The 57,671-nt window shown below is 58.8% G+C and carries 50 protein-coding genes, 1 tRNA gene and 3 pseudogenes (1 of these 54 running past the window's edge); 33 read left to right on the top strand and 21 right to left on the bottom strand.

The window, feature by feature from the left end; all coding sequences use genetic code 11:
• On the top strand, nucleotides 1-100 hold the 3' end of the coding sequence (locus RAE04_RS02245) for an exopolyphosphatase (protein WP_317026294.1). 923 nt of this gene lie to the left of the window's left edge; the window shows 100 of its 1,023 coding nt (coding positions 924-1,023); its start codon lies off the left edge, out of view; the stop codon is at nucleotides 98-100.
• Nucleotides 101-106: 6 nt separating this feature from the next.
• Nucleotides 107-1,336: a mannose-6-phosphate isomerase, class I gene (gene manA / locus RAE04_RS02240; RefSeq protein WP_317026293.1), complete on the top strand. Its 1,230-nt coding sequence runs from the start codon at nucleotides 107-109 to the stop codon at nucleotides 1,334-1,336.
• A gap of 242 nt (nucleotides 1,337-1,578) precedes the next feature.
• Here manA and RAE04_RS02235 read toward each other — a convergent pair whose 3' ends face one another.
• Nucleotides 1,579-2,367, bottom strand: coding sequence for a hypothetical protein (locus tag RAE04_RS02235; RefSeq protein ID WP_317026292.1), 789 nt, complete (start codon nucleotides 2,365-2,367; stop codon nucleotides 1,579-1,581).
• A gap of 247 nt (nucleotides 2,368-2,614) precedes the next feature.
• Between RAE04_RS02235 and RAE04_RS02230 the strand changes: the two genes are divergently transcribed.
• From RAE04_RS02230 to RAE04_RS02190, 9 genes are all read left to right on the top strand, one after another.
• The gene (locus RAE04_RS02230; protein ID WP_317026291.1) at nucleotides 2,615-2,968 is read left to right on the top strand and encodes a DUF4259 domain-containing protein; all 354 of its coding nucleotides are present in this window, start codon (nucleotides 2,615-2,617) and stop codon (nucleotides 2,966-2,968) included.
• A gap of 81 nt (nucleotides 2,969-3,049) precedes the next feature.
• A complete protein-coding gene (locus RAE04_RS02225; RefSeq protein WP_198492663.1) occupies nucleotides 3,050-3,664 on the top strand; it encodes a dTMP kinase in 615 nt (204 codons plus the stop codon).
• A 3-nt stretch (nucleotides 3,665-3,667) separates the two neighbouring features.
• Nucleotides 3,668-4,360, top strand: coding sequence for an MtrAB system response regulator MtrA (mtrA, locus tag RAE04_RS02220; RefSeq protein WP_005322406.1), 693 nt, complete (start codon nucleotides 3,668-3,670; stop codon nucleotides 4,358-4,360).
• A 68-nt stretch (nucleotides 4,361-4,428) separates the two neighbouring features.
• Nucleotides 4,429-6,219 (top strand): MtrAB system histidine kinase MtrB, encoded by a 1,791-nt coding sequence (gene mtrB, locus RAE04_RS02215; protein WP_317026290.1) that lies wholly within the window; start codon nucleotides 4,429-4,431, stop codon nucleotides 6,217-6,219.
• A 2-nt stretch (nucleotides 6,220-6,221) separates the two neighbouring features.
• Entirely contained in the window at nucleotides 6,222-7,955 is a 1,734-nt protein-coding gene (gene lpqB / locus RAE04_RS02210) for an MtrAB system accessory lipoprotein LpqB (RefSeq protein WP_317026289.1), read from the top strand.
• 35 nt (nucleotides 7,956-7,990) lie between these two features.
• Entirely contained in the window at nucleotides 7,991-8,617 is a 627-nt protein-coding gene (locus tag RAE04_RS02205) for a ComF family protein (protein ID WP_317026288.1), read from the top strand.
• A 145-nt stretch (nucleotides 8,618-8,762) separates the two neighbouring features.
• On the top strand, nucleotides 8,763-9,407 hold the full coding sequence (gene hpf / locus RAE04_RS02200; RefSeq protein ID WP_049378762.1) for a ribosome hibernation-promoting factor, HPF/YfiA family: 645 nt from the start codon (nucleotides 8,763-8,765) through the stop codon (nucleotides 9,405-9,407).
• Between the two features lie 225 nt (nucleotides 9,408-9,632).
• A complete protein-coding gene (gene secA, locus RAE04_RS02195; protein WP_317026287.1) occupies nucleotides 9,633-12,218 on the top strand; it encodes a preprotein translocase subunit SecA in 2,586 nt (861 codons plus the stop codon).
• Between the two features lie 148 nt (nucleotides 12,219-12,366).
• Nucleotides 12,367-13,185, top strand: coding sequence for a hypothetical protein (locus tag RAE04_RS02190; protein ID WP_317026286.1), 819 nt, complete (start codon nucleotides 12,367-12,369; stop codon nucleotides 13,183-13,185).
• 22 nt (nucleotides 13,186-13,207) lie between these two features.
• Here the strand turns inward: RAE04_RS02190 and RAE04_RS02185 are convergent, their stop codons facing one another.
• Entirely contained in the window at nucleotides 13,208-13,591 is a 384-nt protein-coding gene (locus RAE04_RS02185; RefSeq protein WP_179387518.1) for a hypothetical protein, read from the bottom strand.
• A 176-nt stretch (nucleotides 13,592-13,767) separates the two neighbouring features.
• On the opposite strand from RAE04_RS02185, the gene RAE04_RS02180 reads away from it, so the two are divergent.
• From RAE04_RS02180 to RAE04_RS02170, 3 genes are read left to right on the top strand one after another with little or no spacing between them, the layout of a single operon-like run.
• Nucleotides 13,768-14,178: an HAD-IA family hydrolase gene (locus RAE04_RS02180; RefSeq protein WP_040424828.1), complete on the top strand. Its 411-nt coding sequence runs from the start codon at nucleotides 13,768-13,770 to the stop codon at nucleotides 14,176-14,178.
• Entirely contained in the window at nucleotides 14,178-14,693 is a 516-nt protein-coding gene (locus tag RAE04_RS02175; RefSeq protein ID WP_408933210.1) for a DUF6912 family protein, read from the top strand. The genes RAE04_RS02180 and RAE04_RS02175 overlap by 1 nt, the downstream gene beginning before the upstream one ends.
• Before the next feature lie 17 nt (nucleotides 14,694-14,710).
• Complete coding sequence (locus tag RAE04_RS02170; RefSeq protein ID WP_317026285.1) at nucleotides 14,711-14,959, top strand: hypothetical protein; 249 nt, start codon at nucleotides 14,711-14,713, stop codon at nucleotides 14,957-14,959.
• On the opposite strand, the gene rsgA is transcribed toward RAE04_RS02170, so the two are convergent.
• Both rsgA and aroA read right to left on the bottom strand, forming a co-directional pair.
• Entirely contained in the window at nucleotides 14,956-15,981 is a 1,026-nt protein-coding gene (gene rsgA, locus RAE04_RS02165) for a ribosome small subunit-dependent GTPase A (protein ID WP_317026284.1), read from the bottom strand. The genes RAE04_RS02170 and rsgA overlap by 4 nt on opposite strands.
• Nucleotides 15,974-17,275 (bottom strand): 3-phosphoshikimate 1-carboxyvinyltransferase, encoded by a 1,302-nt coding sequence (gene aroA, locus RAE04_RS02160; RefSeq protein WP_317026283.1) that lies wholly within the window; start codon nucleotides 17,273-17,275, stop codon nucleotides 15,974-15,976. Before aroA ends, rsgA begins: the two co-directional genes overlap by 8 nt.
• On the opposite strand from aroA, the gene RAE04_RS02155 reads away from it, so the two are divergent.
• The gene (locus RAE04_RS02155) at nucleotides 17,274-17,921 is read left to right on the top strand and encodes an SOS response-associated peptidase (RefSeq protein ID WP_317026282.1); all 648 of its coding nucleotides are present in this window, start codon (nucleotides 17,274-17,276) and stop codon (nucleotides 17,919-17,921) included. The two genes, aroA and RAE04_RS02155, sit on opposite strands and share 2 nt — an antisense overlap.
• Here RAE04_RS02155 and ybaK read toward each other — a convergent pair.
• Complete coding sequence (ybaK, locus tag RAE04_RS02150; RefSeq protein ID WP_317026281.1) at nucleotides 17,907-18,410, bottom strand: Cys-tRNA(Pro) deacylase; 504 nt, start codon at nucleotides 18,408-18,410, stop codon at nucleotides 17,907-17,909. The two genes, RAE04_RS02155 and ybaK, sit on opposite strands and share 15 nt — an antisense overlap.
• 37 nt (nucleotides 18,411-18,447) lie before the next feature.
• Here ybaK and RAE04_RS02145 point away from each other — a divergent pair, with 37 nt between their 5' ends.
• On the top strand, nucleotides 18,448-19,050 hold the full coding sequence (locus RAE04_RS02145; protein WP_317026280.1) for a sigma-70 family RNA polymerase sigma factor: 603 nt from the start codon (nucleotides 18,448-18,450) through the stop codon (nucleotides 19,048-19,050).
• The gene (locus RAE04_RS02140) at nucleotides 19,050-19,322 is read left to right on the top strand and encodes an anti-sigma factor (RefSeq protein WP_198492673.1); all 273 of its coding nucleotides are present in this window, start codon (nucleotides 19,050-19,052) and stop codon (nucleotides 19,320-19,322) included. Before RAE04_RS02145 ends, RAE04_RS02140 begins: the two co-directional genes overlap by 1 nt.
• Nucleotides 19,323-19,588: 266 nt before the next feature.
• On the opposite strand, the gene RAE04_RS11710 is transcribed toward RAE04_RS02140, so the two are convergent.
• Nucleotides 19,589-19,663, bottom strand: coding sequence for a 50S ribosomal protein bL37 (locus RAE04_RS11710; RefSeq protein WP_100067784.1), 75 nt, complete (start codon nucleotides 19,661-19,663; stop codon nucleotides 19,589-19,591).
• A gap of 83 nt (nucleotides 19,664-19,746) precedes the next feature.
• Entirely contained in the window at nucleotides 19,747-20,007 is a 261-nt protein-coding gene (locus tag RAE04_RS02135) for a WhiB family transcriptional regulator (RefSeq protein ID WP_005322377.1), read from the bottom strand.
• A gap of 497 nt (nucleotides 20,008-20,504) precedes the next feature.
• On the opposite strand from RAE04_RS02135, the gene RAE04_RS02130 reads away from it, so the two are divergent.
• Entirely contained in the window at nucleotides 20,505-20,993 is a 489-nt protein-coding gene (locus tag RAE04_RS02130) for a hypothetical protein (protein ID WP_317026279.1), read from the top strand.
• Between the two features lie 75 nt (nucleotides 20,994-21,068).
• Here the strand turns inward: RAE04_RS02130 and RAE04_RS02125 are convergent, their stop codons facing one another.
• Entirely contained in the window at nucleotides 21,069-22,307 is a 1,239-nt protein-coding gene (locus RAE04_RS02125; RefSeq protein ID WP_317026278.1) for a hypothetical protein, read from the bottom strand.
• Nucleotides 22,304-23,629, bottom strand: a complete 1,326-nt coding sequence (locus tag RAE04_RS02120) for a DEAD/DEAH box helicase (RefSeq protein ID WP_317026277.1) — start codon at nucleotides 23,627-23,629, stop codon at nucleotides 22,304-22,306. Before RAE04_RS02120 ends, RAE04_RS02125 begins: the two co-directional genes overlap by 4 nt.
• 71 nt (nucleotides 23,630-23,700) lie before the next feature.
• Between RAE04_RS02120 and RAE04_RS02115 the strand changes: the two genes are divergently transcribed.
• The 8 genes from RAE04_RS02115 (at nucleotide 23,701) to RAE04_RS02080 (ending at nucleotide 36,005) form a co-directional block, all read left to right on the top strand.
• Nucleotides 23,701-23,925 carry a DUF3107 domain-containing protein gene (locus RAE04_RS02115; RefSeq protein ID WP_005322370.1) on the top strand — a complete coding sequence of 75 codons (225 nt, stop codon included), beginning with the start codon at nucleotides 23,701-23,703 and terminating at the stop codon, nucleotides 23,923-23,925.
• Between the two features lie 61 nt (nucleotides 23,926-23,986).
• A complete protein-coding gene (locus RAE04_RS02110; RefSeq protein ID WP_317026276.1) occupies nucleotides 23,987-24,925 on the top strand; it encodes a DUF3152 domain-containing protein in 939 nt (312 codons plus the stop codon).
• 9 nt (nucleotides 24,926-24,934) lie between these two features.
• A complete protein-coding gene (locus RAE04_RS02105; RefSeq protein ID WP_317026275.1) occupies nucleotides 24,935-25,720 on the top strand; it encodes a hypothetical protein in 786 nt (261 codons plus the stop codon).
• A 32-nt stretch (nucleotides 25,721-25,752) separates the two neighbouring features.
• Complete coding sequence (locus RAE04_RS02100; RefSeq protein WP_317026459.1) at nucleotides 25,753-28,860, top strand: ATP-dependent DNA helicase; 3,108 nt, start codon at nucleotides 25,753-25,755, stop codon at nucleotides 28,858-28,860.
• Entirely contained in the window at nucleotides 28,853-32,032 is a 3,180-nt protein-coding gene (locus RAE04_RS02095; protein WP_317026274.1) for an ATP-dependent helicase, read from the top strand. Before RAE04_RS02100 ends, RAE04_RS02095 begins: the two co-directional genes overlap by 8 nt.
• A gap of 72 nt (nucleotides 32,033-32,104) precedes the next feature.
• Nucleotides 32,105-33,223 (top strand): potassium channel family protein, encoded by a 1,119-nt coding sequence (locus RAE04_RS02090; protein WP_374043233.1) that lies wholly within the window; start codon nucleotides 32,105-32,107, stop codon nucleotides 33,221-33,223.
• Complete coding sequence (locus RAE04_RS02085; RefSeq protein ID WP_317026273.1) at nucleotides 33,224-33,955, top strand: NUDIX domain-containing protein; 732 nt, start codon at nucleotides 33,224-33,226, stop codon at nucleotides 33,953-33,955.
• Nucleotides 33,948-36,005, top strand: coding sequence for an ATP-dependent DNA helicase UvrD2 (locus RAE04_RS02080; protein WP_317026272.1), 2,058 nt, complete (start codon nucleotides 33,948-33,950; stop codon nucleotides 36,003-36,005). Before RAE04_RS02085 ends, RAE04_RS02080 begins: the two co-directional genes overlap by 8 nt.
• On the opposite strand, the gene RAE04_RS02075 is transcribed toward RAE04_RS02080, so the two are convergent.
• The gene (locus tag RAE04_RS02075; RefSeq protein WP_317026271.1) at nucleotides 35,983-36,870 is read right to left on the bottom strand and encodes a hypothetical protein; all 888 of its coding nucleotides are present in this window, start codon (nucleotides 36,868-36,870) and stop codon (nucleotides 35,983-35,985) included. The two genes, RAE04_RS02080 and RAE04_RS02075, sit on opposite strands and share 23 nt — an antisense overlap.
• A gap of 62 nt (nucleotides 36,871-36,932) precedes the next feature.
• Between RAE04_RS02075 and RAE04_RS02070 the strand changes: the two genes are divergently transcribed.
• Nucleotides 36,933-37,454, top strand: coding sequence for a M48 family metallopeptidase (locus tag RAE04_RS02070; protein ID WP_239273486.1), 522 nt, complete (start codon nucleotides 36,933-36,935; stop codon nucleotides 37,452-37,454).
• Here the strand turns inward: RAE04_RS02070 and RAE04_RS02065 are convergent.
• A complete protein-coding gene (locus tag RAE04_RS02065; RefSeq protein WP_317026270.1) occupies nucleotides 37,451-38,872 on the bottom strand; it encodes a zinc-dependent metalloprotease in 1,422 nt (473 codons plus the stop codon). The genes RAE04_RS02070 and RAE04_RS02065 overlap by 4 nt on opposite strands.
• Nucleotides 38,873-38,965: 93 nt before the next feature.
• Between RAE04_RS02065 and RAE04_RS02060 the strand changes: the two genes are divergently transcribed.
• Nucleotides 38,966-40,030: a PDZ domain-containing protein gene (locus tag RAE04_RS02060; RefSeq protein WP_317026269.1), complete on the top strand. Its 1,065-nt coding sequence runs from the start codon at nucleotides 38,966-38,968 to the stop codon at nucleotides 40,028-40,030.
• A 5-nt stretch (nucleotides 40,031-40,035) separates the two neighbouring features.
• Here the strand turns inward: RAE04_RS02060 and RAE04_RS02055 are convergent, their stop codons facing one another.
• Nucleotides 40,036-40,704, bottom strand: a complete 669-nt coding sequence (locus tag RAE04_RS02055) for a beta-N-acetylglucosaminidase (RefSeq protein WP_317026268.1) — start codon at nucleotides 40,702-40,704, stop codon at nucleotides 40,036-40,038.
• Between the two features lie 46 nt (nucleotides 40,705-40,750).
• The gene (locus tag RAE04_RS02050) at nucleotides 40,751-41,287 is read right to left on the bottom strand and encodes a PPA1309 family protein (RefSeq protein ID WP_005322346.1); all 537 of its coding nucleotides are present in this window, start codon (nucleotides 41,285-41,287) and stop codon (nucleotides 40,751-40,753) included.
• 123 nt (nucleotides 41,288-41,410) lie between these two features.
• Here RAE04_RS02050 and RAE04_RS02045 point away from each other — a divergent pair, with 123 nt between their 5' ends.
• From RAE04_RS02045 to RAE04_RS02035, 3 genes are all read left to right on the top strand, one after another.
• Nucleotides 41,411-44,368, top strand: a complete 2,958-nt coding sequence (locus RAE04_RS02045) for a UPF0182 family protein (protein WP_317026458.1) — start codon at nucleotides 41,411-41,413, stop codon at nucleotides 44,366-44,368.
• Nucleotides 44,369-44,519: 151 nt separating this feature from the next.
• Nucleotides 44,520-44,596 (top strand) — tRNA-Met (locus RAE04_RS02040).
• A 686-nt stretch (nucleotides 44,597-45,282) separates the two neighbouring features.
• Nucleotides 45,283-46,593: an IS30 family transposase gene (locus tag RAE04_RS02035; RefSeq protein WP_317026267.1), complete on the top strand. Its 1,311-nt coding sequence runs from the start codon at nucleotides 45,283-45,285 to the stop codon at nucleotides 46,591-46,593.
• A gap of 454 nt (nucleotides 46,594-47,047) precedes the next feature.
• Here RAE04_RS02035 and RAE04_RS02030 read toward each other — a convergent pair whose 3' ends face one another.
• On the bottom strand, nucleotides 47,048-47,719 hold the full coding sequence (locus RAE04_RS02030) for a 3'-5' exonuclease (protein ID WP_070769504.1): 672 nt from the start codon (nucleotides 47,717-47,719) through the stop codon (nucleotides 47,048-47,050).
• Between the two features lie 469 nt (nucleotides 47,720-48,188).
• Here RAE04_RS02030 and RAE04_RS02025 point away from each other — a divergent pair.
• A pseudogene (locus RAE04_RS02025) lies at nucleotides 48,189-48,407 on the top strand (IS3 family transposase); the annotation flags it as partial.
• A 36-nt stretch (nucleotides 48,408-48,443) separates the two neighbouring features.
• Here the strand turns inward: RAE04_RS02025 and RAE04_RS02020 are convergent.
• Nucleotides 48,444-48,690, bottom strand: a pseudogene (locus tag RAE04_RS02020) (transposase); the annotation flags it as partial.
• A gap of 619 nt (nucleotides 48,691-49,309) precedes the next feature.
• On the opposite strand from RAE04_RS02020, the gene RAE04_RS02015 reads away from it, so the two are divergent.
• Complete coding sequence (locus tag RAE04_RS02015; protein WP_070769502.1) at nucleotides 49,310-49,543, top strand: hypothetical protein; 234 nt, start codon at nucleotides 49,310-49,312, stop codon at nucleotides 49,541-49,543.
• Between the two features lie 156 nt (nucleotides 49,544-49,699).
• On the opposite strand, the gene RAE04_RS02010 is transcribed toward RAE04_RS02015, so the two are convergent.
• The 6 genes and pseudogenes from RAE04_RS02010 to RAE04_RS01985 form a co-directional block, all read right to left on the bottom strand.
• Complete coding sequence (locus tag RAE04_RS02010) at nucleotides 49,700-51,472, bottom strand: ABC transporter ATP-binding protein (protein WP_070769501.1); 1,773 nt, start codon at nucleotides 51,470-51,472, stop codon at nucleotides 49,700-49,702.
• A complete protein-coding gene (locus tag RAE04_RS02005) occupies nucleotides 51,465-53,213 on the bottom strand; it encodes an ABC transporter ATP-binding protein (RefSeq protein WP_150850420.1) in 1,749 nt (582 codons plus the stop codon). The genes RAE04_RS02010 and RAE04_RS02005 overlap by 8 nt, the downstream gene beginning before the upstream one ends.
• The gene (locus tag RAE04_RS02000) at nucleotides 53,206-54,690 is read right to left on the bottom strand and encodes an ABC transporter ATP-binding protein (protein ID WP_070769499.1); all 1,485 of its coding nucleotides are present in this window, start codon (nucleotides 54,688-54,690) and stop codon (nucleotides 53,206-53,208) included. The genes RAE04_RS02005 and RAE04_RS02000 overlap by 8 nt, the downstream gene beginning before the upstream one ends.
• On the bottom strand, nucleotides 54,687-55,358 hold the full coding sequence (locus RAE04_RS01995; RefSeq protein WP_316328740.1) for an energy-coupling factor transporter transmembrane component T: 672 nt from the start codon (nucleotides 55,356-55,358) through the stop codon (nucleotides 54,687-54,689). The genes RAE04_RS02000 and RAE04_RS01995 overlap by 4 nt, the downstream gene beginning before the upstream one ends.
• A gap of 50 nt (nucleotides 55,359-55,408) precedes the next feature.
• Entirely contained in the window at nucleotides 55,409-56,044 is a 636-nt protein-coding gene (locus RAE04_RS01990) for an MptD family putative ECF transporter S component (protein ID WP_070769498.1), read from the bottom strand.
• 1,190 nt (nucleotides 56,045-57,234) lie between these two features.
• A pseudogene (locus tag RAE04_RS01985) lies at nucleotides 57,235-57,549 on the bottom strand (transposase); the annotation flags it as partial.
• Nucleotides 57,550-57,671: the final 122 nt, after the last annotated feature.

Raw genomic sequence — 57,671 nt, 5'->3', positions numbered from 1 at the left:
CAGCATCGACCCGGAGCCGGGCTTGGGGCACCTTGCCCGCTCACTGCAGCTTATTACGCGGAGTTTTGCCGCGACCGCCTACGAGATTTCTAAAGGATAGAAACACATGCAGCTGTTGCACAGCGCCACCCGCAACTATTCCTGGGGCTCGCGTTCCCTTATCCCGCACCTGCAGGGCCAGCCCGATGCCGATAAGCCCGTCGCAGAGCTGTGGTTCGGCGCCCACCCCGGCGACCCTTCCACGGTGGATGGCCGACTGCTCGATGAGGTCATTGCAGAGGATCCGGCAGGGCAGCTAGGCAGCCGCGTATCTGCCGAGTACGGCGAGCGCCTGCCCTTCCTCCTCAAGGTGCTTGCGGCCGAGGATCCGCTGTCTTTGCAGGCGCACCCGTCAAAGGCGCAGGCAGAAGAGGGCTTTGCCCGCGAAAACGCCGCCGGCATCGAGCTCACCGCGTCTAATCGCAATTACAAGGACGATAATCACAAGCCCGAGCTCATTGTCGCGCTCACGGATTTCTATGCCATGGCCGGCTTCCGCCCCTTGGCGCGCACCCGCGAGCTTTTTGCCGCCCTTGAGTGCCCTGAGCTGGACCACTACGTTGCCATGCTTGACGACGACCCCTCGGCAACCACCGAGTCCGCCAACCTGCGCGTCCTTTTCACCACGTGGATTACCATTCCCTCTGCCAAGCGCAAGGAGCTCATTTCCGCCATTGTTGCCGCCGGCGAGCGCCTGATAGCTGCGGACCCGGCCGATTGGAAGTCCCGCGTCATGTCCACGGTGCTGGATCTCAACCAGCGCTACCCAGGCGATAGCGGTGTGCTGGGCGCATTGCTGCTCAACCACATCGAGCTCTCACCCGGCGAGGCCGTCTACCTAGATGCCGGTCAGCTTCACGCCTATGTCTCTGGCCTCGGCGTGGAGATCATGGCGAACTCCGATAACGTGTTGCGCGGTGGCCTGACGCCTAAGTTCGTGGACGTTCCAGAGCTGGTCAAGGTCTTGACTTACGCCGCTGCCGATGAGCCGCGAGTGCAACAACAAGATAAGTCCGCCCAAGACAATGTCCACGATGCCGCCGCATGGTCGTACCCAGTACCCATCGAGGAATTCCTGCTGGACCGCGTGGAGCTCACCGGTTCGTCTTCTATGGATCTTGATTACGACGGCCCGACCATCGCCCTGTGTACCGCAGGTTCCGTAACCTTTACCGACGCTGCGGGCAAGACCCTCACCGCGACCCCAGGCCAGGCAGTCTGGCTGCCAGCCTCCGAGGGTCTCGTTACCGCTACTGCGGAATCCGAAGCCGCGGATCTCTTCGTTGCCCGCGCCTAGTCCGCGTTTAACCCACACAAGCACGCTTCGCCGCCGTCCTCCGGTTTCAGGCGAAGCGTGCTTTTCAGTCTTCATTACGGCCGCGTTGCGGTCTGCTCCGCCCAATTTTTGGCGCACATTGTGGTTGCGTCGTAACTACCGCATTCCAGCGCATACAAAACAAGCACGTTTCCCCGATTTCTGCCTTTAAAATCGAGGAAACGTGCTTGTTTTGTTCGTCTACGCCGAGAACCGGCTCCGAATTAGCGCGTAGGCGCCGCTTCCCTCGGAGCCTGCTGGGCCGTGGCCGGTGCCTGCTTAGTTGGCACCAAGTCGGTAGGTTCCTGGTTCTGATCGGCGGAAGATCGGTCTGCAGCGGCATGGCCGGTGAGCTGTTCCTGCTCCGCCTTCTCGGCCTCGGGTCGCTCCGTGCCAGCTGGTTCCTGGGCCGGAGCGTTGGAATTCTTGCCCGAGTTATCTTGCGCGGCAGGTGCCTCAGGTGAGGGCTGTGGAGTGGACGGACCAGTGGTGGCCGGCGGGGTGGTGCCGCCCTGGTTGCTCTGCGGGGCACCAGTAGCCTGCGAGCCGTTCTGGTTGCTCGGGTAATCGGGTGTCAGACGCTGATTGCCTTGGCCGGTACCTTGACCACCTTGGGTGGTGTTATTGCCTTGCGGGGAGGTGCCCTGCGGGGAGATATTCTCCGGGCGGTATACCTTGGTGGGCTGGGTTGCTGCCTGTGGGCGCATGACCGCATTAGGAGCGAGAAACGGATCGTTGTTGTGAGGCTGCTGGTGCTTGGCATCACCGGACGAGGCGGTGGAACTCGTAGCATGCGTGGAGTGCTGCTTTGAAGGGGAACGGTCCGTGGAAGAAGTGGTGGTCTCCTCGGCTGCGGTGTGAGTCGGGGAGACGGAGGTGGTCGCGGACTGATCCGCGGCATTGGAATAGTTGGCGCTCGGCGAGCTCATTCGCCAGACGGCGACTCCGACGACGGCCGCGGCGATCAGTCCGGCCACAATGAACACGTAGACGCGGCGCGAATCTGGCTTCATCGTGGCTGTCCTTTCTATGAGGCGGGCCGTTACAGCCCAAGGGGGAGGGCAATACAGTGCCCCGGTAACAAGTTGGTAACGAGACTATCATGTTTGGGAAACATTGCGACGGCGTCGCAATTCTGTGATAAGTAAACAAAAAGGCAGTTCGCGGGCGTAGAAAGTCATGCAAACCTTTTCATCGTCTGCTTTCTTTCGCCAAGAAAGCGTGTATAAATGGCGCTGAAAGCACCGAAGGAGTCAAAAAGTGAGTACTTGGGACGAAAATATTTTCAGCACGGACCTCAACGTCGATTTCTTGGACGAGATGGCAAACCTCGATGAAGAAGGGGTAATTCGCGCCGTCGAGGATGCCTGCGAGGTCGCACACAGCAAGCCAAAACTCAGCGAAGAAGAGGAAGAGAATGCTCAAGCGGCGGCCACCATTGCTGCCATTTGGGCTGGTGCGCCCTTTAGCGCGGGCGAAGTTGTCGAAGACTACCCCTATATTAGGGAACTGGTGGGCTCTGGCAGCGAGACCTTGACGGAAAATGCCCTCGAGGTGCTCGAAAATGTTGAGGAAGAATATGACCTCGAGCCTTTCATTGAGGCCCTATCCTAAGCCGAACCTGCTGCCCGCGGCAGTGGTCGCGAGACAGCGGCCCCGCGGATGAAATAACAGAAGGGAAGATAGCCCACACCTATGCTGATCAGCATTGAAGGAATCGACGGTGCCGGTAAAAATACGTTGGTCTCCGCACTCAAAGAGTCGTTGGACCGGCCCGTAGAGGTTATTGCCTTTCCGCGCTATGCAGATTCGATTCACGCGCAGCTAGCGCAGAAGGCACTCTATGGAAAGATGGGCGACCTCACGGATTCGGCTTATGCCATGGCGACGCTATTCGCGTTGGATCGCTATGGCGTTAAGGACCAGCTGCAGCGCGCCAAGGAATCTGACACTGTGGTGCTCCTAGATCGTTACGTGGCCTCCAATGCGGCGTATTCGGCAGCGCGGCTCGAAGACGATGCGGTGATGGAGTGGGTGCACGATCTGGAATTTGGCACCCTCAGCCTGCCGCAGGCGGACCTGCAGGTGTATTTGGATACGGCGGTAGAGGTGGCGTCGGAAAGAGCGCAGGCACGAGCCCAAGCGGACGCCAGCCGGGAACGCGACCGCTACGAACGCGATGGCGGGTTGCAAGAACGCACCGCCGCGGCCTACCGGCGCCTAGCGGATGCGGGCTGGGGTGGACGCTGGATCGCTACCGCCGATGCGGATACTATTATTTCAGCGATAAAAGACCTTGTAGGAGAATAAAACGTGGCGCCCAAGATTTTGGTTGTCGATGACGATCCGGCTATCTCAGAGATGCTGACCATAGTGCTCGAGTCCGAGGGACTCAAGCCCATTCCGGTCATGGACGGCAATGACGCCGTGCCTGCCTTTGAGCAGCACGAGCCGGACCTCATCCTGTTGGACCTCATGCTTCCGGGCATGAACGGCGTAGATATTTGCCGTGCCATCCGCCGTGAATCCTCCGTGCCCATCGTTATGCTGACCGCCAAGACCGATACGGTTGATGTGGTACTCGGCCTTGAATCCGGCGCGGATGATTACATCACCAAGCCATTCAAGCCCAAGGAACTCATCGCTCGCATTCGTGCGCGCCTGCGTCGCACCGATTCTGCGGAATCTGAAATCCTGGAGGTTGCGGACCTTGTCATTGATGTGCCGGAACATACCGTGCGCCGCACCGATGGCACCGAGCTGAACCTGACCCCGCTGGAGTTTGACCTGCTGCTGGAGATGGCGCGCCGGCCTGGCCAGGTACACACGCGTGAATCGCTGTTGGAATCCGTGTGGGGCTATCGCAATGCTTCTGATACCCGCTTGGTAAACGTGCACGTCCAGCGCCTGCGTGCCAAGATCGAGCACGATCCGGAAGACCCGCAGATTGTGCTGACCGTGCGCGGTGTGGGGTATAAGACCGGCAAGGCCGGCGCCGGGGAGTAAGGACCATCGGCATTATTGAGCGTCTAAGGCGCATTCGAGACGCCTTCATTACAACGTGGCGCACCTCTTTGCAGGCGCGCGTCATTGGCATGATCTTGGTCGCCTCCTCGGTGGTCATGATCATCTTGGCCTACGCGTTGGTGTCCGTGCTTACCCAACGCCTGGTCAGCCAGAAAGAAGACGTGGCCCAACAGGAGCTGGAGCGCGCCCGCACGGCCGTGGAACAGCAGATTGATGCCACCAGTTCCGCCAATTCAGTGCAGGTACGCATCAATTCTGCACGTGCGGCATTGGGTCAGCTCTCCGCCCAGCAGGGCGATGCCCAGGCGGTTTATGAACCGGTCATCGTGGTGGAAAATCAGGACGGCTCTGTTACCACTTCGCCCGAGGATTTCCCGGTGCCGGATCAGTTGCGGGAGATGGTGGATCAAGGCCAGATTGCGCAGCAGTATTTCCCGGCGCCGCGCGAAAATGGTGATCATTACAACGCCTTGCTGGTAGGCACGCCTACCGATACCGATATTCCCCATACGCAGGTCTACCTGGCGTTGTCCATGGAATCGGAAGAATCCACCATGGCGTTGATGCGCGGTCTGCTTTCGGCGGCCGGTGTGGTCGTCGTGGTGCTGCTGGTGGGCATTGCCTGGCTAGCTACCCAGCAGGTAATTACGCCAATTCGCTCGGCCTCGCGCATTGCGCAGCGCTTGGCGGCGGGTCATTTGAAGGAGCGCATGGCCGTCGATAGCGATGATGAGATGGGTCGCTTGGCCGCGTCCTTCAATAACATGGCCGATAAGCTTTCCTCCCAAATTGCACAGCTGGAGGAGTACGGCGATTTGCAGCGGCAGTTTACTTCTGACGTCTCCCATGAGCTGCGCACCCCATTGACCACCGTGCGCATGGCCGCGGACATGATTGAGGCGGAGAGCGATAGCCTGCCGTACGGTGCCCAGCGCGCTTCCCGCTTGATGTCGAGCGAACTCGACCGCTTCGAGGAATTGCTCGCGGACTTGCTGGAGATTTCTCGCCACGATGCTGGTGTGGCGGATTTGTCTACGGCAGCCATTGATCTGCGCTCGTGTGTAGAGGCGGCCTACGGGCAGGTGGAGCATTTGGCCCGCGAGCTCGACGTGGAGGTCCAGCTCAACCTGCCGGAGGAGCGCATCGGAGTCGAGGCCGATTCCCGCCGCCTTGAGCGCATCTTGCGCAACCTACTGGCCAATGCCATTGACCACTCGGAGGGCAATCCAGTGGCGGTAGACGTCGCAGCCACGGACACTGCGGTGGGCGTTACCGTTACGGACCATGGCGTGGGCTTAAAACCTGGCCAGGAAGAGCTGGTTTTCAACCGCTTCTGGCGTGCGGATTCTTCCCGCAAACGCCATTCTGGCGGCACCGGTTTGGGCCTGGCTATCGCCCGCGAGGATGCCGTCCTGCACGGCGGCACGCTAGATGCCACCGGCTACGAGGGATTTGGTTCTCGCTTCCGCCTCATTATTCCACGCACCCCGAATACCGAGGTGGGCGAGGCTCCCATCGCTGTGGAGATTCCCGGCGCACCCGTCACCAGCACTGCGGATGGTAGTGAGCTGGCAGAATCGCGACCAGAACCCGATGCTGCAGCTGCAGAAGCACCGGGCCCTGGCGCCGCCGAGCCGGATGGCGGGCCCGCCTCTGCAACGCCGGCCATTTCATCCGGCATGAGCTCACCGCACGTCGAGAAGAGTGACAGGGACACCGATGGTGAGGTAGAAGGCGATGGCATCCTCTGGCCTTCGGAACGTGAGCTTAACCGCGGCGCGGCCGCCCCGGACAGGCGCGCCTATAAGGCCCCGGACTTTGAGGGCAGGAGGAAATAAGCGTGTTGAGAGCGAAGTATCGCAAGACCGCAGTTGTCGGCACCGCAGCGGCCGTGCTTTTTGTCAGCGGTTGTTCCACCCTGCCGAATAACACCGGTCCGCAAGTAGTCGGTACCTACCAGCAGCAACCGGAAGGCCCGGAAGAAGTCATTGCACCGCAACCCGGCGATGACCCGGACTTGACGTTGCGCGATTTCTACCAGGCTTCCGCCGTGCCGGGAAACGATCATGAGGTCGCGCGCGGCTTTCTGACCGATAACGCCCGCGAAGCCTGGGACGCCAGCGGCGATGTGATGGTGGTCGATAGCTTGGACATCGTTACCGCGCCCGCTAGTAAGCAAAGCTCGAGGGATAATGAGCGTGCCTTCACGGTGCGCGGCACCATCATCGGCCGCCTTAAATCCGGCGGTGCGTACGTGCCGGAAAATGAGGGCTACGAGGCCGTCATCTACATGAAGATGCAAGACGATAGATGGCGCGTCGATGGCTTGCCGGCCGGAGTAGTAATGGAGCGCAATGAAATGCGCAATCACTACACCCCGCAATCGCTGTACTTCTTTAAGCAGAGCAACGATGTCCTGGTTCCAGACCGCCGCTGGCTGTATAAGGGTGGCGAACAATCGGAGTCGACGCTCCTTACGCTGTTGATGGAGGGACCTTCAGCTAGCATTGCGCCCGCTACCCGCCGGGCAGCGGGGGAGAAAGTCACCTTCGCCGGCTATGACCGCGAACAGGGCTACCAATTCGAGGGCCTTGCTGACCTGGACTCCCATGATCGCACGCTCTTTGCGGCCCAGTTGGTGTGGACGCTTACGGAAGCCGGCCATACCGGCCCCTTCAAGGTCAAGGCCGATGGCGGTGACTTGGTGGAGGGCATGGATAGCCTGAGCGTGGATGACTTCGCGGACTATAACCCGGAGGAAAGCAGCACCTCCTTGTCTAAGCTCTACGCCCTCAATGAGGGCAACCTGCTCGAGGTAGACGATGGTGTGGCCGAGCACGTGAAATCCACGCTGGGCAGCAGCGGTGACGTGCAATCTGTGGATGTTGCCGATAGCGGCCTCGTTGCGGCCGTGCGACGCAAGTCTAATAATGACTTCTCGCTGCAGATAGGCGAGCTTGACGGCCAGCTGCAGGATTCGGTGGATGGACCCACACTGGCACGACCGACCTTCGAGTACAACGGGCAAGCCGCGTGGACCGTGGTCGATGGCGATCGTATCGTGCGCGTGGTGCGCTCCAAGACTACAGGCCGCATCTCCGAATCCGAAGTGGATGCCCGCAGCATCGACGATATTGAGGGCGAAATCTCCGTTATCCGCTTGTCCCATAGTGGTGCGCGCGTGGCCATGATTATTGATGGCCACGTGTATATCGCGGCCGTTGCTCAATCCAGCAGCGGTGATAAGCGCATCGTCAACGCCCGCGAGGTAGGCCCCGAAGTATCCGGCTCGGCACTTTCGCTGGACTGGAATGCGGATGGCTCGCTCATCGTTGGCACTTCCTCAAGTCAGTCGCCCGTATGGCGCATCGAGCAGGATGGTTCCTCGGCTTCGACCATGCCTACCGGCAATATCACCGCCCCTGTGGTGGCCGTGGCAACCTCGCCTACCAAGCTCTTTATTACTGATTCGCACGCCATGCTTGAGCTTCCTTCCACCGTCATGGACGAAACCAACTGGCGCGAGGTCTCCGGCCTGCAGGGCCGGCGTTCTTCCCCTATCGTTTCTAACTAGCCGCCAGAGGGCCTGCGCGGCTGGGGGAGGCGAGTATGAGCTTGGGGGATCTTATTTTTCCGCGTGCCTGCGCTGGCTGCGGCGCGTCGGGCGAGGTTTTGTGCCCACAGTGCCGCGATCACTTGCGGCAGCCGCCCTACATGGTGGCACGACCCCGGCTACTGGGCGCGCCTGTCTATGCTCTCGGCCCTTATTCCGATATTCGTCGCCGCATCATTATTGGCATGAAGGAACGAGGCAATCGGCCGGTTCGCGAGTACGTGGGCGCCGTCTTCGCGGCTGGGCTCGCTCATTTGAGAGCCCGCGGCGATATCCCGCGCGAGTTCACCCTCGTTCCCGCGCCTACTCGGCCGCGTTCGGCGCGGGCACGCGGGGGCGATCCGGTGTCCGCTGTGTGTCATGCCGCGGCGCAGCACCAGCGCGTGGGCGTGTGCGCCGCGCTTACCATGGGCCAGTCCACCGCGGACCAGTCCGAGCTCAATGCCCAGGATAGGTGGGCAAACCTGCAGGGCCGAGTTCGCGTGCGCACCCCAATTGCGCAGGTCCCTGCATTGCTTGCCGACGACGTCATTACCACCGGTGCCACCCTCGCCGCGAGCATCGCCGCCCTGCAGGCCGCAGGTGTAGAAGTCTGCGGGGCATTGGTCTTTGCGGATGCCTAGATTGGGCTAGTGCCTACCCTCGAGGTGGGGGAGCGGATTGAAAATCCACCCTCTCAGGTCATAACCAGTGCTATCATGAGGAGTGTCACAGAGAGATAGTTACTGTGATTGATTCTAGTCCCCACTACTCAAGGGAGGCATCTCAATGTCCCAGCCAAACAAAGCTCAGGTAACGATTACGGGCCGCAACGTCGAGGTTCCCGAACACTTCCAAGAGCGAGTTAATGACAAGCTGGCCAAGATTGAACGCCTTGACCCCACCCTGACCTTCTTCCATGTGGAGCTACAGCACGAACCAAACCCGCGCCGTGACTCCGAGGCGGAGCGCATTCAGATTACCGCTACCGGTAAGGGGCACATTGCCCGCGCCGAAGCCAAGGAAGATTCCTTCTACGCAGCGCTTGAAACCGCCTTGGGCAAGATGGAGCGCTCCCTGCGCAAGGTGAAGGTGCGCCGTGAAAACGTCAAGAGTGGTCACCGGGCGCAAAAGGGCACCGGTGAGATTGCTGCTGAGATGGTGGCCCAAGCCGAGGCTGAGCGCGCAAAGGAAGAGCGCTACGTTGATCCTTATGCTGAGACAGTGGAGGACGTTCGACCAGGCCAGATCGTGCGTACCAAGGAGCACCCGGCTACCCCGATGAGCGTGGATGATGCCTTGAGCGAGATGGAGCTGGTGGGCCACGACTTCTTCCTCTTTATTAATGAGGAGAACAATAAGCCGTCCGTGGTCTATCGCCGCCACGCCTACGACTACGGCATTATCTCCCTATCGGAAGACGCTGAAGCTTAAAGAAGCTTCTACTTCTCTTAGTTAATGACCCTGCTGCGTGTATGCAGCAGGGTCGAATTTGTGGTTAGGGGAGGGGGTGCCGGCAAGCAGGTTCCGGGGGATATACAGGCTGAACGGAGGCTGTGCGCTTGCCCTAGGTGCTAGGCGGGAGATGCTTTGTGAAAGCGAGTGAGTACAATAGCGACGAGTTAACTTTATTGTCGCGACTAGAAGGACTAACTAACCGTGTTTGGACTTTCCAAGCTGCTGCGCGCGGGCGAGGGCCGTACGGTCAAGCGCCTGGGCAAAATGGCAGACGATGTAATTGCCCTTGAGGATAAGTACGCGGAGCTTTCGGACGACGAGCTTAAGGCAAAGACCGACGAGTTTAAGACTCGCCTGCGAGACGGCGAGGAGATGAATGACATCTTGCTCGAGGCTTTTGCCACCGTCCGTGAGGCTGCTTGGCGCGTCCTCGATCAGAAGCACTACCGCGTGCAGATCATGGGCGGTGCGGCCCTGCACTTCGGCAACGTCGCCGAGATGCGCACCGGTGAGGGCAAGACCCTGACCTCGCTGCTGCCGGCCTACCTCAACGCCCTTGATGGCAAGGGCGTCCACATCGTGACCGTTAACGATTACTTGGCAAAGCGCGACGCCGAGATGATGGGCCGTGTCCACCGCTGGCTTGGCCTGTCTGTGGGCGTCATCCTGTCTGAGATGCGCCCGCCAGAGCGTAAGGCTGCCTACGATTGCGACATTACCTACGGCACCAATAATGAGCTGGGCTTTGACTACCTGCGCGATAACATGGTCCGCTCCCTTAATGATGTGGTCCAGCGCGGCCACAACTTCTGCATCGTGGACGAGGTTGACTCGATCCTTATCGATGAAGCCCGTACGCCACTCATCATCTCCGGCCCGGTTGACGGTTCCTCTCAGTTCTACAGCGTCTTTGCCCAGCTAGCACCGCGCATGCGCGAAGGCATTCACTACGAGGTGGACCACAAGAAGCGCACCATCGGCGTGCTGGAAGAGGGCGTGGAATACGTTGAGGATCAGCTCGGCATCGATAACCTCTACGCCCCCGAGCACTCCCAGTTGGTGTCCTACCTGAACAACGCCCTGAAGGCCAAGGAGCTTTTCACCCGCGACAAGGACTACATCGTTCGCAATGGCGAAGTCATGATCGTGGACGGCTTCACCGGCCGCGTGCTGGCCGGACGCCGCTACAACGAGGGCATGCACCAGGCCATTGAGGCCAAGGAGCAGGTGGAGATCAAAAACGAGAACCAGACCCTGGCTACCGTTACCCTGCAGAACTACTTCCGCCTGTACGAGAAGATCTCCGGCATGACCGGTACGGCAGAAACCGAGGCTGCCGAGCTGCACTCCATCTATGGCCTGGATGTGGTGCCGATTCCTACCAATAAGCCGAATCAGCGTGCCGACCACTCTGACCGCATCTACAAGACGCAGGAAGCTAAGTTCGCCGCCGTAGTGGACGATATTGCCGAGCACGTCGAGTCCAGCCAGCCAGTTCTGGTCGGTACCACCTCCGTGGAGCGCTCCGAGTACCTGTCTCAGCTGCTGTCTAAGCGCGGCATCAAGCACAACGTGCTCAATGCTAAGCACCACGAGGAAGAAGGGCAGATCATCGCCCGTGCGGGCCGCCCCGGCACCGTCACCGTGGCTACCAACATGGCCGGCCGTGGTACCGATATCGTGCTTGGTGGTAACCCCGAGGTCATCCTCGATGAGAAGCTGCGCGAGCGCGGCCTCGATCCATTCGAGGATGAAGAGAAGTACCAGGAGGCCTGGGAAGCAGAAATCGATTCCGAAAGGGAGCGCTCTAAGAAGCTGGGTGACCAGGTGCGCGAGGCCGGTGGCCTCTACGTGCTGGGTACCGAGCGTCACGAGTCCCGCCGCATTGATAACCAGCTGCGTGGTCGTACTGGCCGCCAGGGTGACCCGGGTGAGACCCGCTTCTACCTGTCCATGCGCGATGAATTGATGGTGCGCTTCGTGGGCCAGTCCATGGAGAACATGATGAACCGCCTCAATGTGCCGGACGATGTCCCCATCGAAGCCAAGATGGTCTCCAACTCCATCAAGGGCGCCCAAGCGCAGGTGGAGAACCAAAACTTTGAGATGCGTAAAAACGTTCTTAAGTACGACGAGGTGCTCAACGAGCAACGCAAGGTGGTCTACGCTACTCGCCACGATATCCTCGATGCCGGCGATATTCAGCACAATATTCGCGGCATGATCGATGACACCGTGTCCGCTTATGTCGCCGGCGCTACCGCCACCGGCTACGTGGAGGACTGGGATTTGGACGCGCTGTGGAATGCGTTGGATTCCCTCTACGGTCCCACCATTTCCCATGAGGAGCTGGTTGAAGGCTCCGAGTATGGTTCCCCGGGTGAGCTTTCTGCTGAGCAGCTTCGCGACGCCTTGGTACAGGACGCCAATAATGAGTACGACAAGCTCGAAGAGTCTGTGACCGCCATTGGCGGCGAGCAGCAGATGCGCAATACCGAGCGTATGGTCATCCTGCCGATCATTGACCAGAAGTGGCGCGAGCACCTCTATGAGATGGACTACCTCAAGGAGGGCATCGGCCTGCGCGCGATGGCGCAGCGCGACCCGCTGGTGGAGTACCAGAAGGAGGGCGGTGAGATGTTCAACGCCATGAACGATGCCGTGAAGGAAGAGACCGTCCGCCAGCTGTTTATGCTGCGCAAGCAGTTCAAGCAGCAGGAAGAGGAGCAGGCCGGCGAATCCGCTGCTACCGCTTCCGGCAACGGTGAGGGCACCGTAGAGGCATAGGCCTCGGCGTCCTTCCTTCAACCACGCCCAACCCCGCCCCGCCCCGCTCGTGATAGTGGGAGCGGGGCAGGTTTCTTTTCAGGAAAAAATGAGTAGAATATAAGAAACCTGTCCATTCTGCTTATTTCCTGTGAGGGGCCCACTGACGATGCGCCGCCGCTCTTTGCGTCTCGGTATTACGACGCTCTTGTCTGCCACCTTGCTCGGTGGCGCCACGCCGGCCGTGGCCTATGAGATGCAGCGTGAGTCTGCCACCTCGTTGCGCATCATTTTGGATTCGGGCGAAAAAATTGAGCAGGATAACGCAGCCGCGGCCATCCTGGCCATTGCTACCCAGCGCAAGGAAGCATTGGTGACCGATGGAATTTTGTCCCAGGACAAGGCGGACGCCGCCTTCGAGTACTACTTTGGCAAAGCCCGGCTCAATACAGCGCGCACCGATGGCAATATTTATTCCACGCCGCTGGATTTTCCGTGGGAGCCAGAGGGACGGACGCAATCCCTAGACGGCAAGCAGTACACCGAAGCGGCCGTACTGGATTACCTCGACATGCTGGGCGCCAACTATGCCCAGGCAGTAATCCGCGCCGAGCTGGGTGAATTCAACAAGGACGTGCCGCAGGCCCCCGCCGGCAACGCGGCGACCTCTCCGCGTACCCAGCTGCCGACCATCGGGGATACTGGCTCCGCCTTCCCAGGTGAGTTTCCGGCCTATGCGGCGGCGCTGCGCGATATTGTCACCATCACCAAGCAAGTCAATGCGCCCCTGGAGCAGGCCGCCGCGTCGCACCATGCTGTGGGAACCGTACCCACGGACGTGACGGCGAACGAGCCTTCCGGTCTATCCGTCTTTGAAGGCGGCCTTCTGGCCACCGGTTTAGCGGCGCTGGCCAGCGCCGTCGGATTCGGATGGTCCGCACTCGACTGGTCCGAGATCCTTTCTCACCTGGGCCAGTTCTTTTCCTAGGCGCCAAGCCCTGCCCGCAGGGCTAAAGCAAGCGGAATGACGTTAGACCGGTGGGGCTCGCCGAGCCGGTAAATGCATGCTGCTGTTGGCCTATGTAGGCGGAGCCAAAGTACTCGCCATTGGGCCGCGCGTGCAGGCTGGTCAATTGCAGTTTGTCCGTGGCGTAGGGGCTTGTGCGCCGGCGGACCCACGAGCCAATGTGTAGACGGATGGCATCCGAATAGCGTGCGGAATTGAGATGGGCTAGCGGACGATAGCCGGCGGCTACCTCGAGCGCGAAGACTACCCAGCCTTGGATGCGGTGTTGGGCGGCGACTTCCGCGGACGTCGGCAAGCGGCCATAGCGCACACGGTGGGGCGCAATGAAGAGTTTGAGGTGCGAGTAGCCAGGAATGGGCTCGTACATGGTGGGGAAGTAATGCTCCTGCATAAGGGCAGGAGGCGGACGCGTGATAATTGTCTCATGCCCGCCCCAACCCCGCCATTTCTGAGGGTTTCCTGAAAGGGGTGGGCGCGAATGCGCGCGCGGTTCGCTATACTCTCGGGGAGTTAAAGAGAATCGTAACCAAAGGATTTAAGTACATGCGTGGTCTAATCGTTGACTATGTCGGCGTCCTTGATGGCACCGAAGAAGACAACCGCCGCTGGAAGGCGCTGCTGGCCGCTGCCAAGGCAAATGGCGCAGCAACCGCCATCCTGTCCAATGACCCAGGCGGACCAGGCGCGGAGCACATCCGCGAGTGGGAGTACCGCGGCAACGTCGACGCAGTCGTTCTTTCCGGCGAGGTGGGGGCGGAAAAGCCTGAGGTCGCTGCCTTCCAAGCGGCCGCTGATGCCCTAGAGCTGCCGCTCAATGACTGCGTCATGATCGATGATTCCATCCTCAACGTGCGCGCCGCCGTGGAATCCGGCATGGTGGGCTTTTTGTACACCAGCTTTGATCGCGTCTCTGTAGAAATCCAGGCAGTCTTCGATATTGAAGGTGAATTTTAGTGGCTAAAGCCCGCGTTTATATCCCCGCGACCTACGCCATGCTGGCGGAGCTGGAAGAAACCGGCTCCCTGTCCGCACGCTCCGGCTGGGGCTTTATGGTGACCCCTGCGCTGCAGGAGTTCTATACCGAGGGCGATGAAGAAGAAATCGCCTACTCAGCATTCCTCGAGGCCTCTATGGCCTCCATGCGCCTTTTGGCCATTGGCGATGAAGAGCAGTTCCCGCACCGCCGCGTGGTCATCTCAGTAGACCTGGATGATTCTGTCCTCACCCCACGCCCGGATATGGGCGAGCCGGTGGTAGAGCTCAATCCGGCGCAGATTAGCAAGGATGACCTAGCGGCCATCCACGTGGATATTGCAGAGTCCGAGGAAACCACAGCGAAGGCCATCGAGGCTATCGATACCGCAGACCTTGGCGATGAGGATGCGGAGCTGGCTGTAGGCGATGCACTGGATAAGTTCATGGCCTTTTATCACCCCACCGAGCTGCCGTTCCTGGTAGAACTGCTCTAAATACTCAAGGAGACAATATGACTCAGCGTTTCAAGAACATCGCTGCGGCCACCGTTACCGCAGGCGCAGCCCTCATTGCCGCGCCAGCAGCCCTGGCAGATACCACCCCAGCTTCGGATGCGGCTGCCGACGCCGTGCCCACCACCCCGTGGCTGGCGCTGCTAGAGACCTCGTCCCAGGGCACCTGGGGCCAGATCCTCGACGTATTCTTCGGCATCGTGGATGGCATTTTGGGTGTTATGGCCGATACCGGCTTCCACCTCTAATTTTCCCAGTCCACGTTGGTGCGCAGGGCCTCGAGTAGGCCGCGCACCGCGTCGCGCCGCCGCGCACTGGCGGTATCAGGGGGGATAAGCGCAGGGTTATCGAGGCCGCATTCTGGATCCGCAGGCGGGCCCATATGCGTACAACCGCGGGGGCAGTCCTCGATGGCTGCGGCAAGGTCTTCAAAGACGCCAAGCACGTCATCGGCATCCACGTGTGCGAGGCCAAAGGAACGAATGCCTGGGGTATCGATAATCCAGCCGTCGGTGAATGCGTCCTCGGCGGGGAGGGGGAGCGCCACCGATTGGGTGGAGGTGTGCCTGCCTTTGCCGACGCCCGATACTTCCCCTGTCTCCCTATCCGCATCCGGTACCAATCGGTTGACCAGTGTGGATTTACCCACGCCGGAATGTCCGATGAGCGCGGTGACGTGGCCGTCGATGTGGTGGCGCACCGCCTCAAGTCCGTCTTCGACGCCGGCTTCCACCACCGTGACATTAAGATCGGCGAACTCGGCCGCGAAGGGGGCAGGATCCGTGAGATCGGTTTTGGTCAGGCACAGGATGGGGTGGATATTGCCCACAAACGCAGCGATGAGGGCGCGCTCGACAAACCCAGAGCGCGGCGGCGGATCGGCCACGGCGGTGACGATGAGCATCTGGTCCGCATTCGCCACCACGATGCGCTCATAAGGGTCGGTGTCATCGGCCGTGCGCCGGAGGACGGAGGTGCGCTCTTCGAGTTTCACTATGCGCGCTAGGGTGTCCTTCTTGCCGGAGGTATCGCCCACCACGCCCACGCGGTCGCCCACCTCGATGGCGGTGCGGCCCAGCTCACGGGCGCGCATGGCGGTGACCCGCGGGCCGTCGTCTAGTGCTACGCCCCAGCGCCCACGGTCTTTGGTTATGACCATGCCGAACTTGGCATTTTTGTGCTTGGGGCGGTCTTTAGTGCGCGGCCGCGAGCCCTTGCCGGGGCGCACGCGCACATCGGATTCATCAAAGGAGCCGAAACGCCTAGCCATTGCTCTCCTGTTGCTCGGGGTCCACCATTGTCTCCCACATGCGGTCGAAGCCGGGAAGGGTCTTCGCAGTGGTAGAAATATCTTCGATCGCTATATCCGGCACCTTCAGACCGAGGATGGCACCTGCGGTGGCTATGCGGTGATCCGCGTAGCACGGCCACTCTCCGCCATGGAGAGGGGCGGGGTCGATGTGCAGACCGTCGGCAAGCTCGGTGACCTTGCCTCCGAGGGCGTTGATATTATCCGCCAGCGCCTTCAAACGGTCGGTCTCGTGACCGCGCAGGTGGGCAATGCCGGTAAGGGTAGAGGGGGTAGCCGCCAGGGCACACAGCGCCGCGACGGTGGGGGTGAGCTCACCAATGTCGCCCATGTTGCGCTCGATGCCCTGCAGCGCGCCGTCTTTGGCGCCCTTGGCAGTGACAAAGCCCGGCTCTTGGGTGACCATGACACCCATATCCACCAAAATATGCCGAATGGCGTCGCCCGGCTGGGTGGTATTGGCAGGCCAGCGCTTAATGGTCACGCGGCCGCCGGTGACGGCAGCGGCGGCAAGGAAAGGCGTGGCATTGGATAGATCCGGCTCGATGGTCCACTCTCGGCCTGCGATCGGACCGGGGTGCACGGTCCACGTATTCTCGCCGGAATCCACGCGTACGCCGGCTTGGCGCAGCATGCCTACGGTCATTTCTACGTGCGGCATGGAGGGCAGGGGAGCGCCTTTGTGGGTGACGGTAATGCCCTGTGCAAAGCGCGCACCGGCCAGCAAAAGTCCGGAGACGAACTGCGATGACCCAGAGGCATCAATGGTAACCTCGCCGCCTTCCGGCACTCCGTGCGAGCACACGCTAAAAGGCAGGCTATCGCCGTCCACCTCGACGCCGAGCTGGCGCAGTGCATCCAGGGTGGTGGACATGGGGCGGGCGTAGGCCTGCTCGTCGCCGTCGACAAGAACGGTTTCGTCCGCCAGGGCCGCAACCGGCGGGATAAAGCGCATGACCGTGCCGGCCAGGCCGCAGTCCACCGTGGCACCCTTAAGCGGGCCTGGGGTGACGTGGATATCCTCGCCGTCGTGCTCGAAGCGCACGCCCATAGATTCCAGGGCCTTTTCCATCAGCTGCGAATCGCGCGAGATGAGTGGCGCGCGCAGGGTAGAAGGGCCATCGGCCAACGCCGCCAGAATGAAGGCGCGGTTGGTAATAGACTTCGAGCCCGGCACGTGCTGGGCCCACGTAATGGGGCCTGCCGCTTGCGGGGCGGACCATGGTTGAGACATATCGTCCATAATAGAGGGCATGTGCGGAAGATTCGTTCTTTTTACCGAGTCCCTTCTTGATGAGGTGGGAGCGCTGCTCGGAGTCACAGAGGTACATGCCCCACAAGGCACCCCAGGCCCGCGCTACAATATTGCACCCACCCAGCCGGTGGCGATGGTGCGCGTGCGCGAAAGCCTCGCCCAAGTCGACCCTGCGCGGTGGGCACTTCTGCCGCACTGGAAGAAGGACCTGGACGGCCCGCCGCTGTTTAACGCCCGGGCGGAAACGGTGGCCACCAAACCCTCCTTCCGGCATGCCTTTAAAGAGCAGCGCTGCCTTATTCCCATGAACGGCTACTACGAATGGCACCAGGAAGAAGGCGGCAAGCAGCCCTATTTCGTCCGCGCGGAAGAGGGCCTGTTGTGGGCGGCAGGCCTGTGGGACACCGGCCTAGACCGCCTGTCTGCCACGATTGTCACCACTGCAGCTACGGAAGAAATGGAGTGGCTGCACCACCGCCTGCCCCGCTTCTTGGCGGCCGAAGAAATGCGTACCTGGCTGGAGGGTAGCCCCGAAGAAGCCGCTGAGCTGCTCTTGCCGACGCCCCTGCGTGGCTTCCACACCCACCCCGCTGACAAGGCTGTGGGCAGCGTATCCAACGATTATCCGGAGCTACTCGGCGAGTAGATCGGCAAAGCTAGCAGAGCACAGCTCTGCGAGGTCCTCCGCATTGAGCTCGATATCTAGCCCGCGGCGCCCGCCGGAAATAAAGACGGTATCGAAAAGCACGGCGGTTTCCTCAATGACCGTGGGCAGCGGGTTCTTCTGGCCCAGCGGGGAAATGCCGCCGGGAATATATCCGGATGACTTGGACGCGTCATGCGGATCCGCCATGGCGGCCTTAGAAACGCCGTGGGCGGCCGCGGCTTTCTTAAGGCTCAGGTGGTGGGTGGTAGGGATTACGCACACCGCCAACTTCCGCTTGGGCCCCTTGCCTGCCGTTAAATCGATGACCAAGGTTTTGAGCACGCGTTCCGGCTCTACCTCGAGGGCCGCCGCGGCGTGATCGCCGAAGTGATCCTTGCCCGCCTCAAAGGTGTACACATGGTGGTCTACGCTGGCGTCTTCCACGACTTTGAGCGCTGGGGTGGCTGCATGCGGGGACTTTTTGGACATGCCTGGGATTCTAGCGCTACGCGTTAGGATAGAAATTGTGGCTAAAGGAACAATCAGCGAAAAGGAGCTGCAGCGCCGCTTCGAAGCGGAAGCGCTGCCCCTGCTAGACCAGCTCTACGGCGGTGCCCTGCGCATGACGCGCAACCCGCAAGATGCTGAGGACCTCGTGCAGGAGACCTACCTCAAGGCCTATAAGTCCTTTCATTCCTTCAAGCAAGGTACAAACCTTAAGGCTTGGCTGTATCGCATCATGACCAATAACTACATCAACTCCTACCGCAAGGCGAAGCGCCGGCCCACGGAGTCTTCGGCCGATGACCTGAGCGATTTTCAGCTCTATACCACCGCGGGACACGATTCCACTGGCCTGGAATCCGCCGAGGTAGCTGCGCTTAAGGACATGCCAAATGCCACCATTTCAGAGGCCATGAATGACCTGCCCGATGACTACCGGATGGTGGTGTACTACGCGGATGTAGAGGGCTTGGCGTATAAAGAAATTGCAGAAATTATGGATACTCCACTGGGCACGGTGATGTCCCGGTTGCACCGGGGAAGAAAATTGCTCCGGAAAGCGTTGAAAGACGTGGCACGAGAACAAGGCATTGGATTAGAACACCCAGACATGGAGGAGAAGTAATGGACCGCGCAACGGAACACAACTGTGGTGCGTGTAGCTCCCCAGAGGTACAGGCCCTCCTGTGCGAGCTTCTCGATGAATCGACCACCTATGCCCGCGCACTCGCTATCCGCGAGCACATCGCCCAGTGCGATTTCTGTCAGCAGCGCCTCGAGAGCGAGGAGATTATCCGCTCCCTAGTGCGCAACTGTTGTAACGGCCAGGCTAAGGCGCCGCAGGCGCTGCGCCGCCGCATTTCGATAGAGATCACCCGCATCGACACGGCGTGGTAGCCACTGTTGCTCACCCGCTGTGGTGGGGTCTGGTCTCATGATCTTTCAACTTTTTGTTTGAGTCCATACTGATCGGGCCGAATTGAGGGCGGAAGGGCCGAATTGAGACCCCAATGTGTTCAGTTCGGCCCGATCACATTGGACTTAAGGCACGGAGAGGTCAAGCGGGGAGTTAGGAGACGACATCGATTTGCGTCTGGCATAGCAAAAACCCGGTTCTACGGTCGAAGTGACCGAGGGAACCGGGCTTTGAGTAATGCTGTGCGTTATGCGCCAGGACGCTTGCCGTGATTAGCGGACTTCTTGCGGCGATCCTTGCGCTTGCGACCACGCTTGCTCATTGCGCACTCCTTCGTTGAGGGTATCTGAACTTTATTCAACTGTAGCGGCTAAGGGCGCCGAAACGAAAATTGGGGGCCGTTTATTAAGCGGAAACGCGGGCGCGGCCACGGCCGCGATTGCGGCGACGCTTGAGGGCGCGGCGCTCTTCTTCAGACAGGCCGCCCCAGACGCCGGCGTCCAGGCCGGATTCCAGTGCCCACTTCAGGCAGGAAGAGGCAACAGGGCAGCGGTTGCAGACCAGCTTGGCCTTAGCGATTTGGGTAAGTGCAGGACCAGAATTGCCTACTGGGAAGAACAGCTCGGGGTCTTCGTCGCGGCAAACAGCTTCGTGGCGCCAATCCATGATTGATATCTCCTAACAAAAATTCGACAGCAGTAAGCACAAGCGCTTTTCACGAAAATGAAAAGCAACCAATGCCAGGGTGGGTGGTTGTGTGAACTGGTCTGCGTGCAGTGGGGCCCGGTCTCGAGGTCGGGCCAGCGTCGCCGCCGCCAATGGTTCACATTGTGGTTACTTGAAGTTTCCTTCAAGTTAAGAAGAGGTTTACGTCCTCTTTCTTTTTGCTACCCCAGAATCATGACATGGTTACTCAGACTCCGCTAGGGGTAGAGGCAAAATTGTGGTCAACCTCACGTGAATGAAACTAGTGTGGGGGTCATTTAGCGCGACGTATGAGTTGAAAGAACCCTGTGAGAAACTCGCTGAACTGGAGTATTGTCCAAAAATCCTTGAGTGTGGTGACTGAAGAAGCGTCAAATCTGCCCGGCCAACTCCTGCCCCCGCGAAACCTGAGTGGCGCACAAGGAAATGGCGTTGACCGGTGAGTAGACTGTGGCTTTGTGTCTAAGCAGAAGAAAAAGCAGGTAAACAAAAAGCAAAGTGTGACCTCGCCGCAGCCGGCGCGTGAGGCGAAGACCCAGCAGGGCGCGCCACAGCCGGTCCTTGTGGCCGCAGCGCTCGCCGTGGTTCAGTCCATCACCGTCATCTGCTTCGGTATCTTCCTGATTGTGCGCGAGGTGACCGGCGCAGAAAATGGTTCCATGGTGTCGGACTCGGGCTCCGGAAGCTTTGTGGGGCTAGGCACCGCACTATTTATCTTTATTGTCTTTGGTTTTGTCATCGTCGGCGCTTGGGCCATGGTCAAAGGAAAGCGCTGGGGTAGGGGAGCCATTATCCTGGTCGAGCTCATCTTGGCAGCGAGCTCCTTCCAGATGTTTAGCGGTGGATCGCCGTTACTTGGTGCGGTCACTTTGGTAAGCGCCGCAGTAGTCATCTTCCTGCTGATGTTCGTCCGCGCTTCCACGGAGTGGGCGGCAGCAAACTTTTAAATTCGCTGCCACGCGCACAAGGGCCGCGCCCCGGGAAAAACGGAAGGCGTGGCCCTTTATGTGTTGCAGGGCGGATTAATCGGCGCTTAGACCCACGACCTGATCGCCGCGGGTTTCCACGATGGTGTCTCCCGCCAAGGTGAGGTAGACGGGGCCGTGATAGCTGCCGCGATCAACCGGGATGGTTCGCAGGGTTTTGCCGGTGGACCAATCCATGACAGCAATGCCTGCTTTGGTAGGTACCAACATGTGCTCGGCGACGGCGATGGGGGTGCCGATGGCATCGTCCACCACGTGATCCACTGCGAGGTCGCTCGGTTTAAAAAGGTAGAGGCGGGAGCCATCAAACCAGGTCATATGGTGCGGCAGGTCCGCGGTTGCCGGGGCGAATGGGGAGGCGCCCGCGTCTATGTCTGGAGAGCGTTCTGCCGAAGTAGAGTCCAGCTTTTCTCCCTTATTGTCATAGGACTCGATTGTGGGGTGCGGGCCTGGGCGGTAGATAGCGGCGGCCTTTTGCCCCACAGCGATAAGGCGGGCGCCGTCGGTGGCTATGTCCACATCGGCGGCGATATCGGGCTCACGGGAATCATCAGGGGTGGTGTCCTGGAAGCGCAACCAGGTCGTGCCCGGCTTATCGGGGCAGGACTCGGTCAGCACTAAATTCTCGGTACGGGTAAGGGCGGAGCTAATCGAGCAGTCCTCGTGCGGTTGCTTGTCCGGCTCCTGCTTTGCCTCCACATCACCGTATTCCACGGTGCGCACCAAATCGGAGCGCCACAAATCGATGCGGTCAGTGGAGACAGTTCCTACCCGGTCATTAGAGGAAACGGGTACTACCTCTTCCGAGTTGACGGCGCTGCGGGTGCTGTCATACTCACCGGTCGCAGCCTCAATTGCCACGGTATCCCCGCAGCCCACGCCGGTTTTATACGACGCCACGATTTTGCCCCACGCAGTAGACAGCGAGCACAGATCCGCGTCCGTGCGCTCATAAGTCCAAGCCTCGGAACCGTCCGGGTTGGTTGCGGTGAGCGTGTGATCGGCGTGCGTGATGGTCAGGCCGTGTGCCGAAACCGCCCGGTATTGGCCGGGTACTGGTTCGTTGGGGAGGCTGAAGGACTCGTGGAGGGCCTCGGGGACGTCGGCAAGCGCGGGTGCATCCTTATCCCCAGGAACGGCCGCTTGGCTGAGATGCGCTTGATTAATATTGGCGGTAATAGCCGCCCCGCCGACCGCGATGGCGCAGACCACGGCAATAATGCCGGTAGCCTTCCAATCGGCGGGGGTCGAGCGCAAAATGGGAGCTTTAGTCATCGGCGGCCTCCTCGCCTGCGCCGGGAGCTGCCGCGGCGCGCGGTGGTACGGGTGGGGGATTTCTCGCGGACAGGCACCTGGCCCACGACCTTGGTCTCAGGGCCGACAGTTTCCTCTACCTCCGCGGGGATGTCTAGAGCCTGGGCCAGCTCCGGGGACGTGGAGAACCACTGCGGCGGATTCGGCTCACCCAAATCCAGCTCATCATTAATAACCTGCCATTTGCCCAGCTCATCATAGCCCACCATGGTGATAGCGGTGCCCGTATGGCCGGCGCGACCCGTGCGGCCAATGCGATGGACAAAGGTCATCGGATCATCCGGAACCTGATAGTTGATGACGTGGGTGACATCATCAACGTCGATGCCGCGGGCGGCAATATCGGTGGCGACCAAGATATCCACCTGGCCGGTGCGGAAGGCATGGAGCGACTTCTCGCGCGACTTTTGCCCCAGATCGCCATGGACCGCGCCCACGTGGAAGCCGCGCCGGGCAAGGTCATCGGCCAACTGGGCGGCCGCGCGCTTGGTGCGAGCGAAGATGATGGTGCGCCCGCGGCCGGAGGCCTGCAGGGCGTGGGCGACGACGGCAACCTTATCCATGCGGTGGGCCTGGAAGGTGACCTTGCGAGTGGAGGAATGGGTGAAATCCTGCTCGCCGGATTCGGCGCGGATATGGATGGGTTTTTCCATAAACCGGCGGGCGAGGGTCAAAATTGCGCCCGGCATCGTGGCGGAAAAGAGCATGGTTTGGTGGGCATTGCCATCGAGTGCCTTGAGGATAGCCTCCACCGAGGGCAAAAAGCCCAGATCCAGCATCTCGTCGGCCTCATCGAGCACCAAGATAGCCACGCGATCTAGCTGCAGTTCGCCGCGTTCGTGGAGATCGATCAATCGGCCAGGCGTGCCAATGATGACATCTACGCCCTTGTTGAGCTTTTTGATCTGTTCCTCGTAGGGACGGCCGCCGTAAATGGAGGCTAAGCGCACGGGCAGGTGGGCGGCAGCCACCTGCAAGTCCTCGGTGACCTGCTGGGCAAGCTCGCGGGTGGGGACCACCACGAGGGCGCGCGGGGTGCCATCGAGCTCGTCGATATCGGCGTCATCAAAGACGCGGTCCAAAAGCGGCACGCCAAAGCCATAGGTCTTGCCCATGCCAGTGCGCGCTTGGCCAATCAAGTCCTGGCCAGATAGCGCGATGGGCAGGGTTAATTCCTGGATTGCAAAAGTACGCGTGATGCCACGAGTGGCGAGACCATCGCAGATTTCGGCCGCAACGCCGAGTTCCGCGAAGCTCGGTGGCTGGGATTTTATGTCAGACACACCTTGATAGTAGCTGGGATGGTTATAGTGGGGCCATTGACAATAAAACTCTAGTTAGAGGAGGAATCTTCATGGATATCAAGTTTGGTTTCGCGGATACCGCTCGCGAGCTGGTCATTAGCGCTGCAGGTGACCAAGCCGAGCTGACGCAGAAGATCAACAGTGCCCTGGCGGATAACTCCACCCTGGAATTGGAAGATGACAAGGGCCGCAAGTACCTCGTGCGCACTGACCGCGTGGTCTACGTCGAGGTCGGCATTGCAAAGAAGCACGCCGTGGGATTCGCTGGCGCCTAAGGCGAGCGCATAGGGCTGCTGATTCAGCTTTTTTAAATACAAACGGGTAACCTAAGGCCCCATGGAAAAAAGGGAGACTCGCCACGCCCACCAGAGCCAGGGCCATGCGCCGGACCACCCCAATGCGGTGGTCCGGTTTGCGCGTCAATATGGCTGGTGGCGCGTAGTGGCTATCCCCCTCATGATCGCGCTGACCATTTGGTTCATCGTCGATATCGCCACCGCGTCTTCCTCTGAAGAAAAGGCGGAAGGCACTAGCGAGGCTGCCCCAACGAGTACGGAGAAGATGGGCCCTGATCCTGCCGATGCTGCAGCGGTCAAGCGGGAAATCAGCGAGATGCCGCCCGGTGGCTCCTATACCAAGCAGGGCAAGGGCACCTTCCACGAGGTAGGCGAGCCTGGCGCCGTTACCGGTAAGGGCGGCGAGCAAAAGGTGCGCTATTCCATCGAGGTAGAAGATGGCCTTAACACCGCACCGTATGGAGGCGATGAGTCTTTTGCCGCCATGGTGGAGGCCACCTTGTCTGACCCGCGCGGCTGGACCGCGCATAAGGACTTTGAGTTCGAGCACGTGGCCGCTGATGCGGAACCGGATACCCGCATCCAGCTGACTTCGCTCGGCACCGCCGCAGAGCGCTGTGGCGAGAAGATTGAAACGGAAACCTCCTGCCACACCACCATTACGGGCGAGTCCACCACCATTATCAACGAGGCCCGCTGGGTGCGCGGCGCCACGCCTTTTGAAGGCGATTTGGGCAATTATCGCCAGTACGTCATCAACCATGAGTTGGGTCATGCCATTGGCTATGCGGCCCACCAGCCGTGTGGCGGCCAGGGCAAGCTAGCGCCGATCATGATGCAGCAGACCTTGGACCTTAACAACAAAGAATTGCACGATCGCAAGCCCAGCGAGGTCTATCCTGATGAGGATGTGACCTGCTCACCAAACCCGTGGCCTTATCCGAATCCGGATAATAAGGATCCCCACCAACCCGAATAGGAGTTAAGGATGCCGCTTCCCCCAGAGCATGTTTTAAGCGCCTTCCACGCGGAAACCGGTGCCACTGGTACCCGCCGCGTGCAGGGCGATCAATTGGGCCCGGTGTGGGATAACGGCATCAAGGTGGGCGACGTGGTCTATTCCCAGGCCGGTCCGTTTGCCGCCTGGTCGGCTAAGGTGCGCGAGCGCCTCAGCATGCAGGGGGCCCGCGTTTCCCGGCCGGTACTGTCTAGCGATGGTCGGCACACGGCCGCAGGGTGGAAGGCTACCCAGTTTCTTCCGGGCCAAGTACGCGGGCGAATTGATGAAACCGCACAGATGGCGTTGCGCCTCGACGCGGCTATAGCCGAGGTGCCCCTTCCCAACGGGCAGCGTAGCGATGCCTTCGCTCGCGCAGAGCGCGCCGCCTGGGAGGAAACGGGCGAGGCTTATCGCCCAGCCCTGCTTGCCGACGTCCCCCTTATCCCCGCCCACACCGCTCTTCTCACCACTACGGTTTACCACGGCTCCAACCCGCCGGGCATTGTGGACATTGTGCCGAGCGAATCCCCGCGCCCGGCCGGCTGGACGGCCGCTTTGGTTATTGTGGATGGGCTCATTAGCCAAGCGGTCGATGATGGGATCTGTCAGCGCTTTAGTCATGTACCCGGTATGCCGGAATTGCTGTTGCGCGCTGTGTCGTATCGCCGTCATGTCAATGACCTGCACTCCGCGTCGCGTTCAAACACGCGTTCGCACATTGAGCGGGTGGAGCAGCATCTGGTGTCTCGGACATCTGCCATACTGGAGCGGTGAGTTACGACCCCCATTCCACCGCGCGTGCGGGAGTGGTCCTTCCACGGTCCCCGCAGGTGCGCCTCGTTCCCCGTACCCAGTCCGCCACGACCCGCAGTTGGCCTGTTGACCTGCCCGAATCCGGTACCTGGAAGGTAACCGGTGCCGCCGGCACCGGTGTGTCCAGCTTCCTTATCGATACCGTCATTCATGCCTTGGATAAAGCCCGGCCGACCGGCGCGGATCCCTCCGGCATCCTGGTTATCGCTCCCTCGAAGGAATCCGGCGCCCGGCTGCGCCGCGAGCTCTCTGAGCGGCTCGAGGATTACGCCGCACAGACCTCCATGGTGCGTTCCGTACACTCCCTAGCATTCGCGTTGCTGCGCACAGCAGCCGAGGAAGAGCTGCGACTTATTACCGGTGCGGAGCAGGACGCCGTCATCCGCGAGCTGCTCACTGGCCAAGCAGAAGACGGGCATGGCTCGTGGCCCGCGGAGATGCGGCCCGCGCTGGAATATGTGGGCTTCGCCCGGCAGCTGCGCGATTTCCTTTTACGCTCCATTGAACGCGGCCTGGGCCCGGGCGACCTAGAGCGCCTCGGTGCCGAGCACGGCCGCCCCATGTGGTCCGCGGCGGGTGAATTCCTGCGCGAGTACGAACGCGTGCAGCTCCTTTCCCGCGCCCATTCCTATTCCGCTGCGGAATTGGTTACCGCGGTTCTTCAGCGCCCCCAGCTTCTGCGCGAGCACCCCTTCCACACCATCATTGTCGATGATGCGCAATTGCTTGACCCCACTGCGGGCAAGCTCATTCGCGAAATGGCCCCGCAGGCGGATCTCGTGGTGGTAGGCGGCGATGCCGATCAATCCGTCTTTGCCTTCCGCGGTGCTAGCTCGCGTTTCCTGCGGGACTTCCCAGCTGAACACGACATCGAGCTCACCGAGCCTCACCGCACACCCTCACCGGCGTGCATCTCCATTGTGGATTCGGACGGCAGGCTGCGTGACGTCGTAGCCAATACCGTGCGGCGCCGTCACTTAGAAGACGGTGTCCCCTGGCGCGATATCGCCGTCATCGTTCGTTCAACCGGTGATATTGGGCAGATGCGCCGCACTCTTTTGGCCGCCGGCGTGCCCGTGCACATTAGCCCTACCGACGTCGTCTTGGCCGAACAGCGTTTGGTTTCCGCCGTGCTGCTCGCCCTGCGTGCCTTGGAGGAAGACCTATCAAACTCGGAGTTGGAAGAATTACTCACCGGCCCCGTGGGTGGCGCCGATCCCGTCACCCTGCGCCGCCTTATTCGTGGTCTGCGCCGCTGGGATTCCACCACCCGGGGCATCGATAGCCTTCGCGGTCTTCTCTATGGCGAGCTTCCAGATTTTAATGGGCAACTTACTGAGCGCGAATACTCCATTCTGGAGCGTGTACGCGCGGTTCTAAGCGCCGGCCGGGACGCACTCGCCTCCGGGGCCTCGGTGGAGGAGGTCCTCTGGGCTGTGTGGAGCGCAACCGAGCTCGATAACCGCCTGCAGGCTTCGGCGCTGCGCGGTGGTGCGACCGGCTCGCAGGCCGACCGCGACCTAGATGCAATGATGGCGCTTTTTGACGCCGCAGGCGACTACGTCGAGCGCCGCCCTGATTCCTCGCTGCGCGCCTTCCTGACGCACATCACCGAACAGGAACTTCCCACCGGTGTGCGTGACCGCCGCACCGCTATTCCGCAGGCAGTAGAGATCCTGACTGCACACGGCGCCGTGGGCCGCGAATGGGATACCGTCATCGTGGCCGGCGCACAGGAAGGAAGCTGGCCTTCGCTAGGGGAGACCGGCTCCATCTTTGGTCAAGAAGATCTCATCGATCTCCTCGACCACGATATTGATCCCGATACCCCCGTCAGCCACGTTGCCTCCCGTTTGGCAGAGGAGCGTCGACTCTTCCATGTCGCTACCACGCGTCACCGACAGCGCCTGCTCATTGCCGCTGTGGAAAACCCGGAAGGTGATACGGTCTCTGAGCCTTCGCGCTTCATTAGCGAATTCGCTGGCCGCGGTGTGGACGTGCCTGGCCAGGCTGCGCGTCGGCAAGCAAAGCGGGCGCTGCGCCGCACGCAACTCCCGCGCGAACTGGGCCTCGATGTGCCCGAACCCGCACCCGTGTCATTGCGCGACGGGCTCGAGGTGGATCCCCTCGATGTGGCGGTGCTGTCCGTGCCGGCCTTTGTCGCACAATTGCGCCGCGTAGTTACTAATCCGGAATCCGGTGAGGTTGAGCGCAAACAAGCAGCGCGCCAGCTCGCTCGGTTAGCGGCAGCCGATATCCCTGGCGCCCACCCGGAGCAGTGGTGGTCTGCGCGCTCCGTTGCAGCTGAACTGCCGCTGCACACCAGCGGCAGTTTGTCACCCTCCCGAGTGGAAGCATTACTCAACTGCCCGCTCAAGGCCGTACTAGGAAATGTGGCCGAGGACCCAAGCACCGAGGAGCACCTGCTCCGCGGTACTTTGGCGCACGCCTTCTTTGAAGCCATTGGCCGCGGAATGGATGCGGAAAAGGCCAAGCTATTGGTGATGGAGGCTTTCGAGCGCATTCAGGACGTACCGCAGTGGCAATTGCGTTTCAAGCTCGATGAGTTTTCCACCCTGTTGGACCGCGCCCGGGAATGGGCGCGCCAATCCGAGGTCAATCAAGAGCTTGCCGGTGTGGAAATCCCCGTAGGCGTACGCGTCAGCGAGGAGGTGCGCATCGGCGGCTATATGGACCGTCTGCTTCGCGATGGAGAGGGAAATTACTTGGTGGTGGACCTCAAGACGGGTCGAAACACGCCGGCTAAGAAAGAGGGCGAGGGCCATGTGCAGCTGATGACCTATCAGCTCGCGCTTGCCCATGGCGCATTTGACGGCCACCAGGTTCACGAGGGCGAAGGCATGCCGCGCCAGGGCGGTGTGCTGGTGTATCCGGGTGCGACCACCAAAAAGATTGGAGAGATTTGGCAAAGCGATAAATCGCCGGAAGCCCTAGAAGAATTCGCCGCACTTCTGCCCCCGCTGGTGGAAGTGATGCGCGGCCCGCGCATCACTGCGCGCACCAATAAAGACTGCGATAAGTGCCCAATTCGCTCCATCTGCCCCGTGCAGGAAGAAGGAAGGATGACTACCGATGCCTAAGAGCAATTTTTCCCCACAGCAGATCGCTGCAGCCTTGGGCAAGGACTTTCCGCCTACCGAGGAACAAGCCCATGTCATCGAAGGCCCTTTTAGCCCCAAACTCGTGGTTGCCGGCGCTGGTGCCGGAAAGACAGAAACCATGGCCTCGCGCGTGGTGTATCTGGTGGCCAATGGCTATGTGCGCCCGGAGCAGGTTCTCGGCCTGACCTTCACCCGTAAGGCCGCGCAACAGCTGGAGCAGCGCATCCGGCGGCAGCTGATTAAATTGCGCGATTCCGGCCTCATCCCACCAGGCGGCGAGGTGGCAGAAGCGCTAGAAAACATCGCGCCGAAGGTAGCCACCTATGACTCCTACGCGGGAGAACTCGTCCGTGAATACGGGCTCTTGGTTCCGGTAGAGCCCACCGCACGCATCATCACCGAGGCCGAGCGTTATTCCTTGGCCTATGACGTGGTGCGCAATTACACCGGCCAGCTGGAGGATGATCGCGCCCTAGCCAAGATTACCGAGACCCTGCTGAAATTCAGCCAAGACATCGATAATGGGCTCAAGGACACGAGTCACATCGCCGAGCATGCCCGCGATTTTCGGGCGGACATCGATAACCTCGATAAATCCCAAAAGAATGGCCCCGAATACTCAAAGACGTTGCTGGACTATATCCACACACAGGAGCGCCGCGTGCAGTACGTGCCGCTGCTGGAGGCCCTGAAAAAGGAACAATCCGAGCGACAAGTCATCACCTTTGGCGAGCAGATGGCCGTCGCTGCCCGCGTAGCGCGCGACCATCCTGTGGTGGGCAAGCAACAATCCCAGCGCTATAAGGTCGTCATGCTAGACGAGTACCAAGACACCTCCTATGCCCAGCGCGTGCTTCTACGAAGCCTGTTCGGAGGGGAGCAAAAGGATCTTTCTGTGACGGCCGTGGGTGATCCAATGCAGGCCATCTACGGGTGGCGTGGTGCGACTTCTGAAAACCTCACTGCCTTCGTGGAGGACTTCCCGGTCGCGCCGGGCACACCCGCTCCGAAGGACCAGTTGACCACCTCGTGGCGCAACCCCTCTGGTGCGCTGGACTTGGCTAACTCCGTGGCGGAGGGCGTATTCGAAGGCGTTGAACGTCCCGTGGACGAGCTTTCTGCCGCGCCGCATAAGGGCGAAGGTGACATCCAGTTGGCGTACTTCGACAGCGAAGTTCGTGAGCGTGAATTCGTTGCCGAGTACCTGAAAGAGCAGTGGGAAAAGCGCGAGGGAGATACTTTCAGCGCGGCGGTTTTGGTGCGTAAAAATAGGCACTCCGCCCCCATCGCTGCGGCGCTAGACAAAGCGGGCGTACCCAATGAAATCATTGGTCTCGGTGGCCTGTTGTGGCAGCCAGAAATCCAGGACCTCGTAGCTATTGCCACCATGCTCGTGCGCCCAGAAGACTTGCCTGCGGCAGTGCGGGTGCTGGCAGGGCCCATCTGTGGCCTGGGAATTAGCGATATTCAAGCGCTTGCTTCCCGCCAACGAAATCTGGCCGGCGCGAGGGAGGAGCGCTTGCGCTGGGAGCCGGGGATGGACCCGGAAGACTACCTGCGTGCGCAGCTGGAAGATGCCACCGCTGAAGAGCCGGACCAGCGCGTCGGCCTTGCCGACGCCCTGGCCGATCTAGGTGAGAGAGACCGCTATACCCCGCAAGGCCTCGCCCGTATGGAAGAGGTTTCTGCCAAACTGCGACACCTACGCACCTATTCTCTCTCCAAACCGCTGGTGGATATCTTCGCCGATATTGAAGCATTGTTTAATATCCGCACCGAAGTCCTTGCACGTGGAAGCGCGGGGGGCGCGACACATCTGGATAAATTTGCCGATATCGTCGCGGGCTTCCACGGTGATTCTTTGTATGCGCTCTTGGATTACTTTGCGTTAGCGCTCGAAAAGGAAGATGGCCTAGACCTTGGCGAGGTTCCCGCGGCCACTGACCGCGTGCAGATTATGACCGCGCACAAGGCCAAGGGCTTGGAATGGGAACACGTCTGCGTGGTGCATGCGGATTCGTCCAGCTATAGCGCACAAGCAGAGACCTTCTTGTCCAGGATCGATAAGGTCCCGGGAGACGATGACTATATTGAGGTCCCAGAGGATGCCCAAAAGCGCTCGCATTTCCAAAACGCGTGCGAGGAGTTTAAGAAAGCGGATAGCGCCATCAAGGCGGAAGAATCGGCGCGCCTTTTTTATGTGGCGCTGACGCGTACCGAATCTACCCTGACCGTTACCGGCTCGGGCACCAATAACGCCAATGGAAAGAAGAAGAAAGTTCCTTATGAATACCTAGAGCGCCTGAAAGAGCAATTCCCGCAGTACGTGGTGGAGTGGTCCGTCCCCGACGAGCCTTCCGAGGAGGATTTTGGGGAGAGCGCACAATTCCCAGCGCTTGAGGCTAGCCCAGAGGCAGTCGCCGGTGCGGACCTAGTCCTTGCAGCAATGGAGGAACTCCCAGATTTGAGCCGGGGTGAAACCTTTGAGTTATGGGAGCAGGAAGCTGACGCTCTCATTGAGGAGTACAAGGCCCTGCAACAGCCGGTGGTAGACGTTGAGCTACCCAGCGAGCTGACCGCCTCCGACATGGTTGCGCTGCGGGCAGACCCGCTTCAGTTTGCCCGCAGGCAGCGCCGCCCCGTGCCGTTTAAGCCGAATTCCTATGCCAAGCGCGGTACCGCCTTCCACGCGTGGTTGGAGGACCGCTTCGGCAGCCCGGCGCTATTGGGCGAGGAAGAACTTCCGGGAATCGATGAGCCGGAGGACTTCGATTTGGAAGAGCTCAAGCAAGCCTTCCTGAACTCCGAGTGGGCCGAGCGCCAGCCGGAGCACGTGGAGGCGCCCTTTGAAATCACTATTGGTGAGTCCGTGGTGCGCGGGCGCATGGATGCGGTATTCCGCTTGGAGGATGGCACCTGGATGGTGGTGGACTGGAAGACCGGCCGCCCACCCCAGGGAGAAGCCATGGATGCTGCCAAGATACAGCTAGCGGTGTATGCAGAGGCCTGGCGCCGCATCCACGGCGGGGAAAAGATTCGTGCCGCATTTTATTATGTGCACGATGGCTATACCTTCGAGCCTGCCCACCTTCCGCGTGGGGAAGAGCTGAAGAAACTCCTTGAATCGTCAGTTGAGCACCACAAGGGCTAAGGTATGTGGGCGGTTGCGTAAGCGCGCAATCTCTTGGACAATCATTCGAGACCAGAAAAGAAGGCTGGACTAGTGGCCAAAAAACGTGCGCAGGCAATGAAGTCACGCTTTAGAAGTCGCTTCTTGCCGCAGGTCGAGCTGTCCTCGCAGCCGGATCACGCGCTCATTGATGTCATTACGGTGCCGAGGGATGAAAATTCCAGCCCGTGGCGTCAGCTGGGCAAGCGTGTGCTGTGGGCTTTTGGCATCGTTGTCTTCGTGACCATCGTGGTCTATGTGGACGGCGGTGGGTATAGCGAGGACATGTCGTTATTGGACTCCGCCTACTATGCGGCGGTGTCGCTGACCACCGTGGGTTACGGCGATATCGTGCCCGTGTCCCCGCAGGCCAGGTTCATTAACTTAGTGCTTATTACCCCTGCCCGCCTGATCTTCCTTGTTTTATTGGTCGGCGCGACCTTGTCCGTGTTGACGGATAAGGCCCGCCGTACTTTCCAAATCCAGAACTGGAGAAAGCAATTGCGTAACCACACCGTCGTTATCGGTTATGGCACCAAGGGCGCCGGAGCCGTGGCCGCGCTGCTGGCCGATGATGTTCCGTCCTCCCAGATCGTGGTCATCGATACCAACCGTGCGTCCCTCGCTCACGCCGAGCACCACGGATTGGTCACCATCTTTGGTTCCGGCACCAAGCAGGACGTGCTAAAGATCGCTGGGGTAGAGCACGCCAGCTCCATCGTCGTTACCCCATCCACGGACGATACCGCGGTGCTGTGCTGCCTCTCCGTGCGAGAGCTTGCGCCCAAGGCCAAGATCGTGGCGTCGGTGCGCGAGTCCGAAAACCGTCACCTGTTGCTCCAATCCGGTGCAGATTCCGTGGTCACCTCCGCTGAGACGGCCGGCCGACTGCTAGGCTTGGCCACCGTCACCCCGACGGTGGTGGAGATGATGGAAGATCTGCTCTCACCCAACGAGGGTTTCTCCGTAGCCGAGCGCGCCGTGCGCGAATTCGAGGTGGGCTCCAACCCACGCCACCTAGCAGATATTGTGTTGGCTGTTTTGCGCAATAACGAGCTGCACCGCGTGGATACCGCGGATGCCTCCGCGCTGAAGCCGGGCGACCGCCTGCTCTACATCAAGCATGAGATGGAACAGCCCATCGAGGTCATGGACGATGATGATGAGGATTAAATGTTCCTCCCAGTAACCCCTCACGGCCAGGTACCGGTTACTGCAGCGGGGGAACCGGTGCTGGTGGAGAAGGTTCCCGGGGACGTCGGCAAGCATGCAGTAGTGGACCTAGGTACCCTGCGGGCGTGCGCGTATCCGGAAGACGGTGCTAGCGAGCTGGGCCGACTGGAAAGCGCAACGTTCTTTGCGGACCAGCCGGTAATTTTGCAAGCCATTGCGCTGATCCGCAATCGGCGCGAGCAGCGCTTTGATCCGCGCACCGGTCACAAGCTGGACTACCCAGCACCGGGAATCGTGGGGCGCGATCCTTTGGACGAGCGCCGGATGGTCTTCCCGCGCCTAGATCCTGCCGTCATCGGGCTTATTCGCCTCAGCGGCACCGATCGGATTTTGCTGGCGCGCAATCGCCGCCGCACTAGCTTTTTCTCCCTGATCGCCGGTTACGTTGAGCCGGGCGAGGCCGCGGAAGCAGCTTTTGCGCGCGAGGCCCTAGAAGAAACCGGGCGCAGGGTGGATGATATTCGCTACTGGGGCTCGCAGGCGTGGCCACCGAGTGGCTCCCTCATGCTGGGCTTTTGTGCGCGCACGGCTGATGTCCACCCCACCTGCCATACTGATGGGGAATTGGAAGAAATCCGGTGGGTGGAGCGCGCCGAGCTCCTTGAGCTAAAGCTTCCACGTCCGGGTTCAATTGCACACACGATGATTATGGAGTGGTATCACGGTGACTAAGCCGGATTTGTCCCTGCTGGATGAAGATCAGCTGCGCGCGGCCACGGCGCCGCGCGGGCCCGTGTGCATCTTGGCCGGCGCGGGTACGGGCAAGACCCGCACTATTACCTATCGCATTGCCAACTTGGTGGACCAGGGTTTTGTGAGCCCGCAGCGCGTGCTTGCGGTGACCTTCACGGCGCGAGCGGCCGGAGAAATGCGCGATCGCCTGCGCACCATGGGCGTGGCCGGCGTGCAGGCGCAGACCTTCCACGCGGCGGCGCGCCGCCAGTTGAAGTATTTCTGGCCGCAGGTAGCAGGAGATCTTCCGTGGCAGCTGCTGGATAATAAATTCCCCCTAGTTGCCCGCGCGGTGCGCTCGGTGGGGCTGGATAATTCCAAGGACATGATTCGAGACGTCCTGGCGGAGATCGAGTGGGCTAAGTCCGCGCTGGTCAGTGCCGAAGATTATGAGTCCGTGATCGCGAATACAGACCGCAGTGCACCGGCCGATCCGGCGAAGGTAGCAGAGGCCTTCCGCCGCTACGAGCAGTCCAAGGCCACGCCGGACATGATGCACTTGGACTTCGATGACCTCCTCATGCACATCGCAGGTGCCATCGAGAATGTGCCGGCGATTGCGGAGACCTTCCGCGAGCAGTACCGCACCTTTGTCGTCGATGAGTACCAGGATGTTACCCCGCTGCAGCAGCGGGTGCTCAACGCTTGGTTGGGCGAGCGCGATGACCTTACCGTGGTGGGCGATGCCAACCAGACCATTTATTCTTTCAACGGCGCCTCCCCGGACTATCTGCTTAATTTCTCGCGCACGTACCCGGATGGCACCGTGGTCAAGCTGCAGCGCGACTACCGCTCCACGCCGCAGGTAACTGACCTGGCCAACCGGGTCATCGGCAAGGCCACCGGCCGCGCAGCTGGCACGCGCTTGGAGCTGCAAGGCATGCGCGAGCCTGGGCCCGAGCCCACCTTTAAAGCCTATGGGTCCGAAGAGATTGAAGCCCAGGAGGTGGCCGGCCAGGTCCTCACGCTGCTGGATCAGGGCGTGCCGGCCTCCGAGATTGCCATCCTTTACCGCATCAATGCCCAGTCGGAGCAGTTTGAGCAGGCGCTTGCCGACGCCGGAGTGGTTTACCAAGTCCGCGGCGGCGAGGGCTTTTTCCGCCGCCCGGAAATCCTGGAGGCGATCCGCGTGCTCATCGCCGCGACCCGCCGCGAGGACCTGCCGGATGACCCAGTGGCGATTGCCCGCGCCGCGTTTGTCGAGCTAGGCTTGAGTTCCACCGAGCCGCAGGGCGCCCAGGCCCGCGAGCGCTGGCAGTCCCTCAACGCACTGGTTGGGCTCATTGAAAAGATTGTGGAATCCACTCCTGGCATCGATCTCAACGGGGTGCTGGGGGAGTTGCGCCGGCGCTCTACCGATAAGCAGGCCCCAGCCATGGAAGGCGTTACGCTGGCTACCGTGCACGCCGCCAAGGGCTTGGAATGGGACGCTGTATTCCTCGTGGGGCTAACGGAAAAGCTTATGCCCATCAACCATGCCATCAAGGCTGGCGACGAACAGGTAGAAGAGGAGCGCCGCCTTTTCTACGTGGGTATTACCCGCGCCCGTGAGCACCTCGCACTGTCATGGGCGCTGGCGAAGACTACCGGCTCGCGGGCTTCGCGCGAGCGCACGCGCTTCCTCGATGGCATCGTTCCGGCGGCCGAAGATGCCTCCGGCAGTGGGTCTCGCTCACGCCGCCCGAAGCGCTGCCGCGTGTGCTCTGGTCCGCTGGGAACACCGGCGGAAAAGGTCATAGGCCGCCATGAAGATTGTGAAGGCGGCGGCGATGAAGAGGTCTTTGCCGCCTTACGCTCGTGGCGGTCCCAGATTGCGCGCCAGGAAAAGGTTCCGGCCTATGTCATCTTTTCCGATGCCACCCTGCAGGCGATTTCGGAGGAACTGCCCTCCGATGAGGCAGAGATGCTCTCCATTTCTGGCGTAGGCCCTAGCAAGCTGGAGCGCTACGGCGCCCAAGTACTAGAGGTTATTCGTTCGGTTCGCAGCTAGCCAGGTTGGTCTTGCCGCCGAAGCACACCGGGCAGCGTGGATGCGCAATGACGGTGCGCTGCTGATGGTGTCCGTAGACATCGACCTCCCACTGCTGTCCGGGGCGCGACTTTGCGGTCGGTGCGCCTGGCGGCAGCGGCCGCCCCATCAGCCGCCGGATGATCACTTGTGTATGCGCCGTAACAGCATCGAGCACCACGGCTTCTGGAGTGCGGCGCACGCGGGTGAGCTGAGTGCTGATGATATTCCACAGTGGGTCCATATCCACGCGGGCCAAGTGCGCACACAATGGGCACGGTCCTTGGCCCCGCAGCCGTACAGGCCCGATGACGCCACGATTGTCCAGCAAAGATACCGGAATCCACGTAGTGCCTGTGCCCGCGAGTGCATTCGCACAATCCAGTGGGCAGTGCAGCTGGTCCACAGCGAGTACTGGATACATGCCGTCGAGGTCGTGGATATAGGAAAAGACATTGTCTTCCTCCAACGGGATGCGGACCTGGAAGCCATCCGCCTCAAGGCGCGCGCGGAGCCTCTCCGCCAAGGTGGATCCTCCCATGAGGACAATGGTGTCTGCCTTGGCATCGGCCTCGTTGTGTGGCCAGAGGATGCCGTAGTCCAGCGCGTCTTCAATGAGGCTCAGCGCCGCCGCCTTCTCAAGCCCTGCAGCACGCAGCCGTTCAGATAAGTCCTCCGGGGACACTGGTTCGCGAGCGGTGTTGAAAGCCGTCGCGACGGTGAGCGCGCTTCCAGTTTCCGCAACCCCAACGCGGGTGGCATCCATGCCAAATTGGATCACCGTTTCCTCGCGGCACAAAACTGCGCTGCCTGGCGCCAAGACCACTTGGGTGGCAGAAATCCCCACGCTTTTAACCCCTTCCCCCGAAGTATGTGGTCTCCATTGCACCACAGGTACAATCACCTGTCATGTCGAGTACGCAGCCCACCGCACCGCAGCCCCCAGAGGTCAAAGTCATTCGCTCTGCCAAGCGGAAGAAAACCGTGCAGGCGCGCATGGTATCCGGGGTGCTCGAGGTACGCATTCCCGCGTGGATGTCCGCGCGGGATGAGCGCGATGCCGTCGCAGACATGTTGGCGCGGGTGGAGAAGAAACAGGGCAGTGGCCGCCGCACGGACGCCCAGCTCGAGGAACGTGCGCGGCGGCTCAACGCGGCGTATTTAGATGGCCGTGCAACCATCGGCTCTATTCGGTGGGTGAGCAATCAAAATACGCGGTGGGGTAGCTGTACTACCTCCACCGCGGATATTCGGCTCAGTGATCGGCTGCAACACGTGCCGGACTATGTGCTGGATTCAGTGATCATTCACGAGCTCACCCACACCTTCATCCCGCGCCATGGGCGGGATTTTTGGCAGTGGGCGGACAGGGCGCCCCACGCTGAGCGGGCGAAGGGCTATCTTGAGGCCTATCAGCGCTGGGGCTGCTAGTTCTCTTCGTCCTCGTTGCCCTTGTCCTTCTTGTCGTCTTTGCGTTCCGGCTTCTCGGAATCCGTGGACTCGTCGCCCTGCGCGGTAGAGGAATCCTCGCCGTTCTTCAGCATTTCCTCCAGCTTGGCAAACTCTTCTTCGAAGCCCTCATCCGGGCCTTCGTCCAACAGGGAGTCGATGAAGGCGGCCGGGTTATCGAGGTGCTCCGCAGTGGGCAGGAAGTCCGGGTGATCCCAAGCCTTATCGCGCTTTTCCGCGCCCACGGCCACGGTGGCGCGGCGCCATAGCTCTGCAGCTTCAGAAACCTTAGGGGCATTGAGCTCGATGCCAACCACCTTGCTGAAGGCATTCTCGGCGGAACCACCGGTGCTGCGGCGGTGTGCCCATGCCTGGGTCAGCTTCGAGGTCGACGGGATGCGCTCGCCCAGTGCCTCAGTAACCACGTGCTCGGCCCAGCCTTCTACCAAGGCCAATAGGGTCTCGAGGCGAGAGGCGGCCGCAGTGTTCTTGGAGGTAATGCGCGGGGAGAGGTCCATGCCCTGCAACTTGCTCATCGCATCCTGGATTGCCTGTGGATCGCCGGACTCGAGGTTGAGTTCGCGGGTGACTTCCTCCAAGTGGGAAGTATCAATGACCAGGCCAATGGCATATTCCTCCACGGAGGAGACGATGCGCTCTACCAACCAAGGCACGTGCTTAAACAGTCGCTGGCGGGCAGCCTCGCGTGCGGCAATATAAACCAGCACCTCCTGGCCAGGAACATTAAGCTCGCGGGCGACCTTCTGGATGGTCTGTGGCAACAGTGCCACGGTATTGGCTGGGGCGATGGGCAGGCCGAAATCGGAACCGGTCAGCGCCTGGGAGGCCAAATCTCCCAAGGCGTGGCCGAGCTGCATGCCAAAATTCATGCCAGACATCTGGTTCATCATCTTGGTCATGGGGCCCATCATCTCGCGCGCTTGTTCCGGCATGGAATCCAGCTGAGCATCATTCATGTGCTCGGCCACCGGGGTGACCATGCGCTGCCACGCCGGCATGGTCTCTTCCAACCACTGCTTGGAATCCCAGGCCTTGGCCGTGCCGGAGGCGGTGGGCAAATAGGTGGCGTCATCAAGCCAGAGCTCCGCCAAGCGGACGGATTCCTCTACAGCCTTGGTATCGTCCGCGCTTACCGCCTTGGACTGCGAGATTTGCTGCAGGGCGATGCGCTTAGCCATGTCGTAATTGACTGGGCCGGAGTTTTCCGGCGAGTTCATGGAAGAGCCCATGCCGGATAGCATCTGACCGAACTGGTTCAGCATGTCACCGAGGCCGCCACCATTAGCGCCGCCGAATGCGCCGAACGGGTTCTGGTCACGACGTCCGTCATTATCGTCGTCATCGTTATTGGGGAAAGAAAAACCGAATCCGTTGCTCATGCGTCCTAATCTACCGGCACCATCCGGCTACTTTCCATGATCCCCGCTACGCTGACAGCGAACACTACGGCAAAGGTTGTAGGGTATTGATCCGTGAATTCTCCTGCTAGCCGTCGCGTCCGCACCATCGCCTGGGGTGCCATCCCCGTCGTCCTCACCGGTGCGTTGGTATCGCTTGACCATATCCCCGGCACCGATGTGTCTTTGACCGTGCCTTATGCCGCTGAGGGACCCGGTCCCACGGTGGACACGTTGGGGGAGGTCGACGGCACTCAGGTCGTTGATGTTCAGGCGCCGAAAACCTATGACACGGATGGCCACCTCAATATGACCACGGTCTCTGTGCGCACCAATATGACCCTGGCGCAGGCGCTGGGCCGCTGGATGATGACTGATGACACGATCGTGCCCATCGATACCGTCATTCCGCAGAACATGAGCGATAAAGAGGTAGAAGAGTCCAATAAGCAGGCCTTTACCCAGTCCGAGTCTGCCGCGACTGTCGCCGCAATGGATTACCTCCACCTGCCGGTGAAGATCACCATCGCGGAAGTTTTGGATGAGGGTGCGGCGCAGGGCACGCTGAAAAAGGACGATGTCATAACCGCAGTCGACGGCAAGGAGGTCTCGGAGCCAGGCGAGGTCCAGGACGTCATCAAGCAGAAAAGCCCTGGCGATAAGGCCACGCTGACCGTCAAGCGTGGCGGCACTGAGCAAGAAGAAGAGATCGAGCTCGGGGAGAATCCCCAGCAAAAGGGGCAGGCAATGCTGGGCATCGCCATGCTCTCGGTCCCGCAAGACGATATTAAGGTCAAATACAACCTGCAGGATATTGGCGGGCCCTCCGCTGGCATGATGTTTACCCTAGCGGTTATCGATAAGCTCAACGAGGAAGATCTCACCGGCGGCAAGTTCGTGGCCGGTACGGGCACTATTCAGGAAGACGGTGAGATAGGCCCCATTGGCGGCATCCAACATAAAATCGCCGCGGCGCACGAGGCCGGAGCGGAGCTCTTCCTCGCGCCAAAGGATAATTGCTCCGAGGCCGCCGCGAGCGACCACGGCGATATGCCCATCGCGGAAGTTTCCACCTTGGAAGAGGCAGTGTCCACAATGAAGGACTTCGCGGACGGCAAGGATATTAAAACCTGCCAGTAGCCGGCCTACTTAGCGAGGCCCAACTCCTTGATCTTCTCTTCCGGGTCTTCCTGGTCGGAGGAGATCATCTGTTGCATGACCATGCCTTCTTTATTGTCCACTACGGTAATGACCGCGGTGGTTCCCAAGGTGGACCAGCCTACGACGCGGTCGCCGTCATCCTCAATGACCTGCGAGCTGCGCAGCTCGGTAAGCACCTGCGTGGTTTGCTTCGCCTTGGAGTGCGAGCGGAAGAACTGGAACTGGCCTACCTCTGGCCCAGAGCAGTTGTAGGAATCGTCCCCGCCCGTGGAATCGCAGCGGTCAAAGAGGGCGAAAAGCTCCTTGGGCGCTACCGGAGCAAAGATGTCATAGGCCTTGGCCACAGACTTTTCCAACTTTTCGGTTCCGGGCTCCTTGCTTGCCGACGCCCCCTCCGACGCCTCCGAGCTTTCCGCCGCGCTCGATTCAGCGCTGGACTCAACGGTGGAGGAGCTAGAGGCGGTGCTGGTTTCCTCAGCGGTATCTGCCGCTGGGGCGGTGGACTTGGCGCCGGCGGTGGTGGTTTCCACGGGGGCGTCGGCAGGCGCGGCATCGTCCGAGGAACAAGCGGCAGTGCTCACGCCTACACCCAGCAGAAGCGCTGCTGCGGTGGTGCGGGTGGCGGTCAGGCGAGTGAGAGTAGTGCGTCGCACGGTAGGAAAATGCTCCTTAGTCGCAGGCGAGAATTGTCACTTCAGTCTAATCTAGCTCATCCGGGTCTTGGTTCAGCCCATAGCGCAAGGCCGCAATGACCCCCGGAGCTACCTGGGGGCCGCCGCGTAGCTGGATGTCATCCTCTGCGAACGGCCCGGCCGCTTCCAGCTCTTCCTCGGTGGGGCGCAGCTGCAGCAAGGTGGTTTCGATGCCTTCCTCTCGCAGCGCCCCGGAATAAAGGCGCGCCGGGCGAGGGGAGGGGTCCTCGCTGGAGGTATCGCGGAACTTAATTTCTTGGGCCAAGATGACGCCGGCAACCTCCCGGGGCCAGGCCAGGCGGGAGACATAATCGGCCAGCTGCTCAGAACCGGGCTCAATGTTTTCGGGCACATTATCTTGCACGATGAGGGTAAGCGGCGCGGCATCCTCTTCATCGAGCGCGGCAAGCTGATCGGCTACCAAGTGGGTGGGAACCAGCGCGAAGATGGTGGGCCGAGCGTCCCAGCCTTCGGCGTGGACGAATTCCACGGCTTCGGTCATCGCGCGGTTTAAGGCTGGCTGTGATAATTCGGGGGAACTCATGAACATCCTTATTCGTTATCTGTGTATTACTTCCTTAAGCTGGAAGAAGTCTACAGGTTTTAAATTCGCACTATTTGATTGGAGCTGGCGTTGTCCTTAGGGTCATCCACACCAGCCGCCCCGTTGAAGCGGCCCCCGCGGGTCGCGACAATCATTGCGGCCATCATTGCCGTCCTTTTGTTCTTCGGCCCCATGCTCGTGGGCGTGTACACGGATTGGAGGTGGTTTGGTGCGATTGACTACCGGAACGTCTTCACCACCGCGATTATTGCGCGGATAGTCCTCTTTATCATCTTTGGCCTTATTGCCGCCGCAGTGGTGTGGGCCGCTGGCTACTTTGCCTGGCGCGGGCGCCCGGATTCGCTCGACCTTGGGGACCTGAACTCGCCGGTGTATCAGTACCGCAAGTCCATTGAGAAGTCCATGGGCGTCTTCTTCAAGGTCATCCCCGCCATCGTGGGCGTCATCGCCGGTTTCATCGGTCAGGCCAATTGGCGCACGGTGCTGCTCTTCCTCAACGGCCAGGAATTCGGCGAACAAGACGCCCAGTTCCACCACGACCTAGGTTTTTATGCCTTCACGTTGCCAGTTCTGAAGATGGTGGTGAGCACCCTATCCATCCTGTTGATTCTGGCCTTCCTCATCGCGCTTTTCGGCCACTACGTGCTGGGCGGCATCCGGATTGGCAATAAGGCCGCCGGTGTGCGCGGATCCATTTCCCACCCGGCTCGCCTGCAGCTGGCGATTACCGCCGGCTTGTGGATGGTAGCCCAGGTCATTGGCTACTGGTTGGAGCGTTATGAGCTGCTTAATACCCAGCACGAACTCTTCACCGGTGGTTCCTATACCGATATCCACGCCTACTTGCCGGCGAAGATCATATTGATGATCATTGGCGTCTTTGTGGCCGTGGCTCTGTTTATGGCCGTTGTCATCAAGGATCTGCGCATCCCCGGCCTGGCAGTGGTGCTGATGCTGTTGTCCTCGCTGGTCATTGGCCAGGCATGGCCGCTGCTGATGGAACGCTTCTCCGTACAGCCCAACCGTCAAGCCAAGGAAGAAGAATCCATCGCCCGCAATATCGAGGCAACCCGCTATGCCTATGGGCTCACGGATGATCACGTCACCTATGAGGACAACTGGGGCGGAGATGAAGTCTCCGATGACAAGGTCGCCTCTGATAACGCCACCATCAATAACCTTCGCTTGCTGGATCCGGAGATCCTTTCTCCTACCTTTACCCAGATGCAGCAGCTGAAGAACTTCTACGGCTTCCCAGAGACGCTGTCGATGGATCGCTATGAGATCGACGGAAAGAAGCGCGACTTCGTCGTCGCCGCCCGCGAGCTAGACCCGAACGAGCTGCGGGAGAATCAGTCGGACTGGATTAACCGCCACACCGTCTACACCCACGGCAACGGCTTTGTGGCAGCGCAGGCCAATAAGGTCGATGAGGTGGCCCGCGATGCAGGTTCTGCCCGCGGTGGTTTCCCCATCTTCACGGTTTCTGACCTGCAGACCCAGGCCGGCGAGGCCGAAGGCGAAGGCGAGACCCAGGATGCAGAGAAGTCCCTTGGCATTAAGGTAGACCAGCCGCGCATCTACTACGGCCCAGTCATTGCTGGCGCGGCCGATGGCATGGATTATGCGATCACCGGCAAGACCGGCGAGAACCCGGTCGAGTATGACACCGATAGCTCCACCTACACCTATGACGGCAAGGGCGGCGTTGGCATTGGCAATATCTTTGACCGCACCATGTACGCCGCCAAGTATCGCGAGCTGAATTTCCTGCTTTCGGATCGCGTCGGCAGCGAATCGAAGCTGCTGTATGACCGCGATCCGCGCGAGCGCGTGGAAAAGGTTGCTCCGTGGCTGACCACCGATTCTGCTACCTACCCGGCCGTGGTTGATGGCCGTCTGAAGTGGATTGTGGATGGCTATACCACCTTGGAGTCCCTGCCTTACTCCCAGCGTGCCTCGCTTTCCGACGCCACCCAGGACACCCTCAATCCCGATGGCACCACCCAGCGCTTGGTCAATGACAAGGTCGGCTATATCCGCAACTCGGTCAAGGCCACTGTCGATGCCTATGACGGCACTGTGGACCTCTACGAGTTCGACAAGAATGACCCGGTGCTCAAGGCCTGGCAGGGCGTCTTCCCGGACGTCGTTAAGCCTGAGGCGGAGATCTCCGATGAGCTGCGCGAGCACTTCCGCTACCCGGAGGATATGTTCAAGGTGCAGCGTGACCTGTTGGCCCGCTACCACGTGGATGACCCGAATGTCTTCTTCAATAACGATGCCTTCTGGTCCGTGCCGAATGACCCCACCGCGGAGGAATCCCGCCAGCTCAATCAGCCGCCGTACTACGTGATGGCCGCAGAGCCGAAGACCGGAAAGCCGACCTTCCAGCTGACCACATCTTACCGTGGCCTCAACCGCGAGTTCCTGTCTGCGCACATGGCTGTTTCCTCCGATCCGGAGAATTATGGTGATATCACCGTGCGCGTGCTGCCCACCGATACGCAGACCCAGGGCCCGAAGCAGGCGCAGGATGCGATGATGTCGTCCGACCAGGTCGCCCGTGACCGCACTCTGTGGGAGGGCACCAATGACCTGCACAACGGCAACCTGCTGGCCCTGCCGGTAGGCGATGGCGAAATCCTGTACCTCGAGCCGATCTACTCGCAGCGCAAGGACCAGGCTTCTGCCTTCCCGAAGCTGTTGCGCGTGCTCGTATCCTATAAGGGCCGCGTAGGCTACGCCCCGACTATTGGTGATGCCCTTGAACAAGTTGGAATCGATGCTAAGGCTGCCCAAAATATTGAGGAAGTCGAGGGCGATTCCGAGGACAAGGATGGCGCCAAGGATGAGAAGAACAAGGACGAGTCCAAGGACGATAAGCCTTCGGCTCCAGCTTCCGCTCCGTCTTCTTCTGATCAGGCTGGCGCCATCGATGACATCAATAAGGCTTTGAAGGGCCTTGAGGATGCACGCGATGGTTCCTTCGAGGAATACGGACGCGCCCTGGATGAGCTCGACAAGGCAGTCGAGTCCTACCAGTCGACGGAGAAGTAGTCCCGGTTCATAATCGCAATGAATTAGGCACCTGCCCAGCGGATTTGGGTAGGTGCCTTTCCCTATGTATAGTTACATGAGTCGCCAGGACAGAGCGAATACACTTTGTGTTAACGCACTGTTCAAGCGCAGATGATGGAAGTCATCACGACGCGGGGTGGAGCAGCTCGGTAGCTCGCTGGGCTCATAACCCAGAGGTCGTAGGTTCGAATCCTGCCCCCGCTACCAACTTCCAAGCCCCTACCAGTGGAAACGCTGGTAGGGGCTTTAGTTATTTCTCTTAAAGAGCACGTCCTGGGACTCAAATCGGGACTTTAGCGATGGCATTTTGTCACTTAAGCCGGTTTGGAAGTGATGCTGTCCTGCTGTGGAAGCTTAAAAATAAACGAAGGATCCTTGCTTCCACAGCAGGACAGCATAACCACTCCGGCGCCATCGAAGAACGCAGGAACAAAGACAAAGTTAATAGAGCGCGAAGATGGCAACCAGCTAGTTAGCATTAGTGATGGAGAGGCCCCTTTGGAACTTTCTTTTGAGCTCTCAGATTCCTTTCTTGAAAAGCTTCCAAGCGGACACATTCTAGTACGTCCAGCAGAAGGTGAGGCACCTAGCGCATACATTGAACCTGCTTGGGCCAAAGACGTCTTTGCGAACGTAGTGACGGAGCCTTGCAGCTCGTGGGTGCAACCTCACCGCAAGAATGGTTAGGCCAGATAGAATTCGGGGCGACGACCATGCTTGTGCAGAGAGTTGGAAAGGAAACGGCCTTGAGGGGGTTGTTTCTGTTGAGTTAACTACTGAAAGAAGGAAGTACAATAATTTTAGTCGATGCCCACTTGTTGGGGAAAAAGGGGGATGAATGGACGGGCGGGCTCAGGTGGTGAATGCATCTATACAGCTAGGAGGTTGTGTAGATGTCAGGTGATGAGAAGCTACGTGAGCGGTTTGTGGAGGCGTATCTGCATGATGCGCGTCCGGTGCCAGTGATCCTGAAGGAGTTGGGCGTCTCGAAGGTTCAGGCGAGGGCATGGCGCCAAAGCGAGGGGCTTAACCGTGCTCGGCGTCAGCGGAGTTTGGTTGACAAGCAGTATCAACAAGTTATCGCTCTGGTTGAGAGTGGCCGATCTGTGCTCAGCGCAATTGAAGAGGTCGGGTTTCCTCAAAGTCTGGCTTATCGCTACCTTGCTCAGGACGGGTTGGAGCTCGTCCGAGGCAATCGCGGTGGAACGGCACAACATGACCGGGATCGCATTGCCCAAGCTCTAAAGCTGGTTGATGCTGGCAAAAGCTATAAGCAGGCAGGCCAGGTGGTTGATCGCAGCGCTGACACGGTCAAAGCGTGGCACCATGATCACAAGTCTGGGCGTTTGATACTCAATGATCATCCCACTGAATCTGAATCGAAGGTAGGACGCGGAAAGCGTCTTATCCGACATGACCGAATAGAGATAGCCTACCTGCTGAAACAGGGCCATACTCACCGTGAGATTGCAGCCCAGCTGGGACGTAATCAGTCGACGATTAGCAGGGAAATCGCCCGTGGGATGACTGAGCATGGCTACGATGCCCTCGTAGCTCAAAAGCGGGCTGTGGACCGCTTAGCCAGGCCTAAACCCCGCAAACTCGATACCAACCCGCAGTTGCGTGCCTTGGTCATCGAGGGATTGAACACGAAGTGGTCACCTGAGCAGATTTCGAACTATCTTGCCCGCTGCTTCGGTAAAGGTGGGGATATGTCAATTAGCCATGAAACCATCTACCAAGCTCTCTACATCCAAGCCAAAGGCGCTTTACGCCAGGAATTGAAGGTAGAAAAAGCCCTGCGTTCTGGGCGTACCGGACGAAAACCACAATCACGCCTGCCAGCCCGCGGTAATCGAAGCTGGATTGGTGAAGACTATCGCATCAGCAAGCGCCCTGCCAGCGTTGAAGACCGCGCTGTTCCAGGACACTGGGAAGGCGATCTCATCATCGGCCAAGGAGGCACAACTGCACTCGTAACCTGTGTGGAACGCAGTACTCGCTACACCATGATCCGCAAACTAGATGTTCATGATTCCGCCACGACTGTCGATAAGTTGATCGAGATGTTTACCGGCAAAATACGCAACATCACCAAAACGCTGACCTGGGACCAAGGCGTAGAACTAGCCCAAGTCGACAAGCTGAGCATCGCACGTGGACTAGCAGTTTACTTCTGCGATCCGCACTCGCCGTGGCAGTGACCTACCAACGAAAACACCAACGGGCTAGTCAGAGACTTCCTACCTAAAGGAAGCGACTTTAGTACTCTGACCGACAAGGATGTCCAACATATTCAAGACCTTCTCAACGGGCGCCCTAGAAAAGTCCTCGACTGGTATAAACCCGAAGAGAAGATACAAGAACTATTCAAGTGATGCATCCACCACTTGAAACCGCCCTGTTTGGTGGCAACCAAATCTATTGATTTGGGCGGCAGCCCAACGAGCCGCAAGGCGAGGCGGGTGCAAGAACCGCAACCCGTATTTGATAGTTGTGTTGGTTGATCGGCTAATGATGGTAGATCAGCGCACACATCAGATCCGCTATATGTCTTGCCATATGGCGGGACATATGTTATAGCGTATGTTCCGCCATATACTAAAGCATATGTCCACCCGCATGGACTGCCATGGTTGGTGTGTGCTGGTGAGTGCTCTATATTTCGCGGGGGAGCAGTGGGGCGGCGTGGCTTACCCGCCAGGTGTTGGTGGCGCGGAATGCTTGACCTTGGCGCAAAATCTTGCGTCCAATTTCGCCGCGTTTGAACCCGAACAGGGAGTGGAGCATGTTCACCGTGGCGGTCGCATCGGCTACTGCCGCGTGCGCGTCCGGATTGTCCAGTCCCAGGCGGTCAAGGAGTGCGGGCAGGTTGTAGGGGCCACGGTCAAGCATTTGCTTGGCAAGGTCAATGGTGTCAATGAACGGAAAGAACTCGTCCTCGCCCTCATCATCGTCGACGCCGGACATACGGTCAAACTCAGCAACTATCATTTTCGAGTCAAACGGGGCGTTGTGGGCAAATAGCTGCATACCGTCGATGTAGCTAGTGAAGCCCCCATACACATCATTAAACGTGGGAGCAGTAGCCACCATGTCGTTGGTAATGCCGTGAATGTGGGAGTTTTTAATAGCTTTGCCGTCAGGATTCAGTAGTGTGTGCCAGGAGTCGACGGGGTTGAAATATGCGTCTGCGCGCACGGCAGCAAGTTCAATAATGCGGTCATAGCGCTTGTTAAAGCCGGTGGTTTCGGTGTCAATAACGGCAAAGACCGGCTTGCCTGACATACGTGGGGTATAGCGGTTGAGGAGGTTTTCTAAAAAGCCCATGGCCCCAAGCCTAGAGGCCCATACCGACATGGAAGCCTAAACGCTATCGAACATAACGGCAGCACTGTTTTCTGTGTAGCGCCCCTGGGGCACTTAGTTACCTTTTCTGATTCTTTGCCGCTCTTTTCTTTTCCAAGACAGTCTAGAAGACACAAGGATACGTGGAGGGTCATAGGACTGCGGTTGTGGTGGGGTGTTTTGGTGGCAACCAAATCGCTTGCGATTTGGGCGGCAGCCCAACGAGCCGAAGGCGAGGCGGGAGCCTTTCGGTCTTAAGCTTCTGGCGGTGTTGGTTGATGGATCCCCTGTGGGGATATAGATCTACAGGGATATAGTTATAAGCCACCTGGGAAAATAGATAAACGTGCAGGTAAAACCCTGTGGATAACTGGGTCGGTGAGGGTAAATATGCGCATCCTCTTTTTGAGTGAGGGTAAATATGCGCAGTGTCTGCGAAATGGTTCCCCGGCGGAGAGGTAATTGTTATGACAATGCCGTGATGGAAAACTTCTTTGGCCACTTGAAAGCCGAGATGTATCACGGTGAGAAGTTCGGGTCTGTCAAAGAATTTACCGCTGCGGTAGACGCGTACATCGACTGGTACAACGCGGAAAGACTCCAGCTGGGACTTGATGGTTGCACCCCGATGAAATACCGGGATAAGGCCCTTAAGACGTTAGCCGGGTAGGATTACCCCTAGTCCAACTTTCGGGGGCAAGTTCAGTTTCAGTTCGCGGTTTTCTCGACGCAGGCGCCTGAGTTCTTCTTCCATTGTTTCGCCGCCTGAAGCGTCAGAATTATCGTGTACTGAAGGCTGTCACGGTACCAAGCCCGCAACGTGTGTGGGATACTCCAAGCAGCTCACCGACCTCCGTGTAGGCGCGTTGCAGTGAGCAAGACTCCAGGCGGACCATTTCGATGATCTGATGGACCGCCTTCTCCTTGAACTCGACGGAATATTTTCTAGGCATAGTTCAATCCTTCGTTAGCTGAGGTAGGAACTAAACCCAGGACGCTTCATTCATCATGCCTTCCACGCTTTCCACGAGTAAACCGTATTCCGCGGAAAATAACGCGCAGAAGCCTTTGGTGTGTGGGGCGCGGTGATTTCCGGTGCGGCAGCGGTCGGACCGCTTGCCGATGGTGCACTGACGGAATGGGTGTCCTGGTATTCGCGATTATCGAGGGCCTGGCCTAGGCTGGTGGGAGCCCCAATCCTCATTCAGCTTCTTTGGCTGGACCTGATTCGAAAACGCGGCTATTTCACCGGTTCCGCTAGGGCTCGCGATCTCGGCCGTGGGCTTCGCGCTTTTTATCAGGTCGGAAGAGCACCGCGAGCGGGGTCACCGCTCGGCGCTGTTGTATCTTGAATTGTTTTTCTTATTCCACGTTCTCGTGGGGCAATATCACCGCTGGTGCGGTAGCAATCGGCGAGTTTGCCATCATCTTCGTGTTGCCGCTGTACCTGATTAATACTTTGGACCTCTGCACGACGTGGTCTGGCCTGGTGCTGGCAGCCATGGCAATCGGTGCATTCTTCTCCGTTGCATCAGCCCTCATGTCGCGGCACGGTACGGGGCGTCTGGCACCGTGCTCATTGGGCTCGGCTTGGAAGCCGTCGGCGTCCTTAGCTTCGTCCTGCTTATGGGGCCGGATACGAATGATTGGATCATCGCCGCGCCGCTGACCCTGTACGGCTTGGGCCTGGGGTTCGCCTCCGCGCAGCTGACCGGCACGATGCTGCGGGATATTCCCGTCGATGACTCCGAGCAAGCCTCCGCAACGCAAACCACCGTGCGCCTGGGGCAGTGGTGTAGGCCTTAAGCGAAGGCATGGCCAACGCCGCGCAGTGGTCGCTCGTAGCCGCTACCGCATTCTTCGCTCTGAGCCTTGTCGGTGCACTTAGGGTGCTCCGTGCTGCGGGGGGAGAGGGGGAGAGAAGGGAGTCCCCCGCAAACAATGCCGATCTCGGTGCCCGCGTTAATCGCGTCCCGAACTGATTTTCCACCCGCTTGCTGCTTTGCGTTGCTGCCAGAAGTGACGGTAGATACCGGGGACATCGGAAAGCTCAGAATGCGTGCCCAGCTGGCTGACTTGCCCGTGTTCATCCAAGACTACGATTTGATCAGCAGATTTGATTGTATCCAGCTTATGGGCGATGACAATAAAAGTAGATTGCTCCCGTAGCTCGTCCATCGCAGCAAGAATGTTTGCCTCATTTTCTGCATCGAGCGCGGAAGTTGCTTCATCAAAGAGGACAATCGGCGCTTGTTTGAGCAGCGCACGAGCAACAGATACGCGCTGGCGCTCGCCGCCGGACAGAAGCCGCCCGCCTTCACCAACAGGAGTATGCCACCCTAGGCGGTTGGCAATAGAAGTCACGCCTGAAAGATCAGCTGCGCGGAAGACTTCCTCATCGGAGGCGTCGGGACGACCAACGCGGATATTAGCGATTAACGAGTCGTCGAAGAGGTAGACGTCCTGAAAGACCATGGACAGTCTGGACATTAACTGTTCGGTTCCAAGCTCGCGGATATCTACGCCGTCAACCATGACCGCCCCGGAATCTACATCCCAGAATCGTGAAATAAGGCGCGCAATTGTGGTCTTTCCGGAGCCAGAAGGACCGACAATGGCGGTAACGGTGCCCGGTTGGGCGTGGAAGGCGACATCGACCAATACCGGCTTATCTACGTACCCAAACGTGACATCGCGCAGCTCAACACTGCCCGAACCGTCTCCTGTGCGCGGAGTAGTGGGTTCTGGCAGGGAAGGGGCATCGGTGATGAGCTCGGTTTCTGCGAGTGCGATACGGCCTGCGTCTAAACCGACGAAACAAGAGCCCAGCTGCTCAAGCGTGCGGGTAAACCTCAAGCTGATTCCGATGATCGCAATTGTTTCTAGTGGCGATAGGGTGCCTTCAACGGCAAGATCCGCGGAGACCATAATGAGAGCCACGATGAAGATCTGTACTACTATGCCGTTGAGTAGCAAAGCTAATGTGGATACCCATAGCTCGCGTATCCGTGCTCTATGATCGATTTCTAGTGCTTGCTCAAGTGGCGCAAACCCTTGTGATTTTCCCGCCGCGCGCAAGGCCGGCTGGCGGTTAGCAAATTCTACGATGCGCTGGGAGAGCTCTTTACTCGGCCCGAGTGCGCGGTTCGATGCTTTCTCACGAATCCATGCAGCCAACTGCATCACCACGAGCGCCAATGGTGCGATGATTAGAAAGACCAATCCCAACCGCGGATTCCAGAAACACGCTCCAACCAACAGGGTCATAAGTGCTGCACCATCGCGGTACACCATGCCTTGAGTATGTGCAAGAGTCTCGGCCGCCACCATAAAACGATCTGAGACGAGACGAGATAGCCCGCCGGTATTAGCCGGTATGAACCAGCCGAGCGGTAGCGTTGCCAATTTATCGCCCACAGTCGTGTGCGCGGTTCGGATGAAATCCAAGGCCGTGTGGTAAGAGGCCATGGTTGCGAAAAATCGTAGCGCAAAAGCTACGAGCGCAATTGCCAAAAGCGTCCACATCCATGGTGCGATCGTCGTATCCCCATCGAGTGCCTTTGTAAGTGGCACGAGCGTGAGAACGGCGAGGCCGTCAAGCACGCCAACGATAAGCGATAGACAAGCATGCCTTTTATTGAGCTTATGACCTACAGGACTTTGCAGCTTTTTGACACTGCGAGTAAGTAACGGATCACGAAGCCGCGAACTAGCAGGCGTGGTGGCATTAGACATGAGAATTATCCTTCACAGGCTTGAGGCGGATTATTTGGTCTGCGCCTTGGATGGACTCTGGCTTGTGGGCGATGACTAAGACGGTCTTGTCTCTGACGAGTGTGGCTAGAGCTGCTTGAATTTCTGCTTCGCAGTCAGGATCAGTTGCCGCAGTAGCTTCATCCAGGATCAAGATTGGGGCATTGGTAATAATTGCCCGGGCAATAGAAATGCGTTGCTGTTGTCCACCGGATAAAGAGATGTCCTCACCAACAACGGTGTCGAGCCCAGCCGGTAAAGCGCGAATATCAGCAGCTATGTGCGCGGCCTCTGCTGCTTGCCAGATCTCTTCATCACGAGCTTCTGGGCGTGCAAGGCGAATGTTTTCCCGAATACTCATTCGCAGTAAGTGAGGATCTTGTAAGACGAAAGCCACAGTGCGGTACAAACTGTCGAAAGTGAGATCACGGATATCCACGTTGTTGATAGTGATTGTGCCCGAATCTGGATCCTGGAAACGCGCCAGCATCGTTGCTGCTGTGGATTTGCCAGACCCGGAGGGGCCAATCAATGCCGTGACAGTGCCTGCGTTTAATTGCGCAGAAAAGTCTTGGAGGACTGGTGTGTCTGGGGCGTAGCTAAAGCTGACCTTATGGAACTCCACCTCCATGTCTTCACTACTGGCATCGAGGCTCTTTTGGCCTTCTTTCACGTGGGAAATTGTCATGACTTCATCAAGGCGCAACGCCGCATTGCCAGCGAGCTGGTAAGACCACATCATGCGGCCGACGGTTTGAATCGTGCCCGGGATCACCAGGGCAATCAATGTTGTGGCGATGACTTCAGCAACCGTGACATAGTCCCCGGCTATTAGCAGAGAACCGACTCCTACATTGATAAGGATGAGCACGGGAACCGCCACCACGGATTCTGAAACTGCGCTAACACGCAGAAGTGGACGTACCCACTCGTAATAGAATTCCGCGAATTTTTGGGCAGCTTCGCGGTACCGCGCGTGAGCTTTACCAACGGTGCCGAAAGCCTTGACGACGGAAATACCTTCGGAGAACTCCACTGCAGTGGCAGAAACCTCTCCAAGATAATCGTCCATTTCCGCAGTTTTTGTGCCCATATCTTTCATTGAATACGCCTGGATTGCTAGGAAAATGGGCACAGTGGCAATAGAAAGTAGGCCAAGGCGCCAATCCAAGATAAAGGCATAAACTAGAAGCGCAAGAGGCGTGAAGATTGCGGCAACTTGCTCTACAGGAGCATGGGCTGTCAGGGTGTGCAGAGTTAGCGTATCGTCCTCGACGGCTTTGCGGACTTTGCCGGAATTAGTCTGGCTAAACCAAGACAGCGGTGCTTTCGCAATAGCGGTAATAATTCGGCGCCGGTTGATCCCCACCAGCTTTGCATCAGCGAAGTGGGTGATCGCAAGGGCAAGGAAATAGAAGAATAGCTGGCCCAAAAATGCTGCAAGCAGCCATTTCACAATGGACGCGACGTCATCAGTATTGCCGTCGATTAGAGCATTTCCCAGTGCCACCAACGCGACGTAGGGTGCTACGGCGAGTACCGAGGATATAAGCGCGAGAAACTGTGCGAAGTAGATGGTTGTTTGCACTGGGGCCAGTAGCTTTTTTAGAGCGACCTGGCCGGCTTTTTGTTTTGCGCGAGCCTCTTCTTCCGGTGACGCATCGTGTGATTCTGGTGCGTGGGTTCCGCTTGATTCTGTGGAACTTTGTTTTACCTCAGACATTTCTTTCTCGATTCTTATTGATTTCCGTCATATCGATGATTCTGGTGACTGATTCTTGGATGAATTCGTGGTCATGGGTGATAACGATGACCACTGCGCCGCTTGCTGCAAGAGATCGAAGCAGCGCAGAGATGGATTGCAGTTGGCGCCAGCCCACTCCAGAGGTAGGTTCATCGAAGATGTAGACCTCTGCTTGCTCGGCTTGGGCTGAAGCTATGGCTAAGCGTTGCCGTTGCCCACCGGACAGAGACTGCGGATGCCGTTGGTCCATCTCTTCCAGATCGAGGCGATGGAGAATCTCGTTGACATCGATGTGGTCCCGCTTCTTCTTTGCCAGTCCGAGCGTGACCTCTTCTTCGGTGGTGGCAGCGAATAGCTGGCGGCCAACATCCTGCATCACCATGTACGCGCTGCGCCTCCGAGCTGCTGCTCCTACTCGTTTGCTGTTCAAACGGAGACTACCGCCGCGTTTGGGAGAAGCAAGACCACAAATGATCCTGGCGAGGGTGGTTTTGCCAACACCGTTGGGCCCAATCAAGGCGGTGACTTCGCCGCTGGGGAAAAATGCGTGGTCAATGTTGAGCACCTCATGCGTGCCATAAGAAAAACGGATATCGCTTAACTCGAGTCCGCTCCGCTGGGGATCGGCGTTTTCGGGCGTGGGTGGTTCGGGCACGCTCGCGGGGAGTGGAACGTGGTGTAAGCTGCGTAGCCCCAATTGTTTGCGTTCGGGTTCGTCTAAGGCATAAAACTCTTGGGCGTGGAAACTGCGCGCTATTTTTCCCTGAGTCAAGTAAATAACTTGGTCAGCGATATCTTTTAAGAAAAAGAGACGGTGATCAGCGATAATGATCGTTGTGCCTAATTCCTTCAAGCGGTGTAGCACGCGTGCAAGAATATCGATGCTTTCCATGGAGAGATTGGACGTGGGTTCATCGAGAAGCACGAGACTGCCCGGGTACACAAGCGCGCATGCGCATGCCACGGTTTGTAACTGCCCACCGGATAATTCTTTGAATCGCCGGCCCCGAAGATCGTTAATGCCTAGCAACTCGACCGCTGATTGAATCCTCGACTCAATTTCTGTGGGATCCACACCAAGGTTTTCTAGCCCGAAGGCCAATTCTGCATTGACGCTTTCAGTGAAAAACTGCGTCCGTGGATTCTGGAATACTGAGGCGCTGAACTCGATGGCGCGGGACAGCGGTTCCTGCGCAGGGTTAAAATCCTGGCCATCCTTTATAATAGTGATGGTGCCTAGTAGCTCTCCTGGATTGAAATGGGGGATGAGTCCGTTGATCAACTTGAGTACCGTGGACTTTCCCGATCCGGAATCACCGGTAATCAGTAGACACTGTCCTGGAGAGACAGAAAAAGACACATCAGATACACCTTGAATGCCTGGCCGAGCGCCCAATGGATATGTAAAAGAAACGTTATGGGCGTTTACACTGGTTGCGACACTGCGTTCGTTCATAAGTGGACCTCCGTGGGAAGCCAGACAGAGGCAACAACGAGGCCCAACCCAGCTATTGCAGTTGCATCGACAAGCTTGAAGGAAAGATCAGCGGTGGTGGTTGGGCGTGCGGGTCCTCCCAATCCGCGGACAAGAGCAGAGGCAGCGAGCTCATCACTAGCGCGGACGACGGCGCCTAACAAGGGGATGATCAACATCGCGGACGATTGTGTGGGCTGTGTGAACCAGCTTTTTACTCCAGGCTGGAGACCTCGAAGGACCATGGCATCGCGGATGGCTTTGGCTTCTGCCACGATGATCGGCAAAACACGCAGAAATACGGCCGGTGGAATGGTGGCCCAGCCTGGTAAACGCAGGTCCCGCAGTGCTGAGGTCAACGTGGATGGTGTGAGAATGAGCAAGCCGAATGCGCCGATGGACATGCTGATGACAAAACGGCTTAGCCACGAAAAAATTGCCGCCGAAAAAGCGAAAAATGTGGAGCCAGGAAGCTGTAATAGGCCCCAATACCCTAGATAGGATAATGCAAAAGCGCACAGGCAAATAAGACCATAGTGTGGCTTTACTGTAGCTAGTGCGATGGAGCTGAAGGCGATAGAAATCAGCAGTGTCGGTAGGTGGCCGTGGCTGAGAGCTACCGCATTGATTACTAGAACAGAAAGCAGCACGGTCCGTGGATCGATCGAAGATCGACGAAGCACGCCCTGTTTTTGCAGGCTCACAGGAGACCAGCGCTTTCAAAGTGTTTGCGGCTGACGCGAACTCCGACCTTTCCTCCGATAAAGCCGACGATGAGCGCACAAATGGCCAGTATTCCAATGGTCCATGGCTGGAAGATATCCGACATAGCATCGGCGTATTCTTGGCCCATTTGGTCTGCGATATCGACGTAGTATGAGTCCGTATCCAGAATTAGCGGGATAAAAGGCAAAGGAACCCAGGCACAGAAGACGCCATAGGCAATAGGGAAGGACTTGGCAATCCCGAGGTGGCTTTTTGTGATAATCAAATCCGCGATAAACCCAAGAATTATGCTTCCCAGCAAGGTCCAGAAGTAGTGCCCGGTGAGCATGAATGCTAATCCGTTAATACCGCCGACAAGGGTGAAAGCGCCCATTTTGGGCGTGCGGGCGGCATAAAGCGCTAGCACGATTCCATTTGCGATTGCCGCGATGAACCAGCCAATGAACATGAATTGTGGTCCTGCGAATCCAACCATCCCGGTTACAAAAGTGATTACAAAGTAAAGCGCAGCAAAGATGCCAGCGTTGATGAGATCTCTGGTGTTTAAACGTGCCGTCGACCCACTGGATGAGCTTGTATTCCGTGCGGGCGTAGAGGACTGTTGGGTCATGGTAAACCTCGATTCATGAACAGTAGGGAAAGTAAGGCTTACCTAAAAGGTGTAATACTGTTTGTAAGGTATTTCTAGTTTTGATCTGAAGATTCACCCTTAATGGGGGCGAATGTAGATAAGCGGACATCAAACCAGAGCACGACTACTGAGGTTACCCTTGTTTAGTGGACACACTATTTGGTGAATAGGGTAGGAGATCTCCCCTCAGTTAGCCGTTGTTTAGTCGAATCACCGTTAGCGGTTTGAGCCTTTAATACTCCTTTTTTGGTTGGCATTGTATTCGATTCGTTATCGGTATAGAAGGAAGTAAGGAAATGACTGGTTTAGGTTGAGCTAGCTTTCAATGGCAACCAAATCTATTGATTTGGGCGGCAGCCCAACGAGTCGCAAGGCGAGGCGGGAGCATAAACAGTAACCCGTAGTGAACGGTTTTGTTGGTTGATCGGCTGGGGGTATAGATCTACAGGGATATAGTTATAAGCCACCTGGGAAAATAGGTAAACCCGCAGGTAAACCCCTGTGGATAACTAGCAAGATGATGGTAGATCAGCGCAGCCTGACCTGGTCTTTTAATTTGTGATGGTAGATCAGCGCAAAGTGCTTTCAGGTAAAAAGAAAGCGCGCCGGAGGGCGCTAGTCTTCTGTGTTCTGTCTAGTCGAGTTCTGGACGAGACGGCCGCTGTCGGACTGAGGTGACTGTCTTGATCAACGTGGCAGCGGCCAGTATTGGAGGTAATTCCAGCGTTAGGCCACACACAGAATGTCATGAATGGCCTTCTTGATTTCGTTGCGTAAGTTTCTTCGCTCTACCGCAGTAGTCGATTTTTTGTCGAAAAGTTGTCGGCGATCATATCCCAGGTGAAGCTGTAGGCTTCGCGATTGTTTTTAGCGGTGCTGTTGCAAAGTTGGGTGGAGAACCGCGAACACTCCTTTCTTCGTCGCCTGGCCAGCATTATGGTCCAGCCTGCTTAGATATTCTGGAAGACCCGGTTGACGATCACCGCGTCCGGGTTCGGTTGCTTGTTGGCAAACATCGCGTCTTGGGACCTGGCCCCCGTTAGGTAGACACCTGATATCCAGCCCGGTTGGGTTGGGAAGAAAGGTAATCTACCACCATGCCTAGGTACTCCGAACAGTTCAAACGTGATGCTGGAGAGTGTCCGATTCTTTGTGTGCGGAGGCTTGGTTTACAAGTAATCTGCGAATCGGTTGGGGTAAGCCACGGCTAGTTGGTTGATGGCTTGTTTCCACCCGGTGGCTTTCGCTCCTTCAATATAGCCGTTGCACTCAATGTTGCGCTTTGCTTTCTTCGCTCGCTGGGCAGCGCGCTTGTCTTCGATGTTGCAGATCATCAGCCACAGCGTCTTTAGTGCGGCTGTATCGTTCGGGAATTGGCCCCGGTTACGGGTAGCTTTACGCAGTTCGGCGTTGAGCGATTCGATCGAGTTGGTGGTGTAGAGCACCCGGCGTGCCGCCGGTGGGAACTGCAGAAACGGTACGAACGGACCTGGCCCCCGTTAGGTAGACACCTGATATCCAGCCCGGTTGGGTTGGGAAGAAAGGTAATCTACCACCATGCCTAGGTACTCCGAACAGTTCAAACGTGATGCTGTGGCCCTCTACG

Origin of the sequence: Corynebacterium sp. CTNIH16, from assembly GCF_032821655.1 — a bacterium.
In the GTDB taxonomy this organism is placed as follows: domain Bacteria; phylum Actinomycetota; class Actinomycetes; order Mycobacteriales; family Mycobacteriaceae; genus Corynebacterium; species Corynebacterium marquesiae.
Note: the sequence above shows the minus strand (reverse complement) of the source record. Positions and strands in the feature narration are given on the sequence as shown.

Bases quoted from the DNA above. Each gene is read 5' to 3' on its own strand.
- manA (WP_317026293.1), top strand. From the start codon at position 107: ATGCAGCTGTTGCACAGCGCCACCCGCAACTATTCCTGGGGCTCGCGT.
- RAE04_RS02235 (WP_317026292.1), bottom strand. From the start codon at position 2,367: ATGAAGCCAGATTCGCGCCGCGTCTACGTGTTCATTGTGGCCGGACTG.
- RAE04_RS02225 (WP_198492663.1), top strand. From the start codon at position 3,050: ATGCTGATCAGCATTGAAGGAATCGACGGTGCCGGTAAAAATACGTTG.
- RAE04_RS02205 (WP_317026288.1), top strand. From the start codon at position 7,991: ATGAGCTTGGGGGATCTTATTTTTCCGCGTGCCTGCGCTGGCTGCGGC.
- hpf (WP_049378762.1), top strand. From the start codon at position 8,763: ATGTCCCAGCCAAACAAAGCTCAGGTAACGATTACGGGCCGCAACGTC.
- RAE04_RS02190 (WP_317026286.1), top strand. From the start codon at position 12,367: ATGCGCCGCCGCTCTTTGCGTCTCGGTATTACGACGCTCTTGTCTGCC.
- RAE04_RS02185 (WP_179387518.1), bottom strand. From the start codon at position 13,591: ATGTACGAGCCCATTCCTGGCTACTCGCACCTCAAACTCTTCATTGCG.
- RAE04_RS02180 (WP_040424828.1), top strand. From the start codon at position 13,768: ATGCGTGGTCTAATCGTTGACTATGTCGGCGTCCTTGATGGCACCGAA.
- RAE04_RS02170 (WP_317026285.1), top strand. From the start codon at position 14,711: ATGACTCAGCGTTTCAAGAACATCGCTGCGGCCACCGTTACCGCAGGC.
- rsgA (WP_317026284.1), bottom strand. From the start codon at position 15,981: ATGGCTAGGCGTTTCGGCTCCTTTGATGAATCCGATGTGCGCGTGCGC.
- RAE04_RS02155 (WP_317026282.1), top strand. From the start codon at position 17,274: ATGTGCGGAAGATTCGTTCTTTTTACCGAGTCCCTTCTTGATGAGGTG.
- aroA (WP_317026283.1), bottom strand. From the start codon at position 17,275: ATGCCCTCTATTATGGACGATATGTCTCAACCATGGTCCGCCCCGCAA.
- ybaK (WP_317026281.1), bottom strand. From the start codon at position 18,410: ATGTCCAAAAAGTCCCCGCATGCAGCCACCCCAGCGCTCAAAGTCGTG.
- RAE04_RS02140 (WP_198492673.1), top strand. From the start codon at position 19,050: ATGGACCGCGCAACGGAACACAACTGTGGTGCGTGTAGCTCCCCAGAG.
- RAE04_RS02135 (WP_005322377.1), bottom strand. From the start codon at position 20,007: ATGGATTGGCGCCACGAAGCTGTTTGCCGCGACGAAGACCCCGAGCTG.
- RAE04_RS02125 (WP_317026278.1), bottom strand. From the start codon at position 22,307: ATGACTAAAGCTCCCATTTTGCGCTCGACCCCCGCCGATTGGAAGGCT.
- RAE04_RS02115 (WP_005322370.1), top strand. From the start codon at position 23,701: ATGGATATCAAGTTTGGTTTCGCGGATACCGCTCGCGAGCTGGTCATT.
- RAE04_RS02110 (WP_317026276.1), top strand. From the start codon at position 23,987: ATGGAAAAAAGGGAGACTCGCCACGCCCACCAGAGCCAGGGCCATGCG.
- RAE04_RS02105 (WP_317026275.1), top strand. From the start codon at position 24,935: ATGCCGCTTCCCCCAGAGCATGTTTTAAGCGCCTTCCACGCGGAAACC.
- RAE04_RS02095 (WP_317026274.1), top strand. From the start codon at position 28,853: ATGCCTAAGAGCAATTTTTCCCCACAGCAGATCGCTGCAGCCTTGGGC.
- RAE04_RS02085 (WP_317026273.1), top strand. From the start codon at position 33,224: ATGTTCCTCCCAGTAACCCCTCACGGCCAGGTACCGGTTACTGCAGCG.
- RAE04_RS02070 (WP_239273486.1), top strand. From the start codon at position 36,933: ATGTCGAGTACGCAGCCCACCGCACCGCAGCCCCCAGAGGTCAAAGTC.
- RAE04_RS02065 (WP_317026270.1), bottom strand. From the start codon at position 38,872: ATGAGCAACGGATTCGGTTTTTCTTTCCCCAATAACGATGACGACGAT.
- RAE04_RS02050 (WP_005322346.1), bottom strand. From the start codon at position 41,287: ATGAGTTCCCCCGAATTATCACAGCCAGCCTTAAACCGCGCGATGACC.
- RAE04_RS02035 (WP_317026267.1), top strand. From the start codon at position 45,283: ATGTCAGGTGATGAGAAGCTACGTGAGCGGTTTGTGGAGGCGTATCTG.
- RAE04_RS02030 (WP_070769504.1), bottom strand. From the start codon at position 47,719: ATGGGCTTTTTAGAAAACCTCCTCAACCGCTATACCCCACGTATGTCA.
- RAE04_RS02010 (WP_070769501.1), bottom strand. From the start codon at position 51,472: ATGTCTAATGCCACCACGCCTGCTAGTTCGCGGCTTCGTGATCCGTTA.
- RAE04_RS02005 (WP_150850420.1), bottom strand. From the start codon at position 53,213: ATGTCTGAGGTAAAACAAAGTTCCACAGAATCAAGCGGAACCCACGCA.
- RAE04_RS02000 (WP_070769499.1), bottom strand. From the start codon at position 54,690: ATGAACGAACGCAGTGTCGCAACCAGTGTAAACGCCCATAACGTTTCT.
- RAE04_RS01990 (WP_070769498.1), bottom strand. From the start codon at position 56,044: ATGACCCAACAGTCCTCTACGCCCGCACGGAATACAAGCTCATCCAGT.